The following is a 54,871-nucleotide window of genomic DNA, read 5'->3' as shown; positions in this document are numbered from 1 at the left end:
GGCGCCAACAAGATCGGCACCGTCGGCAAGCCGATCCCCGGCGCGGGGGTCCTCATCGCCGACGACGGCGAGATCCTCACCAAGGGCCGCCACGTCTTCGACGGCTACTGGAACAACGACCAGGCCACGGCCGCCGCGATCGACGCCGACGGCTGGTACCACACCGGCGACGTCGGCGAGCTCGACTCCGACGGCTACCTGCGCATCACCGGGCGCAAGAAGGAGATCCTGGTGACGGCGGCGGGCAAGAACATCGCCCCCGCTCCCATGGAGGACGCGATCCGCGCCCATCCGCTGATCTCCCAGGCCATGATCGTCGGCGACGGCCGGCCCTTCGCCGCGGTGCTGATCACCCTCGACCCCGAGGCCCTCGCCCAGCGCGGCCTGTCGCCGAAGGAGGCCAGGGCCGACGCCGGCGTGCTGGCCGAGGTCCAGTCGGCTGTCGACACGGCCAACACCACCGTGTCGAAGGCCGAGCAGATCAAGAAGTTCGTGATCCTGGAAGAGGACCTCACCGAGGAGAGCGGCCACCTGACGCCGACGCTGAAGGTCAAGCGCAACCTGGTGATGCGCGACTTCGCCGCCGACATCGACGCCCTCTACGAGAGGTGAAGGCAGGGGTGGGGCCCTGCCTCACCCCACGACGGCGTTCCAGTCGACGTGATGGCGCTGCTCGAGGCCGAGCGTCCGCTCGGGCTTGAGGAAGGTCCGCACCGCCAGCGGCATCATCAGCCGCATCATCGAGATGGCCGCAGGCCCCAGGGTCTTGGTGTTGTTGGTCTTCGCGGCGCGCGCCGCCACCTTCTCCACGCGGGTACGGCGCAGCCGCACGTAGGCCTCGAAGGCGCGGGTGACGTCGGGCAGGTCGCGCAGGCAGCGGGCGAGCTCGACCGCGCTCTCGGCCGCGAGCGAGGCGCCCTGGCCCGAGCTGGGTGAGGGCGCGTGGGCCGAGTCGCCGACCAGCACCATCCTGCCCCGGTGCCAGTGCGGCACGCTCGGCATGATCTCCACCGAGCCCAGCACGACCAGTTCCTCGGGGTCGGTGTGCCGCAGCAGGTCGGGGCCCGGCCTGTCGCCGCCGTACATCTCTCGCAGCAGGCGCAGCCATTCGCTCCTGGGCCTCCTGCGCGCCTGCGCCGCCGACATCGGCTCCTTGTGGGGCAGGTTGGCGAACCAGGCGGTGCGGCCGTCGGGCTGCACCCAGTAGCCGAGGAACCCCCTGGAGCCGAAGACGAAGTAGGTGGTGTCGGTCCTGGCGCCGGGGACCGTGTAGTCGGCGGGCCCGCCGAAGTTCAGCAGCGGCACGTGGACAGGCCCCGGAGCGCCGGGGTCGATCAGGCCGCGGACCGTCGAGCGGATGCCGTCCGCGCCGACGAGCAGGTCCGCGCTCGCGCCGCCGCCGTCGGCGAACCGCGCGGTGACGCCGGACCCTGTCTCCTCGACGCCGACCAGGCGCCTGCCGTGCTCCACCCGCACCCCCTGGGCCACGGCCTGCTCGTGCACGGCGGCGTAGAGGTCGGCGCGCCACATGGCCTGGCTGGGCGGCAGGTCGCGCAGGCTGTCCAGCTCGCCGATCCGCCTGCCCCTTCCGTCGCTGACCACCGTGCGCGTCACCGGCTGGCCGACGGCCCTGACGGCCGCCTCCGCGCCCACGGCCCGCAGCGCGTCGAGCCCGTTGGGCGCGATGGTGAGCGTTCCCCCGATGCCCTCGGCGCTGCTCGCGTAGGCCTCGAAGACCGTCGCCTCGATGCCCGCGCGGCGCAGCGCCATCGCGGTGACCGGTCCTGCGATGCCGCCGCCGACCACCAATGCCGTTCTAACCGCCGTCATTGCGACTCCCGAAGATCGTGTGCCATGTCTCGATGTAGTCCGACCGGCCGAGCGAGTCGACGAGCGTGGCGACGAAGCGCAGCTCGGCCTCGAGCAGCGCGAGCCTGTACTCGTCGTCGACGAGGAAGACCCACCCGACGCCGCCTTCGGCCGCCTCGCGCACGGCCTCGCGGATCTGCGCGGCCTCCTCGGCCAGCGTCGCCGACCGCCGTCCGAGCAGCTCGACGGCCTCGGCGGGGTCGAGGACGCTCAGCAGCGACAGCGCGGCCCCGAAGTGCGGATACTCCGCCTTCGGCGTGGCGACCAGCTCGCGCAGCCAGTCGTAGAGCTCGGCGCGGCCCTCGTCGGTGAGCGCGTAGAGCGTGCGCTCGGGCCGCTCGGTGTCGCGCACGCTGCCCCGCTCGACGATGAAGCCGGCCTTGGCCAGCTGCCTGACGACCATGTAGAGCGAGCCCCTGTTGTACCTGAAGCTGCGGTCCTTCTCGGTCTCCTGCAGCCGCCGCCCCAGCTCGTACGGATGCATCGGCTCCATCAGCAGGAACGCGAGCACCGCCAACGCCAGCGGGTTGGACACCTTGCGCACGAACACTCCTTTAGTTGATGTCAACTAGTTGATACCAACTATAGGCGAGGCGCAACTGTTAGAAAAGGTTCGTTGACATTCGAGCTGTTTATGGGGAAACGTGCGTGATATCGGGGGAATCTGAGGGTCGGTCTAGGAGGAACCCACCATGACCCAACGTCTGCCGATCACCCGCAGGAGCATGCTGCTCGGTGCCGCGGCCTTCGGAGTCCCCGCGATCCTCGCGGGCTGCGGCAACCCCAACACCCAGAACACGCCGGGCACGGGCGGCTCGGCCGCGCGCGGCACGGTGACGATCGGCTCCAACGCCTCCGACGAGATCCCCAAGAAGTCACTGGAGACCGTGGTCAAGGCCTTCACCCAGGCCGACGTCAGGATCAACACCGTCGACCACAACACCTTCCAGGAGAACATCAACCGCTACCTCAAGGGCACGCCCGACGACGTCTTCACCTGGTTCGCCGGCTACCGGATGCAGTTCTTCGCCGAGCAGGGCCTGGCCACCGACATCTCCGACGTGTGGCAGGAGATCGGAGGCGACTACACCCCCGCCTTCAAGGCGGCCTCGACGGGCTCGGACGGCAAGCAGTACTTCGTGCCGTTCACCTACTACCCGTGGGCGGTCTTCTACCGCAAGAGCCTGTGGGAGGAGAAGGGCTACCAGCCGCCCACGACCCTCGACGAGTTCACCGCGCTGGCCAGGAAGATGAAGGCCGACGGGCTGGTCCCCATCGCCTTCGCCGACAAGGACGGCTGGCCCGCGATGGGCACCTTCGACATCCTCAACATGCGGACCAACGGCTACGACTTCCACATCTCGCTCATGGCGGGCAAGGAGTCGTGGACCGACCCGAAGGTCAAGCAGGTCTTCGACACCTGGCGAGGGCTGATGGAGTTCCACCAGCCCGCCGCGCTCGGCCGCACCTGGCAGGAGGCGGGCCAGTCGCTCGCCCAGAAGAAGACCGGCATGTACCTGCTCGGCATGTTCGTCGCCCAGCAGTTCCCCGAGGCCGAGCGCGACGACCTCGACTTCTTCACCTTCCCCGAGATCAATCCGCAGTTCGGCACCGACTCCATCGACGCGCCGATCGACGGCTACATGATCTCGGCCAAGGCCAAGAACGTGGACGGCGCCAAGGCGCTGCTCAAGCACTTGGCGCAGGCCTCTTCGCAGAACGCGGCCACCAAGCTCGACCCGGGCACGCTGGCCTCCAGCTCCAAGGCCGACACCAGCGGCTACAGCGCGCTGCAGAAGCGCGGCGCCGAACTCGTCTCGCAGGCCGCGCACATCGCCCAGTTCCTCGACCGCGACACCAGGCCAGACTTCGCCTCGACCGTGATGATCCCCGCGCTGCAGCGCTTCGTCGGCAAACCCGACGACATCGACCCGCTGCTCAAGGACATCGAGGCACAGAAGGCCAACATCTTCCGTTGATCACTCGACGCTACTCCCGCAGGGACCTCGCCGTCCTGGGCCTCGGCCTCGGGGCGGCCGTCCTGGTCAACGTGGCCCTCATCTGGGGCCCCACGCTGGCCTCCGTCGCGCTGTCGGGCACCGACTGGAACGGCATCTCCGAGCTGCGCTGGATCGGCACGCGCAACTACGGCGACCTGGCGGAGGAGTACCCGCCGTTCTGGTCGGCTGTCCGCAACAACGTGCTGTGGCTGGCCTTCCTCGGCCTGGTCGCGACGCCGTTCGGCCTGTTCTGCGCGGTGCTGCTGGACCGGCGGCTCGGGCTGTCGCGGGTCTACCAGAGCGCGCTCTACATGCCGGTGGTGCTGTCGCTCGCCGTGGTGGGCTTCATCGCCCAGCTCGTCTACTCCTCCGACTACGGCGTGCTCAATGCCGTGACCGGGCTGACCACCGACTGGCTCGGCGACAGCTCCATCAACATCTGGGTCGTCATGGTCGCGGCGGCCTGGCGGCACGTCGGCTACGTCATGATCATCTACCTGGCCGGGCTGAAGGCGGTCGACCCCGCGCTCAAGGAGGCCGCGGCGATCGACGGGGCCGGCGAGGCGCAGACCTTCTTCCGCGTCGTCTTCCCCACGCTGCGGCCCATCAACGTCATCGTCCTGGTGATCACGGTGATCGAGGCGCTCAGGGCCTTCGACATCGTCTACGCCATCAACAAGGGCAGGAACGGCCTGGAGCTGCTGTCGGTGCTGGTCACGGAGAACATCGTGGGCGAGGCCAGCAGGATCGGCTTCGGCTCGGCGATCGCGGTGATCCTGCTGGTGATCTCGATGGCGTTCATCGTCACCTACCTCTCGCAGCTGTTCAAGGAGGATCGCCGGTGACGCTGACCGCCTCGCGCCCCACCGCGGTGGAGCCAGGAAGGCCGCAGGCCAAGCGGCCCTTCCGGCCGTTAAGGCTGGTGCTGCACCTCTTCCTCGGACTGGTCGCCCTCGGATGGCTGCTGCCGCTGCTGCTGGCCGTCTACGCCTCGCTCAGGCCGTACGAGGAGACGGCCAGGTTCGGCTACTTCTCGCTGCCCCGCTCGCTCACGCTCGACTACTACGGCCAGGCCTGGAGCCAGGCCGACCTGCCGAAGTACTACCTCAACACACTGATCATCGTGGTGCCCGGCGTGATCCTCACGCTGCTGATGGCCTCCTTCACCGCCTTCGCCATCGCCAGGCTGCGCATTCCAGGGCGCAAGGTGCTGCTGGTGGTCTTCACCGCGGGCAACCTGCTCCCGCCCCAGGTGCTGATCACACCGCTCTACACCCTGTACACGCTGATCCCGCTGCCGTGGTGGCTGTCGGACTCGCTGTCGCTGTACGACTCCTATCTCGGGCTGATCCTCATCCACGTCGCCTTCCAGTTCGGCTTCTGCGTGTTCGTGCTGGCCAACTTCATGCGGACGATCCCCGAGGAGATCTCGGAGGCGGCGATGGTCGACGGGGCCGGCGTGTGGCGGCGCTACTGGCAGCTCACGCTGCCGCTGTGCCGTCCCGCGCTGGCGGCGTTGTCGACGCTGCAGTTCACCTGGATGTACAACGACTTCCTCTGGGCGCTGGTGCTGATGTCCTCGGGCGACAAGCTGCCCGTCACCTCGGCGCTGAACAACCTGCGCGGGCAGTTCTTCACCGACTACAACCTGCTTGCCGCGGGGTCGCTGCTGGTGGCGCTGCCGACGCTGATCGTCTTCCAGCTCCTGCACAAGCAGTTCGTCTCGGGCCTCACGCTCGGCTCCACCAAGGGCTGACCCCCTCGGCTCTCCCGGCGGGGCCGTACGAAACCGCGTCGCGGTCACGCGGGCGCACGGCAAGGCCGGGAGCACCACGGTGCGGGGCACGCAGGACGCGGGCCCGAGGACCGACGTCGCCTTGACGCCGGTGGCGTCAGCTTGCCGCTTGCAGTGACATCAGATTGATGTCATGATGACGTCATGGATCTGACGTCGTACATCGAGAACCTGCGCAGGGAGTTCGGCGACGCCGCCGACGCAGCGGGGCCAGAGGCCCGCGCCACCGCCGAGCGCCTCACCGCGATGCTCGACTCGGCGGTCAGGCTGACGCTCATCGAGGTGCTCTCCGAGGCCGCCGACGAGCTGACCAGGCAGCTCGATCCCGGGGTCGTCGATGTGCGCATGCGCGGCAGAGAGCCCCAGTTCGTGCTCACCGTGCCCGATCACTGGCACGGCGGCCCTGCGGCCGACCGCGGGCAGCCGCCGTTCCCGCCGCCGCCTCCGGAGCCTCCCTCCCCTCCCGCGCCTCCGGGCGAGAGCGACCAGGGCACGGCCAGGATGACACTGCGGCTGCCCGAGTCGCTGAAGAGCCGCATCGAGCAGGCCGCCGCCTCCTCGGGCGCCTCGGTCAACGCCTGGCTGGTCAGGGCGCTGACCGCGGCGCTGTCCGACCCCCAGCAGCGTCCCTCTCCTCCCGGCGCCGGACGCCGCATCAGCGGCTGGGTCCGCTGACCTCTCCCTTCATCCCCACACACAGAGACGGAGCTCCACCATGCCCGTTTTCTCCACCCCCACGCCCCCCGCCGTCCACGTCGACCTCCCCGCAGGCGACCTGCGCGTCTGCGCCACCGAGCGTAAGGACACCGTCGTCGAGGTGCGCCCCGCCGAGCCTGCGAACTCCGACGACCACGCGTACGCCCGGTCGATCCTGGTCGAGCACGCCGACGGTGTGATCACCGTCAAGGCCCCCGACGGGCAGCGGAGCAGGCGCGCCGTCCACGTCGACATCGCCCTGCCCGAGGGGTCGAGCCTGCTCGCCCACACCGCCTCGACCGATGTCACCACCACGGGCCGGCTGGGCGAGGTCGCCATCACGTGCGCCTCGGGCGACGTCATGGTGGAGCACGCCGTCGCGCTGCGCATCACCACGGCGTCAGGTGACGTCAGGTGTGACGTCATCGAGGGCGACGCGGTCATCGACGCCACCTCGGGCAAGGTCGGCGTCGGCTCCGTCGGCGGCCACGTCGACGTCACCACCGCCTCGGGCTCGGCCGCGATCGGCCGCGCCCACGGCGATGTCACCAGCCGCACGGCCTCGGGCGACATCGTCGTCCACGCCGTCACCAGAGGCCAGGTCAACGCCAGGAGCGCCTCCGGCAACGTCACGCTCGCGGTCACGGAGGGCAGCGCCGCCTGGCTCGAGATCTCCTCGCTGTCGGGGCGCGTCAGCTCCGAGCTCGAGCAGTCGGGCGAGCCGGGCGACGCCGCCGAGACCCTCGAGGTGCACGCCCGCACGCTGAGCGGCGACATCGCCATCCTGCGGGCGAGCACCCGGTGAACCACCCGCCCGCCCACCCCCGCACCTGCCACCAGAGAACGGACCTGTCATGAACGACCAGCTGACTCTCATGCACGTCCAGGCCCTCCACCGCGAGCGGATCGCCGAGGCCGAGCGCCTGCCCGCGCTCGCACCAAGGCGGGCGCCCTTCCGCCACACGCTGGCCCTGCGCCTGCACCGCCTGGCCGACTCCATCGACACCGTCCAGCGCCCCCGCGTGCGCCCCTCCCACTAGCCGCGCGAGCTCAGAGGAGCGCGTGGAAGCGGGCCGCGACGCGCGACCAGTCCCACTCGCCCGCCACCCACTCCCTTCCCCTCTCCCCCATCTTGCGCGCCCTGTCCCTGTCGACGAGGAGCTCGACCAACGCTCCCGCCACCTCCTGCACCGACCTGCCGTCCACCACGAGACCCGTCTCCCCGTGCCGGACCGCGTCGGGTGCTCCTCCCGAGGCCCCCGCCACCACCGGCAGCCCCGTCGCCGACGCCTCGAGGAAGACGATCCCCAGCCCCTCGACGTCCATCCCGCCCATCCGCGTACGGCAGGGCATGGCGAAGACGTCGCCCGCCGCGTAGTACGAGGGCAGCTCCGAAGCGGGCACCACCCCGGTGAAGCGCACCGCGTCGCCCAGCCGCGCGGCCATCGCGGCCAGCCGCCGCCGGTAGGGCCCTCCGCCCACGACGAGCAGCACCGCAGAGGGCACCGACCTCAGCACCAGCGGCCACGCGCGGATCAGCTGGTCCTGGCCCTTGCGCGGCACGAGCCTGGAGACGCACACCACGACGGGCCTGTCCTCGAGGCCGAGCGCGTTCCTGAGGCGCGCGGGCTCCGCGGGGGGTCTGAAGACGTCGGCGTCGACCCCCGGCGCCAGCCGTACGAGCTTGCCCTGAGGGATCAGGGAGGAGAGCCTGGCGTGCGTGTAGGAGCCGAGGTAGGTGACCACGTCGGCATAGGAGCCGATCCGCCGCATCAGGGGGCGGAACAGCGGCGACGACTCGTGCCCATGGGTGAGCATGACGATCCTGCGCGCTCCTGCCGCGCGCAGACGGGGGGCCAGCAGGCCGAGAGGCGCCGCAGCGCCGAAGACGACGGTGTCGGCCCCGTGCGCGGCCACCAGCCGCGCCGCCCTGCGCGCCACGCCCGGCGTGGGCAGCATGAGCGAGGTGGGGTGTCTGACGACGGGGTAGGGCTGCTGGGCGTCGAACTCCTCGCAGCCCCGCCAGCGCGGGGCGTAGACCAGCACGGACGGCGTGCGGAACGCGAGCCCGTGCACGAACGACTGGATGCCGCCCGGCCTGGGCGGAAAGTCGTTCGTGACGATGAGGACCCTGCTCACGGGGCCTTCATGAGCTCCCACGAGCGGGCCATGGCGATGCGCTGGGGAGCGGTCGGGTGCGAGGCATAGAGCACATATTCCACGACATCCGGCGACAAGTCGGAAATGTTGGTTATTGCCAGGCGTTTTTGCATCGCGACGAACGTCCGCGGGTCCCGGGTGAGGTCGAGCGCGTGCAGGTCGGCCCTGGCCTCGATGTGGCGGCTGACGAGGTTCTGCCCTGGGCCCGACAGCACGGTCGCCAGCGAGAGGAAGCCCATGATCGCCGCCACCGCCACGGGCTCGGACAGCGGCCGCTTCCACAGCGGGGCCACGCAGAACAGCAGCACCGCGCCGAAGCCCGCGCCGAGCGCGCCGAGGAGCGTGCCGTGCAGGACGTCGTTGTACTTGGCGTGCCCGAGCTCGTGGGCGATGATCAGCTCCACCTCCTTCTCCGGCGCGGCCAGCAGCGTGTCGTAGACGACGATCCGCCGGGTGGCCCCGAAGCCCGAGACGTAGGCGTTCAGCGCGGTGGTCCTGCGGGAGGCGTCGGCCACCAGCACGTCCTCGACGGGCACGTCGGCGCGCTCGGCCAGCTCCAGCAGGTCGGTGCGCAACTGTCCCGCCGGCATCGACCTGAAGTCGTTGAAGAGCGGCTCGAAGACGACCGGATAGACGAAGGAGGCGCCCACGGTGAGCATGAAGGCGCCGGCCGCGGCGGGAATCCACCAGCGCGCGAACCTGCGGGCAAGGGCGACGACGGCCAGCACCATGATCGCTGTGATCGCGGTCCGCACCCCGATGGACTTCAGTCTGTCGCCCGTCCAGCTCGCCCAGTTCTGCGTGGACAGGCCGAAGTCGCGCAGCTCGCCCTCGAACCAGACACCGAGCGGCCAGCGCAGCAGCTCGACCACCGCCGTGAGCACGACGACGCCGAGCAGCACGCGCAGCCACCACGGCCCCTTCAGCCTGGCCAGCAGGCGGGCGCCCCATGGCGTGGCCACCAGCACGCCCGCGAAGAGCACGGTCAGGCCGAGCGACAGGTAGGACGGCACGCTGGTGGCCGCGTCGAAGGCGCGCGAACGGGCGATCTCGGCGGCGGTGAAGTCGAGTGAGGGGTCGGGCGGCACGGCGGGCGCGCCCCGCATCGTCCCCCACGGGGTGGTGAACGCGACCACCGCGACGATCGCCGCGCCCAGCAGCGCCAGCGCGATGCCCGCCCGACGGTCCAGCCAGCTCATCCGTGTCCCCCCGCAGTCAGCTCGTCCCGGACATACTCGCGCCACAGGCCGGTCAGCGTGGGGACCGACAGGCCGAGAGGGCGCAGCGCCTCGGCGAGATCGCGCCCCGCAGCCCGATCGTAGAGGTCGACCAGCGCCCGCTCGCCGTAGCGGCCCGCGATCAGGCGGCAGGCCAGCCACGACTCCTGGTAGACCTGCGCGAGCCTGGGCGCGCCCGGCGTGAAGTCGCCGTCGGCCGGCAGCCGGGCGCTCGTCCGTCCCGAGCCGACCTCCTCGGCCAGCTCCGCGGCCGCGACACCGACCTCCAGACCCGAGCCGAGGTAGCCGACGTAGTCGGCGAAGCCCTCCCGCAGCCACACAGGACGGCCGTGCGTGCCCGCTGCCACGTGGGTGAGCTCGTGGGCGAGAACCACGTCGCGTCCCACGGGGGTCAGCCGCGCGAAGGCGCCGGGGACGACGATCACCCTTCCGCGCGACGCCAGCGCGGCCAGCCCCTCGAGCGAGCCCGTGCCGGCCAGCGCCGCCGCCTCCCCGGTGCTCGCCGGCACGACGACCACCGGCCGTACGGGGCGCCGCAGCACCGCCGAGACCGTGCGGCCGGCGGCGTCGGCCCGCGCCGCGAGGTCTCGAAGCAGCGTGGCGGGGGCGTGGTGGCCGACGGCGAGCGAGCGCGCGCCGTACGCGAAGGTGACGCCCGACTCCCACAGGCCACGGGCCTCGGACGGCAGGCGAGGGCCTGCCGACCCCGGCACCGTCCACGCCAGCGCGGCCGTCAGCACAGCTCTTCGGGTCACCACGGCAGCGATGCTAGCCCGGACGGCGGAGAGCCCCGTCCCAGAGGAATGGACGGGGCTCTCTGCGTGCGCCTACGCGCCGGGACGGACCGCGCCGGCGAAGGAGGCCTTGCGCCAGCCGCTGATCTTCTCGATCCGCACCGTCTTGCCCGAGCTGGGTGAGTGGATCATCCGGCCCTTGCCGACGTACATGCCGACATGGCCCTTGCCGCGGAAGAACATCAGGTCACCGGGCTTGAGGCTGCGCCAGGAGACCTTCTTCTTGATGCGTGCGTACTGGCTGTGCGTCACGCGCGGGATCCTGATCCCCGCCTTGGACCATGCGTACTGCACCAGACCCGAGCAGTCGAAGGAGCCTGGACCCGTCCCGCCGTAGCGGTAGGGGTCGCCGAGCTGCTTCTTCGCCACTCCGACGGCCTTGGTAGCCCTCAACTTCTGCCGAGCCGCCTTCGCCTGCGACTTCGACACGACGCGCGCCTTGCCGGCGCTCGCCTTCGCCGCGCTCGTCCGCGCGACGTCGATCTTCACTGCGGCCGTCTTCACCGCGCTCGCCTCGATGGGGGTCGCGTGAGCGGCTGGTGCGTGGAGGACGACTCCTCCCATCGCGGCCATGACGCCACTCAGGGCAAGGCAGGACAGACGGGTCTTGTAAACAGGGGTGGACAGAACGTCTCCTTGACTCTTCCACGAATGCCTACCGGGTTAGCTGACGGGTTCGGGCGTGGAAGTCGCCCTACCGGCCCGTAGGCCGGACTCACCCCAGGTGCTCGGGTCCCCGGCTCCGTGCTCCATGCCGCACGGATTCGGCGGGTCGACCGCGCACGCTCATCTGGGGGTTCGGCGCGGCGACCAGCGGATCGTTATGCGTACACACCGGCCGCTGACAGGGCCGGTGGACGTGGCGGGCGCCATGGCTTGGTCGCCGCGAAGCGAGAAGGTACCCCGCCCGCCAAGAGCGGGCAAAGTCGAAGTAAAGGAGTCAAGATCGTCCACGGGTGGTTGTCAAGAGACAATTCACTGCTCCATGGACCGTTGCAAGCGACAATTGTGACCCTCCTCACAGTTGCTGTCACCGAGCGCAGTCAGGTCCCATTTGTCACGTCAGTCACACCAGTAACATCAGCCGAATGAGGGGTCTGGCTGCTCTGCCATAAGCTCCTCGCATGCTTGATCTGTGGTCCCTGCGCGTCCTGCTCGAAGTCGGACGGCACGGCTCCTTCTCCGCCGCCGCCGAGGCCCTGTCGATGACGCAGCCGGCGGTCTCCCGTCAGATCGCCACCCTGGAGCGCCGCACGGGCGTCCGGCTCTTCCACCGCCGCCCGAGAGGCGTGCAGCCGACGGAGGCGGGTCTGGCCGCCATGGAGCAGGCCGCCGCCGTGGTCGACGGGATGAGCCTGTTCGAGACCAGGCTGCGGGCCTTCGCCGCCGCCGAGAGCGGCAGGGTGCGCGTGGCGGCCTTCCCCAGCGCGGCCACCAGGTTCGTCCCCGAGAGCTTCCGCCGCTTCACCGCCACCCACCCCGACGTCGAGCTCTCACTCACCGTGGGAGAGCGCGGCGACGCGAGACTGCTCGAAGGCGCGATCGACGTCGCGCTGGTCACCTCGTGGGACGCCGACCCCGATCCCGGGCTCGAGACGCTCTTCCTGTTCGACGACGAGCCGATGGTGGCCCTGCCCGCCGACCATCCCCTCGCGTCACAGGAGCAGGTACGGCTGGCCGACCTGGCCGCCGAGCACTGGATCGACGGCACCCACCCCGACTGCCTCGGCCCGTCGGCCGAACTGTCGGCCGCGATGGGAGGGCCGCCGAGGATCACTCACCTGTGCGACGACTGGAACGGCCGCCAGGGCCTGGTGGCCGCGGGCGTGGGCGTGATGCTCTATCCGTCGATCGCCGGCAGGTCGGTGCGCTCGGACATCAGGCTGGCCCATCCATCGCCCGCGCTGCCCGCCAGAAGGATCAGCGCCGCCGTCCTGCCCGCCGACGGGCGCCCGCCCGCCGTGAGCGCCTATCTGGACGTTCTGCGCGCGATGAGCGCGGCCTACGGGCGGACCGCGCCGACCAGGCGCCTGCCGTAGGCCGACAGCGGGACGACCTTGACCACGTCACCGGTCTGCGGCGCGTGGACGATCTTGCCGCCGCCCGCGTAGATGCTCACGTGCCCGAGGCCCTCGCTGAAGATGAGGTCGCCGGGCTGCAGGTTGTCGAGGGAGACCCTGCGCTTGGCGCCCCAGGCCCACTGCTCCCACGTCGTGCGGGGCAGCGAGACGCCGGCCGCGCGCCAGGATGCCTGCGTGAGGCCTGAGCAGTCCCAGCCGCCCGGGCCCGTGCCACCGTACTGGTAGGGCTTGCCGACCTGCGCGTAGGCGAAGCTGAGCACCGAGGCGGCGTTGCCCGAGGCCGAGCCCGTGTACTTGATGCCGGTGCTGTTGGGGTTGCCCACCCGGTAGGCGCCGAGTCTGCGCAGCAGCTTCTCCTGCTGCTCGACCAGCTCGAGCACCTTGTCCTTCTCCGACTTGACCTCGTCGCGCAGCTTGTCGGCCTCGGTGAGGGCGCCCTGCGCCTGCTCCCTGTCGGACTTGAGCTGGCGGTTCTCCTCGTCGAAGGCGGCCAGGACCTGGGCCCGCTCGGCCGTCAGCTGGTCCATGAGCGCCATGCCGCCGAGCGTGGCCGAGGGGTCGCTGTCGCCCAGAAGCGTCGACCACGAGGTGATGTCGCCCGCCTGGTAGGTGTCGATGGCCATGCCGACGACCTCGGCGCGCAGACCAGCCACCCTGGCCATCTTGCTCTTGTACCTGGAGTTCAGCCCCTCGTAGGCCTTCTTGGCCTTCTTGTACTTCTCGGTGGCCGTGTTGTACCTGTCGACGACCTTGTCGGCCTTGTCGTTGAGCTTCTCCAGCTTCGCCTTGGCCTGCGCGATCGTCGGTTTGGGATCGGCGAAAGCACCGCTCAACGGCAGGAGAAGAGTCGCGATCGCGAGACCCGCAGCCAGCGGTACCCGGCCAAACCCCACAGCGACACGCCCTCCCAGTGATCACGCCTGGGGCGAAATAGTACAGAAGGTGCGCCTAGCGTCCGGCCATGTCACCCAAAATGTGACCTATGCCCGCCCGAGCCTGCGCAGCAGCAGCGCGGACGAGACGGGCCTGGCGCCCATCCTGCGCACGGACTCGGCCACCTCGCGGTCGGAGGAGACCACCGCGATCGCCCTGCCCTGCGGCTCGGCGCGCACGAGCTGACGGATCAGGTCGTCGGCGATCTCGCCCGGCGCGCTGAACATCACCCGCACCCCGCGCGGCGCGACCACCTGGACGGGGGCGTTGAGCTCCGCGCCGTCGAAGACGACGGTCACCTCGACCCTGGTCTGCGCGGCCAGGCCGCCCAGCCCGGTCATCAGCCTGTTGCGCTGGTCGGCGAGGGTGAGCGTGCCGTACCCGGTCTTGGTCACGTTGTAGCCGTCGATGATCAGGTGCACCTGTGGCAGCGCCAGCAGCTGGTCGAGCAGCTGCGGGTCGTCGTCGGCCAGCGCTCTGGCAGGCACCCCCCGCACGTTGGGCGCGCCAGGCGTGACGGCGGCGACGGAGTCGGCTGGCCTGCTGATCGTGGTCGGCAGCGCCAGCTCCCTTCGCAGCCCGGCCGAGGCGTCCTGGAGCGCGTCGAGCAGCACTCTGATCCTGGCGTCCTCGATGCTGCGGCCCTCGCGGGCCGCTCTGCGCGAGGCCTCGAGGTGCCTTTCGGCGTCGGCCAGCCGCTCCTTGAGCCGCCTCAGCTCCGACTCGCCCGCGCTGCCGGCCACCGAGGCCGCCATCCTGGCCTCGTCGGCGGCCTGCGCCATCTCGGCGGCCCGCTGGTCGGCGGCCTTGAGCCGCTCGCGGGCGTCATGAAGCTTGCGGCGCAGGTCGGAGTTCTCCGCTCTGGCGACCCTCAGCTGCTCACGCAGCCTCTCGGCCTCGTCCTTCGCGGCGCTCTTCTGCGCGGCCAGCTGCTCGCGCAGCCTGGCGACCGTCTGCTCCTGGGCCGAGCCCTCGGCGGCCACCGCCGACTGCTCGAGGTCGGCCCTGGCGGTTTCCACCATCTCCGCCCACCCGGGCGGCCTGGTCAGATAGGCTGCCGCCGCGACCAGCACGGGGTCGGCTGCCGGCGGCACGTTGCCCTCGGCCAGCGAGGCGGCGAGCTCGGGCCAGCCTTTCGCCACCGACTCGGCGACGGCCTCGCGAAACTCCTTGTCGTTCTCCAGCTGGGCGGCGATCGGGGCGCCGCCGAGTTTGGCGCGTTTGCGAGGGTCGAACTTGGCGATGCCACGCAGCGGGGCGGGCACGGCGACGGCGGGCATGCTGCCGAGCACCTGCGCCGCCAGGTCGACGACGTTGAGCCGCACCTGCTCGGGAAGCGGACGAGACAGGCCTTCGCCGGCTGAGCTCATCCCACTGCCTCTCAACTGACCCTTCGCGATTGTCCTACTCACCAAGGGTACGGCTGTCGCGCACATGACCGTGTCGTGACGTGCTTATGGACAAGCGCTTGGTTGGAGATGTACGACAGTGGCGTAACCGAGCCTATGCGCACCTCCACCAGGGACCTCGACGACCTGCGCGAGAGGCTGAGCGCGTGGCTCGGCCGCCAGGTCTCGCGGGTCACCCGCCCCTCGGCCAACGGGATGTCCAGCGAGACGCTCTTCTTCACCGTGGACGGCACGAGGTGCGTGGCGCGCCTGGCGCCCACCGAGGAGGCCGTGCCGATCTTCCCCAGCTACGACCTGGGCGTCCAGTTCGAGGTGATGCGACTGGCCAGGGAGCGCGCGGGGGTGCTCGCGCCCAAGGCGCTGTGGTTCGAGCCCTCGCCCGAGCCGCTGGGCTCGCCGTTCTTCGTCATGGAGCGGGAGGAGGGCCGGGTCCCTTCCGATGTCCCGCCGTACACCTTCGAGGGCTGGCTGCTGGAGGCCGCGCCCGCGGACAGGCGCCTGCTGCAGGACAGGACGGTCGCGATCGCCGCCGGCCTGCACGGCGCCCCCTACACCGCCGCAGAGCTGGACGGCCTCGGCGCCGCGGGCCTGCGCGCGCACGTGGACGGCCAGCGCGCCTACTACGAGTGGATGCGCGGCGACGTGCGCATCCCGCTGCTGGAGCGAGCCTTCGACTGGCTGGAGGCGCACTGGCCTGACGACCCCGGCCCAAATGTTCTGACCTGGGGCGATGCCAGGATCGGCAACGTGATGTACCGCGACTTCACCCCTGTCGCCGTGCTCGACTGGGAGATGGCCGCGGTGGGGCCCCGCGAGCTTGACCTGGCCTGGATGATCTTCCTGCACCGGTTCTTCCAGGACCTCGCCGAGGTCTTCGAGCTGCCGGGCCTGCCCGGCTTCATGCGCCGCGACGACGTCTGCGCGACCTACCGCGAGCTGTCCGGCCACACACCGCGAGACATGGACTTCCACGAGACGTATGCCGCGCTCAGGCACGGCATCGTCATGGCCAGGGTGTGGCAGCGCCGCATCCACTTCGGCGAGCAGCCGATGCCCGACGACCCCGACGACCTGGTGCTGCACAGGGCGCTGCTGGAGCGGATGCTGTCATGACTCCGAGTCGTGCACCGTCAGCGCGATCTGGACCCTGTTGTTGAGGCCCAGCTTGGTGAGGATGCGCGAGACGTGCGCCTTGACCGTGGCCACGCTCATGTAGAGCTCCGCGCCGATCTCGGCGTTCGACCTGCCCCTGCCGACCGCGACGGCCACCTCCCTCTCGCGCTCGCTCAGCCTGGTCAGCAGGGAGCGGGCGCGCTCCCTGCGGCCGCCCGCGGCGCCGTCCGAGACGTGGGAGATGAGCTGCCTGGTGACGGCGGGCGACAGGATCGGCTCGCCCGCGGCCACCTTCCTGATGGCGGCGACCAGTTCGGCGGGAGGGATGTCCTTCAGCAGGAAGCCCGCCGCGCCCGAGCGCAACGCCCGCAGGACCTGCGCGTCGGCGTGGAAGGTGGTCAGCACCACGACCTCGGGCGGGTTGGCGGTGGAGCGCAGCGCCTCGGTGGCGGCCAGGCCGTCGACCCTCGGCATGCGGATGTCCATGAGCACCACGTCGGGGCGGTGCTCGGCGACCATCTTCGGCACCTGGTCGCCGTCGGCCGCCTCACCCGCCACCTCGATGTCGCCCACACCCCCCAGGATCATCGACAGCCCCGCTCTGACCAGCGCGTCGTCGTCGACGATCAGCACCCGTATCTTCATGTCGGCCACGGCAACCATGCTTTCAGAACGAAGTCCCCCTCGGGGGTGCGCCGGTGCTCGAGCCGTCCCCCTGCCAGCTCCGCCCGCTCGGTCAGCCCGATCAGCCCGCTGCCCGCGCCCGGGATGCTGGACGGCCAGCCGATCTTGTTGCGCGCCTCGATGGTGAGCCCCGCCCCCTGCCCGCCCGTCACGCTCAGCCGCACAGGCGCGCCGGGGGCGTGCTTGCGGGCGTTGGTGAGCGCCTCCTGGACGATCCTGTAGGCGTTGCGGCCGAGGCTCGCGGAGGCCGCCTGCCCCGTCTCCACCGTGAGCGTCACGTCCATGCCCGCCCTGCGCGACTCCTCGGCCAGCTCGTCGAGGTCGGCCAGCGTGGGCTGCGGTCGCTCCGGCACGATCTCGTCCGGGTCGTCGCCCGGCTGGCGCAGCACGCCGATGACCTCACGAAGGTCCTGCAGCGCCTGGTGGGCGCTGTCCCTGATCGCCCCCGCCGCCCGCGCGACCTGCTCGGGCGGCGCGTCGGGCCTGAACTCCAGCGCCCCCGCGTGCAGGCTGAGGATGGAGATGCGGTGGGCCAGCACGTCGTGCATCTCGCGGGCGATGCGCTCGCGCTCCAGCCGCCTGGCCTCCTGCCCGGCCACCTGCGCCTGGGCCCTGAGCGTGTGGACCAGCTGGCGCCTGGACCTGACCACGATGCCCCAGCCGAAGACAGCCAGCGCGAGGACCGTGCCGAACACGGCCATCCACAGGGGGCCGAGCACCTTGTCGGGGCGCCACAGCGCGAGCGGGGCGAGCGTGACCAGATTGGCCGCGAGCACCAGCCCGGAGATCTTGAAGGGGCGGTGCACCGCGACGGTGAACAGCGCCACCACCGCCACGCCGCCCACCATGACGAAGTAGGACGAGAACACCGTCGAGACCAGCGAGAGCGTGACGGGCCAGCGGCGGCGCAGCCACACCGCGGCGCACGACAGCCCGCCGAGCACCTGCTCGGTCACGCGCAGCGCACGCCCCTCGCCCTCCAGGTCAGGCAGGGTCAGCCACACCAGCCCGCAGGTGAGCAGGAAGATCAGAATGTCGACGACCCAGTCGCGGGTCGAGCGGCGCGCGGGCCGCCCCTCGTCAGGGTCGCCGAGCAGGACCGAGGGCAGCAGCCACCGGTACTCCACGTTCATGGTCCCCCACGTTAGGTCCTGCGCCCCTTCCGCCGACACCGACCAAAGTCGATGCCGCTCTCAACCTCTGGCCGACGCCCATGGCAGGCCCGGAACAGCAGCCTGGGACGTATGAAGGGTTTTCTCGACATCGCCGGCACCATCCTGCTCATCCAGGGCGTCGGAGGACTGATCAACACCGTCCTAGGGTGGTGGGGATGGGCGCACGGGCTCCTGCTCGTCAACCGCCTGCCGTTCCTCGAAGGCTACGAGGTCTTCGCCTGCATCGCCCTCGGCGTCCTCGGCTTCGCGTTGCTGGCCGCCGGCGACTCGATGAAGAAGAAGGAGGCGAGCTGAGCCGTGGCCGAACTGACTCTGCGCCCGCCCCGCAACCTGGCCGACCCGCGCGCGATCGCCTGGTGGACCGTCCAGTCCTTCCTCCTGGCGGTGCCTCTGGCGGCGGCCGCAGTGGCGGGCTACTGGTTCTTCGCCCCGCACTCGCCGGCGCTGGGCTTCGCGGTGGCCGCGCTCGCCGCGGCCTGCCTGCTGCTGGCCGCTCTCGCGCCGCGCGCCTACTACAGGGTGCAGCGCTGGGAGATCACCGACGAGGCGGTCTACGTCCGCTCCGGCTGGCTCACCCACACCTGGCGGGTCGCGCCGATGTCACGCATCCAGACCGTCGACACCGCGCGCGGACCCGTGCAGCGCCTGTTCGGCCTGGCCGACGTGACCGTCACCACCGCCTCGTCGGCGGGCGCCATCAAGATCGAGGCGCTCGACCACGAGCTCGCCGCCGAGCTGGCCGCCAGGCTCACCGCCGTCACCCAGGCCACGCCGGGAGACGCCACGTGAGCACACGTCAGGAAGCCGCCGTCGAGGTGGCGTGGAGCGCGCTCCACCGCAGGGTCCCTCTCGCCACGGCCGTGCTGTCGCTGGCCGTCGCCGCGCCCGCGGGGATCGGCGCCACCAGGATCCTGCTCGGCATGGACCTGCCGTACGCGCTGGTGGCCGCCGGAGCGGCGGGCGCGGTGCTCCTCGTGCTGGTGGCCGCCTACGTCCACGGCGTGGCGCGCCTGCGCACCACCCGCTTCAGGCTCACGGCCGAGCGGCTCGAACTGCGCGTCGGGATCCTGACGCGCCAGCGCCGCGCGATCCCCCGTGACCGCGTGCGCAGCGTCGACGTCAAGGCCGACGTCGTACGGCGGGCGTTCGGCCTGGCCGTCGTCAAGGTCGGCACGGGCGAGCACACCTCGGGCGAGAGCGCCGAGCTCACGCTCAACGGGCTGGCCGCCGCCGAGGCCGAGTCGCTGCGCCGTACCCTCCTGTCGGGGGTGGCGGCGAGGGAGAGCGCGCAGGAGGACGGCGGCCAGGTCCTCGCCGGGCTGCGGTGGCAGTGGGTCCGCTACGCCCCGCTGTCGATCTGGGTCTTCGTCGGAGGCGCGGTGGCGATCGGCGCGCTCAAGAAGGTGCTGGACATCTTCGGTCTCGACGTGTTCAGCACCTCGATGGCCAAGGCCGCGTGGGAGTGGCTGATCGCCAACCCGTGGATCTCCGTGCCCGTGGTGGTGGCGGGCAGCCTGCTGGTCGGCCTGGTCGGCGCGGTGGGCCTGTTCGCCGAGACGTGGGGCGGCTACCGCCTGGAGCGGGAGGCGGGCACGCTGCGCGTGCGCAGGGGGATGCTCACCAGGCGCTCGCTCACGCTGGAGACGGGCAGGCTGCGCGGGGGTCGTGGTGGCCGAGCCGCTGCTGCTCAGGCTGGGCGGCGGCGCCAAGGTCAGGGCGGTGGCCGTCGGCCTGCGCAAGGCTGAGGGCGACGAGAGCGAGGAGGTGTCGGCGCTGACCCCGCCGATGCCCCGCGCCGAGGCGGTCCGCGTCGCCTCCAGGGTTCTGCACGCCTCTCCCTCGCCTGTCGCCATGGCCGGCGGCCTCGACGACCTGCGGCCGCACCCGAAGGCCGCCAGGAGCAGGCGGATAAGGCCGGCGCTGGCCACGGTCGGCGCGCTCGCCGCCGCCATGGCCGTCGCCGACCTGCTGACCGGCTGGATCCCCGCCGCCGCGTGGGCGCTGCCGCTGATCGCGCTGCCTGTCGCGCCGGCCCTGGCGTTCGACGCCTACCGGGGGCTCGGACACCGCCTGACCGGCAGCCACCTGCTCACGAGGGCGGGCTCGGCGCTGCGCACGACGGTCGCGCTCGACAGGGGCGGCATCGTGGGCTGGCGCATCAGGCAGTCGTTCTTCCAGCGCCGCCTCGGCCTCATCACGGTCGCCGCGACCACCGCGGCGGGCGACGGCCACTACGACGTGCTCGACGTCGACGCGGGCGAGGGACTCGACCTGGCCGCCCAGGCGGTGCCAGGGCTGCTGGAGCCGTTCCTGCTGCGGAGGGAGAGCTGACGCGCGTGGGCCGTCAGCTCTCCCCTTCTCACTCGTCCTTCTTCAGCCCCGACTGGCCGAGGGAGTCGACGACGGCCCTGGCCACGGTCAGCGCCCCCTCACGGGCCTCCTTCTCCCCCAGCACCTTGACCTTGGGCGAGTTGGTCGCCTCGTCGACCCCGAGCTCGGCCCCGGCGAAGGAGGCGCGGACGAGCGCGGGACCCACGCGCACCAGGACGTCGCCGCTGCCGTTGAAGACGGTGTTCTTCTTGTCCACCCAGTACTGGACGTAGGCCTCGTCGCCGAGGTCGCCCAGTTTCTCGATCTTGCCGAACCGGATGCCGCCCAGGGCGCTGCTCTCCGTGCTCTGTGCGTTGCCGAGCTGGGTCGCGTACTGGCCTTTCGCCGCGCCGGGGTCGGCGGCCCCCGCGCGGTTGGCGAAGAGCTGAATCGTGACCATGGCGCTGAGGATCTTGCGCCGGCCCTCGCCCGCGGGGATTTTCAGGTTGAGCCAGCGGCACTCGGTCTCCTGCGCCCCGCCCGAGGTGCCCGCCTTGGCCCGCTCCGTGGCTCCCGGCACGAGCTTCATCATGGCCGGCGACATCCGCCTGCACGTCACGGGCAGCTGCGCGACGATCGTCGGCGACGCGCTGGGCGAGGGGGTGGGCGTCGGGGTCAGCGAGGGGCTGGGCTCGACCTTGGCCAGCTCGCCGGGGTGCGCGGCCTTCCACGCGGCCGCCCCCTTGGCCAGGTGGGTCAGCAGCACGCCCACCTCGCGCAGCGCGTTCTCCTCGCTGACCGACTGGGTGGTCTTCGACGACAGGAAGTCGGCGTCCTTGCGCTGCTGGCTCGCTTGGTACCTGACCTCGATGATCATGTCGCCCACGCGGGCCCTGCCCTCGCCGAAGGAGTACCACAGCGACTTGTCGCGACTCCAGGTGTACTGGCCGAAGGCGCCGTCGCCCACCCCTGGATAGTGCTTGACAGCGGAGTTGTAGTTCTTCTCCCCCGGGTCCTTCTTCTCGTCGGTCGGCTCGTTCTTGGCCTTGTAGGTGAAGAAACCGAGCTCGGAATCGTACAGGGCCTGCGCCTGCGCCCTGCCGGTCTTCGGCCCCTCGCCCCTGTGCTGGGCGATGCTGGCCTTGATCTCGCGGCTGCGCCAGAACTCACCGTGGGAGATGCGCCGGTTGCTCAGGTCGCAGTAGGAGTAGACGGCGAAGCCCGCCTCGCGCGAGCGCTTGGCGACGGCCGCCTGCGGCACCAGCCTGTCGACCTCGGCCACGGGCAGCATGGCGCAGACGTCGAGGACCGCCGCGGCCGCCGGCTGCGTGGCGGCGGGCCGCGTGGGAGCCTCGGTCCCCGCCGTGGGCTTGGCGGGCGCGTCGGAGGAGGTCGGCCTGCCGTACAGCAGGTAGGCGCCCGCGGCGCCGCCGACCAGGACCACCGCGACACCCGCCGCCACCGTGGGCAGCACCCAGGCGCGCCGCCTGGGCGGCGGCGAGGGCGGCTGCACCGGCACGGTCGGGACCTGCTGGAACTGCCAGTCCGGCGCGCGGTAGGGGTTGGTCGGGGGCTCGTCCTGATTCCAAGACATGGGCATGGATGCTAGTGGTCCTGGTTGCAAAAGGCTTGCACCGGATTATCCGTTCAGCGAGGCCGCGACCTGTTCGGCCGCGGTGACGGCCGTCCGCTGGGCGTCCGTGTCGGCCTTCTTGACCTCCACGACGTGGTAGACGATCTCGCCGGTGAGGTTGCTGCCGCGCAGCGCCACCCTGCACCACGCCCTGCCCGTGCCGTCGTCGGACGTGGCGTAGGTCTCGAAGGTGTCCTGGGCGTAGGCAGCCTCGCCCACGCCGGGAACGTCCCTGACGGTGGAGACGGTCTTCCTGAACGACGTGCCGTTCGCGGCGGAGGCGGCCGCCCTGTCGTTGTCGAACAGCAGCTTGGCGACCTCGGGCCCACCGTGCCTGCCCTGCGGCGCGTGCGTGGCGACCCGCACGGTGATCGAGCGCCCTGGCCTCGAGCCCTTCCACACCTTCCACACGCACTCGCCCTGCCTCGGCGTCTCGCGCCGGGCGTCGCCGCCGAGCATGGCTCTGACCTGGGCCTCGGGCAGCAGCGCGCACGCGTCGGGCGCGGCGGCGAAGCGCCCCTGCTCCACGTGGGGGACGGCGAAGGCGTACACCAGCGCTCCCCCTCCCGCCAGCGCGACGGCCGCCAGGGCGGCGGGCAGCTTCCACTTGCGGCGCGGCCTGTAGGCGGTCGGCGCGGTGTTCTGGGAGCCGCTCAGCCGCTGGCGCACCTCGTGCGGCAGCGGCCGCCTGTTCGGGTCCTTGGCGAGCAGGTCGAGGATCAGCCTGCCCAGCTCGCGCCCCGCCCTGAGCGGCGGCGGCGGGTCGTGCAGCAGGACGGCGGCGGCCACCGCGGCCTGCATCTCGCGGTGGAAGGGCGCCCTGCCCTCGACCGCGGTGTAGAGGCTGGCGCCCAGCGCGAACAGGTCGGAAGCGGGGCCCGCGGGCAGCCCGTTGAGCCGCTCGGGCGGCATGTAGCCGGGCGAGCCGCCGCCGCCCACGCCGCCCATGGGGGCGGCCACGCCGAAGTCGGTGAGCATGGCGGTGCCGTCGGCGTCGAGCAGGATGTTGGCGGGCTTGACGTCCTGGTGCAGGATGCCGTGCGCGTGGGCCACCTCCAGCGCCGACAGCACCTGCAGGCCGATACGGGCCACGATGTGCGGAGGCAGCGGGCCGCTCTCCTTGACGATCTTGTCGAGCGACCGGCCGTTGGCCAGGTCCATGATGATCCAGGGGTGGCCCTGCTCCAGCACCACGTCGTGGACCAGCACGATGGCGGGGTCGCGCAGCCGTCCTGCCGATCTGGCCTCGTGGATGGCCTGGTCGACGAAGGCCTGCCGGCCCGCCGCGTCGAGCTCCTGCGGGATGCGCAGCTGCTTGACCGCCACGTCGCGCCCGAGCCTGTCGTCCCTGGCGCGCCAGACGGTGCCCGCGCCGCCCTCGCCGAGCCGTTCCGCGAGCCGGTAGCGGCCTGCCAGCACGTACTCCATGCCCGTCAGCCCTGACTCCGCAGCGCCTGCTCGGTCTGCCTCGCGGCGGTGAGCGCGGTCTGCCTGACCTGGTCGTCGGTCGGCCTGCTCGCCAGCGTGGTGAACTCCACCTGGATGACGAGGTTGGCCAGGCGGTAGTAGACCACGGCGGTGTGGACCCTGCCCTGGGCGCTCAGCTCGTAGGTGTAGCCCTCCTCGCCCACGCCCTGCAGCGGCTTGGGCTTGCCGATCTGCGCGGTGAACGGCCCCTTGGCGCCGATCTCCTTCCACGACCACTGCAGCTCGGGGAACCTGCCGATGTAGGCGCGCTGGTTCTCGAGCAGCCGGTGCGCGGACTCGGGGGTCATGGACCAGGGGTGAGGTGTGTCGGAGTCGCGCTGGGCGACCACTCCCACGCCCCTGCCCTGGACGGTCCAGTTGCAGGCCACGCCGATCCTGTCGGCGCCCTCCACGGCGCTCTGCACGCCCTTGGGCGGTTGGCCGCTGTCGAGCACCTCGCCGACCTGGGCGGGCGTCAGCAGCCCGCACACGTCCACGGGGAGGGTGAACGCGGTGGGAGGCCCAGGGGACCTCCAGAAGATCACGGCGGCGGCCACCGCCGCCGCCACCGCGACGGCCGTCGCGGGGATCGCCCACACCAGCCAGCCGCGCCTCTTGCCGACCCTGCCGGGCACCGTCAGGTCCTGACCTGCCAGCGCGGGGGCCTCCTGGCCCGCGGCGACCTGGCGAAGGGCGTGGACGGTGCTCCACGGGTCGGGCCTGGCGGCAGGGTGGCGGGCCATCATCGCGGTCAGCACGGGAGCCAGCGGCCCCGACCGGTGCGGAGGCCGAGGCGGCAGGGTCAGCGTCGCCTGGATGCGCTCCATCGCCGAGCCCTCGTAGACCGAGACGCCCTCGGCGGCGGCGTACAGCGTCGCGCCCAGTGACCACAGGTCGCTGGGCGGCCCGCCGGACTCGCCCTCCAGCCGCTCGGGCGCGATGAAGCCCGGCGAGCCGATCATCAGGCCCGCCTGCGTGAGCGTGGCCTGACCCTCCTGCCTGGCGATGCCGAAGTCGGTCAGCACCACGCGCCCGCTGTCGGTGAGGAAGACGTTGCCCGGCTTCACGTCGCGGTGCTGCAGGCCGCGTGAGTGGGCGGCGGTGAGCGCCTCCAGCACGTCGGCGCCGATCCTGGCGACGGTGGAGGGAGGCAGCGGGCCGTCCTGAGCGATGGCCTCGCCCAGGGTGCGGCCGCGCAGGAGCTCCATGATCAGCCAGGGCCTGCCGTACTCGACCAGCACGTCGTGCAGGGCGACCACGCCGGGGTGGCGAAGCTGGGCCGTGGCCTGCGCCTCGCGGGCCGCTCTGGCCACGGCCTCGGCCCTGCCCTGTTCGTCGAGCCCTTCGGGCAGGGTGAGCTCCTTGACCGCGACCTCGCGGTCAAGCATCTCGTCTCTTGCCAGCCAGACCTTCCCCATACCGCCGCTGCCCAGCGGCCTGATCAGGGTGTAGCGGCCGGCGAGTCGTCCCCCGGACATACAGGGGAGAGTAACGAATAATCGACCCCCATGAGGTCACGGCCTGGACCCGTCCTTACCGTCACGGCGGTGGCGGCGGGGCGGGGCGCCGTCCGGAGCCGGCCTGTTCGACGCCGGCCTGGTCATCCCGCTGATCGCCATGCCGTCCCGATAACTGTCGGTCGACCTCTCTATGGTCTTTGAACGTGGACGCGGTTCAAGGCACTCTCGACGAGCTCGGCACTCCGCTGAGCGAGGTCACCTTCGTCGTTTTCGACCTGGAGACCACCGGCGGCTCGGCGCACGAGCACGCGATCACCGAGATCGGCGCGGTGAAGGTGCGCGGCGGCGAGGTGATCGGCGAACTCGCGACCCTGGTCGATCCAGGCGGCCCGATCCCGCCGTTCATCTCGGTGCTGACCGGCATCACCGACGCGATGGTGATGGCCGCGCCGCGCATCGAGTCGGTGCTGCCCAGCTTCCTCGAGTTCATCGCGGGCGCCACGCTGGTGGCCCACAACGCCGCCTTCGACACCGGCTTCATCAAGGCCGCCTGCGCCGCCCAGGGCTACCCGCCGCCCGCCAATCCCGTCGTCGACACCGTCGACCTGGCGCGCAGAGTGCTGACCCGCGACGAGATCCCCAACGCCAAGCTGGGCACGCTGGCCAGGTTCTTCCGCAGCCCCACCGAGCCGTGCCACCGCGCCCTGCAGGACGCCAGGGCCACCGTCGACGTGCTCCACGGCCTCATCGCCAGGGCGGGCTCCTTCCAGGTGCACACCCTCGAGGAGCTCAAGTCCTTCGTCCGCGCCCCCACCCCCGAGCAGCAGCGCAAGCGCCACCTCGCCGAGAGCGTGCCGCACGCCCCCGGCGTCTACCTCTTCGAAGACTCGCGCGGCGAGGTCCTCTACATCGGCAAGTCCACCAACCTGCGCAACCGCGTCCGCTCCTACTTCACCGCCAGCGAGACCAGGCCCCGCATCCGCGAGATGATCGGCATCGCCGAGCAGGTCCGCCACATCGTGTGCGCCACCCCCCTGGAGGCCGAGGTCAGGGAGCTGCGCATGATCGGCGGCACCAAGCCGCGCTACAACCGCAAGTCGCGCTTCCCCGAGAAGGTCGTCTGGCTGAAGCTGACCGACGAGGCCTTCCCCCGGCTGTCCATCGTCCGCGAGCTCAAGGACGACGGCGCCGCCTACCTCGGCCCCTTCACCAGCGCCAAGGCCGCCGACGACGCCCGCACGGCCCTGCACGAGGCCGTCCCCCTGCGCCAGTGCACCGAGCGGCTCACGCTCAAGGCCTCCCGCCCCGCCTGCGTCCTGCACGAGATGGGCCGCTGCGGCGCCCCGTGCGAGGGGCGGGAGAGCCCCGCCGACTACGCCCTCCACGTCGAGAGCGCCCGCCGCGCGATGGCCAGCGACGTCTCCATGGTCTACACCGCCCTCGAGGCCCGCATGGAGCGCCTGTCGGTCGAGCAGCGCTACGAGGAGGCCTCCGTCGACCGCGACAGGCTCGCCTCCTACGTCCGCGCCGCCGCCCGCATGCAGCGCCTCACCGCCCTCACCCGCATCCCGCAGATGGTCGCCGCCAGCCCCGCCTTCGACGGCGGCTGGGAGATCCACGTCATCCGCTACGGCAGGCTCACCGCGGCAGGCCACATGCCGCGGGGCGCGCACCCCACCCCCTTCGTCGAGGCCCTCGTCGCCACCGCCGAGACCGTCATCCCCGGCCCCGGGCCCATCCACGCCGCCAGCGCCGAGGAGACCGAGTGCATCCTGCGCTGGCTCGAGTCGCCCGGGGTGCGGCTGGTCGAGGTCGAGGGCGACTGGGCGCTGCCCGCCCACGGAGCCGCCCGCCACAAGGCCCGCATCGACCTGGCCTACCAGCGCCTCGACCACCGCACCAGGCGCGAGGGACGGCCGCTGCGGTGACCCGATACAGTTGGGGCATGGTCACGGCTATCGTTCACATCAACGCCGAGGTGGACCGGATTCCGGAGATCGCGCAGACGATCGCCGAGATCGACGGGGTCAGCGAGGTCTACTCGATCACCGGCGAATACGACCTGATGGCCATGGTGCGGGTGCCCGCCTACGAGCAGATCGCCGAGGTCATCCCCGGGCGGCTCAACAAGGTGCCGGGCGTGCTGGCCACCTCCACCCACATCGCCTTCCGCACCTACTCCAAGCACGACCTCGACGCCGCCTTCTCCCTCGGCCTCACCGAATCCGACTGACCGCCGGTCCGAGCGTCGGGGTGACCGCCTGAGCGGGGAACGAACGCCCTTCCCCCGCTCCACCGGAGACCGAGTAATTCGATGGCTCTGCCGGGGTGTGTCTCGTTAGCGTGGCGCCGGTGATTTACGAGCACCCGCTGGCGTACCTGCTCGGCATCGAAGGCATCGCGCTGTTGCGCTCCTTCACGGGGGAGGGCGAGTCCGACCACGCGTTCGTCGAGGCGCGCATCGCCGAGATCCGAAGGTTGCTGGACGACGAGTCGCTGGCGAGCGCCGCAGTCGAGGTCGTCCGCGTGGAGACGGTCGAGGGTTATCGGATCTGGTCGGACACCTATGACGCCCCCAACTCGGCGTTCGACTTCGACGAGCCCCTGGTGAAGGCGATCGTCGACACGCTGCCGGTGGGCGTGGCCCTGGACGCCGCGTGCGGCACCGGCCGGGTCGCCGCCTCTCTCGCCGCGCGCGGCCACCACGTCCTCGGCGTGGACAGCTCGCCCGATATGCTCGCGCGGGCGCGCGAGCGGGTGCCGAAGGGCGAGTTCCGCCTCGGCGAGCTGGCCGGCCTGCCGGTCGCCGACGACGCCGTGGACCTGATCGTGTGCTCCCTGGCGCTGACGCATGTCCCCTCGCTCGGGCCGGTGATGTCCGAGTTCTCCAGGGTGCTGCGTCCGGGCGGGCACCTGGTGATCTCGGACATCCACGCCGAAGGGGTGGGGCGGGGCGTGATCCCGCCCGTGCGCCGGCCTGACGGCGCACGGGCACGGGTGGCCAGCTATCGCCACCTGACCGGGGACTACCTGCGCGCCGCGCTGCCGGTGGGCCTGCAGGTACGGCGGTGCGAGGAGCCGCGGATGTCGATGGCGGACCGGCCAGGGGACACCGCGGGCGAGCCCGCGACGCTGGGACCGTGGGACCTGTGGCCGTGGTGCCTGAGTGCTCTGGCGCCCGAGGCGGCGAAGGCAGCCGTGGCCGGCGTGCCCGCGATGGTCATCTGGCACTTCCAGCTAGGTCATCCCCAGTAGGGTCGCACCGAGCGCGGTCGTCATGTACAGCACGTGGCGCCCGGACCGCTCCCTGGCCACGAGCCCGCTCTCCCGCAACACGCCCAGGTGCTGTGACACCGCGCTGGGCGTGACGCCGAGGGCTCGAGCCAGCTCCGTCGTCGTCGTGGGAGAGCGCAGCGCCTCGAGCAGGTCGGCCCGCGCCCGGCCCAGCAGCCGGACCGCGCTCCCCGCGGGCGCCCGCGTCCCCGCCGTCCACAGCGCCCCGACGCCTCGCGCCGGATATCGCACCGTGGTCTGCGTGGACGTGCTCTTCTTGATCAGCACGTACGGCGAGCCGAGTACGACCGGCATGAGGACCAGCCCGCCCGGCCCCCGGTTCACGGCCCGCTCGGCCCGCCAGCGCGCTCCCCCCAGCATCAGCCGGCCGTCGCGCCATCGCAGGTCCGGATGCAGATCGGTGAACAGCCTCTCCACGCCGCCGGCGGCCAGCTGCCTGGCGCGATGGACGACATCCGCATCGAGTACCGCGCGGATCCTGGGCCAGTGCGGCGCGATGAGCCTGTCGTGCGCCGTGCGCAGCTCCGCGGCGATCGCGCGCAGGCCCGCCACCGGTCGCGCGGCGAGCTCCGCGACGGCGGCGGGCGGGTCGTCGCCGAACACCCGCAGGAGGCTGGCCCGCACCTGGGGAGCGGTCGTCCTTCGCAGCGCCGCCAGGTCGTCCTCGATGGACGTCCCCGCGCCGCGCGGGGCAGGGACAAGGAACTCCGGCCAGCCCAGCCGGTCGCTCACGATCAGCGGCCAGGTGCGCGAGAGGTCGAGTGGATGCCTGGCCAGCTCGTCCGCCGCCCATCGCAGCCACGGCAGGTGGATCGCCTGCCGATCGCGATCGCCGAGCTGCTGCAGTGCGGAGACCGTCTCGGACAGCGGCGAGATCGCGAATCGGGTCGCCGCCAGCTCGGCCACACCGAGATCGATCGTCAGGGCCACGGCCTCGAGTATGTAGCACCGGCCTACATGCTGTCGTGATCGCGCCCTGCGCCGCGACGATCCCGGCATGGACCAGGACACGAATCCACGCCTGCCCGCGGCCTACTGGCGGTTGTGGTGGGCGGCGGGGATCAACAACGTCGGCAACGGGGCGTTCGCCGCGGCGGTTCCGCTGCTGGCCGTCACGCTCACGCGCGATCCCAGGCTCGTGTCGGTCGTGTCCGCGGCGACGTATCTCCCCTGGCTGCTGCTCTCCCTGCCCGCCGGCGCGCTCGTCGACCGCTACGACCGCGTCGCCCTCATGTGGCGCGCGCAGGCCGTCCAGGCGGCGATCGCCGGAGCCGTCGCGGTCCTCGCCGCGTCCGGGCACATCGGCATCCCGGTGCTGGCCGTCACCGCCTTCGCCCTGGGGACGTGCGAGATCGTCTTCGCCAACGCGGCCCAGGCGATCTTGCCCGACTTCGTCCCCAGACCCCTGCTGCACCAGGCGAACGGCTACCAGCAGACGATCACGCTGATCGGCCAGCAGTTCGCGGGAGCGCCGATCGGCGGCCTGCTGTTCGCGGTCGCGGTGGCGCTGCCGTTCGGGATGGACGCCGCCACCTTCGCCCTGTCCGCCGTCCTGCTGGCGACCCTGCCCAGGCGCACGCGCAGGCGGATCGAGCACCCGCCGCTGCGCGCGGCGATCGCGGACGGCCTGCGCTGGCTTGCCCGTCACCGGCTGCTGCGCACCCTCGCGCTGCTGCTGGGCGTCAACACCTTCTGCGGCCAGCTCGGCAACGCGACACTCGTCCTGCTGGCGACCCAGACGCTCCGCCTCGACGTGCCCGGATACGGCCTGCTGCTCGCAGCGGCCGCGGTCGGCGGCCTGCTCGGTGGCCTGGTCGGCGCGCGTGCCGTGCAGAGAGTCGGCGCGCTTCCCGCGCTGCTCACGGCGCTGGTCACGAACGTCGTCGTCTTCGTCGGGATCGGGCTGAGTCCGAACGCCGTCGTGCTCGGCGGCCTGCTGGCGGTCAACGGCTTCGTCACCACGCTCTGGAACGTCGTGACCGTCGGCCTCAGGCAGCAGATCGTCCCGTCCGACCTGCTCGGCCGGGTGAACAGCGTCTACAGGATGCTCGGATGGGGGCTCATCCCGCTCGGGGCGCTGGCCGGTGGGCTGGTGGCGTACACGTTCGGGTTGCGCGCGCCTTACCCCGTCGCGGGCGTGTTGCGAGGGGTCGCCCTGGTGGTCGCGATGCCCGTACTGATCGGGGCCATGCGGAAGCACCCATGGCGGTGACGCGCGTTCTCCTGGCCGCTCAGCGACGTCGATCAGATCCAGAGGACGGCGGGCGGCGGTGTCACCCGAAAGATGTAGCGTGATCTCCTCAGCGCGCAGGAAGCCTCCGGACCTTGCCCTTCACTACCGTTACGCGAGCAAGGGACCTCTGTGTCCGCCCGTGATCGAAAGAGGTCTCCATGGCCCCCGCCCACAAGACGCTCCTGACCGGTCTGGCCACCTTCGTCGGCGGAGTGTTGCTGTGGCAGTTCGGACTCGACGTCGAGATCGTCGTGTTCACACCGTCGAAGATCGGCGTGGTCTTGATGATCGTCGGCGGGCTGGAGACCTTGTACGGCGTCTACAAGCTCATGCGCAGCGACAGCGCCGAGCAGCGCTAGACGCCGCGTCCTCCCGGGTCTCGGCTCGCCTCGGGCCCAGGGAACGCCTACCGCGACCGGCCCGGAGGTCGTCGGACCATCGCCTGCGGCGTGGCCGACCTCCCAGGCGCGTCCCACGACCTGCCCCTCCCGCGGCCGCGATGCGACGGCCGGAATCGGGCCGGAAAAACAGCGCCGCCCCGGACCGCGAGATGCGGTCCGGGGCGGCGCTTTCGTGCGTCAGTGCGTCAGGCTGCGGTCGTCGCCGCCCGGCCCGATCTCGGCGTGTTCCTCGCCGTGCTCGTGCCCGTGGCCGTCGTCCAGCGGGATCTTCTCCCCGCCGTACGCCTTCGACATCCGCCCGCGCAGCTTGCCCAGCGGGCCGCGCATGCCCCTCGGCGGGATGCCCTCGGTGTCGGCGTCCACCTCGACCTGCGGGATCGCCTCCTTGCCACGCAGGTGCGCCTCGATGTCCTCCGCCGCAGGCGTGTGGACCTCGATGAACTCACCGTGCGGCAGCCGCTTGATCACGCCCGACTCCACACCGTGCCCGATGACCGCCGCGTCGGAGCGCTGCAGACCCAGACAGATCCGGTAGGTGACGATGTAGGCGATCACCGGACCCACCAGCACCAGCACCCGGCCGATGTAGGTCGTCCAGTTCAGGCTGATCTGGAAGAAGGCCGAGATCTCGTCGTTGGCGCCCAGCAGCCACAACACGCCGTAGAACGTGATGGCCGCCATGCCGATCGAGGTGCGGTGCGGGTTGTTGCGGGGACGGTCGGCGATGTGGTGCTCGCGGTTGTCGCCGGTCACCCACCGCTCCACGAACGGATACAGCGCCAGGCCCGTCATCACGATGCCCATCGGCACCAGAGCCGGGATGATGACGCTCAGCGGCAGCGTGCCGAACTCGCTGGTGCCGAACAGGTTGATCTCCCACGGCGGCATCAGCCGCAGCGAGCCCTCCAGGAAGCCCATGTAGAAGTCGGGCTGCGAACCCGCCGAGATGTCGGCCGGCGTGTAGGGGCCGAACGCCCAGATCGGGTTGATCTGCGCGAAGGTCGCCAGGCCCGCCACCACCGCGAAGGTGAACATGAAGTAGGCGCCGGCCTTCAGCATGAACGCCGGATAGAACGGCGCGCCGACCACGTTGTGGTTGTTGCGCCCCTTGCCCGGCATCTGCGTGTGCTTCTGCACCCACATCAGCACCATGTGCGCCGAGATCAACGCCAGCAGGATGCCAGGGATCAGCAGGATGTGCAGCGAGTAGAACCTCGCGATCACATCCTCACCCGGATACTCCCCGCCGAACAGGAAGAAGGTGATGTACGTGCCCACCAGCGGCAGCGAGATCGCCACGCCCTCGGTGATCCGCAGACCCGCGCCCGACAGCAGGTCGTCAGGCAGCGAGTAGCCGGTCAGGCCCTCGGCCAGCGCAAGCGTCAGCAGCAGCACGCCGATCAGCCAGTTCAGCTCGCGCGGCTTGCGGTATGCACCCGTGAAGAACACGCGGAGCATGTGCACCATCATGCCGGCCACGAACAGCAGCGCCGCCCAGTGGTGGATCTGCCGCATCAGCAGACCACCGCGCACCTCGAAGCTGATCTCCAGAGCCGAGGCGTAGGCCTCGGACATCACGACGCCCTTGAGCGGGTCGTAAGGACCGTCGTAGATCACGTGCATCATGCTGGGCTTGAAGAAGAACGTCAGGAACGTCCCGCTCAGCAGCAGGATGATGAAGGAGTAGAGCGCGATCTCACCCAGCAGGAACGACCAGTGGTCGGGAAAGATCTTGCGCATGTTGCGCTTGAGGAAGGTCCCCGCGCCGATGCGGTCGTCGAGGTAGCTCGAAGGACCCGCGATGGCCTTGGGAACAGCCGTCATGTCGCTCATGCCTGGCCCCCTTCCCTTGCCTTGGCCTCGGCGTCGCCGCGCTCCCAGAAGCTGGGGCCGACCGGCACGGCGAAGTCACCCTTCGCGATCAGGAAACCCTGCTCGTCGACGCCGATGGGCAGCTGCGGCAGCGGCCTGGCGGCCGGGCCGAAGATGACCTTGGCGCCGTCTGCCGCGTCGAAGGTCGACTGGTGGCAGGGGCACAGGATGTGGTGCGTGGTCTGCTCGTACAGGGCCGCGGGGCAGCCGACGTGCGTGCAGATCTTGGAGTAGGCCACGATGCCGTCGTGGGTCCAGTTCTTGTTCACGCCCGACTTGATCTCTTCGGGCCTGAACTTGATCAGGATCAGCGTGGCCTTGGCCAGGGCGTTCATGTCGTGCTCGTAGCCCTCGGGCACCACGGACAGGATGCCGCCGGGCGAGTTGAAGTCGGCGGCCCTGATCGGCTGACCGGTGCCCTCGACGACCAGCTTGAGCGGCTTGCCCTCCTTGGTCTTGCCACCCCACACCGTGTGCCGTAGCTCCTTGTGGAAGGCCGAGGCGGGCATCTTGGAGTTGTCGAGGTCACGCAGCAGGACCAGCGGGATCAGCCCCAGCGGGGCCGAGGCCAGCAGCAGCGTACGGCGCAGCAGCGGCCGCTTGACGAAGCCGCTCTCCTTGGCGCCCTGGACGAACGTCTCCGAGACGTAGGACCTGGTCGCCGAGTCGGTCGCCATCTCGTGGCGCTCCTGGATCAGCGTGTACTTCGGCATGACCTGGCGGACCCAGACGACGATGCCGGCCGCGAGACCGAGCAGCGCCAGCGTCAGCGGCGCGCCCAGCGCGAGGTTGGAGACCGCCGTGCTGTCGACGTCGCCCACCTGGAAGACCACGTAGTTGACGATGAACACGATGCCCGCGAGGGCGGTGATCGTGAAGCAGAGCGCCACGATCCTCTCGCCCTTGCGAGCCTTGGCCTCGTCGGGGTAGTAGACGCCGGGAACCTCGTCGTCGACCTTCTTCTCCTCGGCGGGGATCATCGTGCTTCCCGGCGGAGGGGTGCCGATCACGCGCTTGGGGACGCGCTCGTCCGGCTGCTCGATCTCATGTTCGTTGTCTGTCATGACGCCTGTCGCTTCTTAGCGGTGATCCAGATGGCGGCCAGTACGAGGGCGCTGATACCCACGAGCCATGCGACGAGGCCCTCGGTGACCGGGCCGATGCGGCCCAGGCCGAAGCCGCCGGGGTCGGTCTGCTCCCGCACGTCCGTGATGTAAGCGATCATGTCCCGCTTCTCTTCGGGCGTGATCGTGGAGTCGTTGAAGACCGGCATCGCCTGCGGTCCCGTGGCCATCGCCTCGTAGATCTGGGTGGGCGTCGCCTCGTTCAGGTTGGGCGCGTACTTGCCCAGTGTGAGCGCGCCGCCCGCGCCGGTCCAGTTGTGACACTGGATGCAGTTGGCCCTGAAGAGCTCGCCGCCCCTGGCGACGTTGCCCTGCGCGGGGTCGACCGCGTTCTTGTCGGGGACGACGGGCCCGCCGCCGAGCGACTGCACGTAGGCGGCCAGCTGGCGGGTGGTGTCCTCGTTGACCCACGGCGCGACGGGCTTGCGCGGCGCCTGGGCGCCAGGGTTGGCAGCCGGCATGCGGCCGCTGCTCACCTGGAAGTCGACCGCCGCCGCGCCCACGCCGACGAGCGTGGGACCGGTGGACGTGCCCTCAGCATTGAGGCCGTGGCAGCTCGAGCAGTGCGCCTGGAAGAGGCTCTTGCCTTCTGCGACGTCGTCGGCCTTGCCGGACGCCAGAGCGGCGTCTGCCGGCCTGCTGGCCGGCGAGAGGAGGGTGTACACCCCCCCGACCAGCGCCAACGCGAAAAGCAGGACGGCGTATCTCGCGAGCGGATGCCGCCGCCGAGCGGTGATCCTAGTCACAGAGATCCCCGTTTCCTTACTGGATGATGTAGATGGTCGCGAAAAGGCCGATCCAGACGACGTCAACGAAGTGCCAGTAGTACGACACGACGATCGCGCTGGTCGCCTGCTCATGCGTGAAGCGCTTCGCGGCGTACGTGCGTCCCAGCATGAACAGGAACGCGATCAGACCACCGGTCACGTGAAGCCCGTGGAAGCCCGTGGTCAGGTAGAACACCGAGGTGTACGGGTTCGCGGAGAGCGTCGCGCCCTCGTGGGCGAGCTGCATGTACTCGTAGATCTGGCCGCCGACGAAGACGGCGCCCATGAGGAAGCTGACGAAGTACCAGAAGCGGAGCTTGCCGACCTGACCCTTTTCCGCGGCCCACACGCCAAGCTGACACGTCACACTCGACAGGACCAGGATGATCGTGTTGACCGTAGAGAACGGAACGTTGAGATGCGCCTCGGGCCAGGGCTTGCCCTCGCCGAGACTCACTGACCGGATGGTGAAGTACATCGCGAACAGCGCCGCGAAGAACATGAGCTCAGAGGACAGCCACACGATCGTCCCGACGCTGACCAGATTGGGCCTGCGGGACGAATGAGCTGTCGTCGTCGTTGTAATTGCGGATGCTGTCGCCACGGGCAGCATTATTGCGGCTCCAGTGGTCGGGTCGCCGCACGACCCCCCGTTAGTGGGTCCGAAGCTGCCCTCAACCTGGAACAATTAGGGCAAAACGCCCGCCGAGCCCGGCGGCCTGGGTATCTGTGCAGGGGCACCGGTACGATCCCAGGTGACCATACCGCTACCACCGATAGTGAGCTGCGACCGTGAGCACCGACGACACGATGAGGGTCCTCGTCTACAGCGACGACGCGGGAACCCGCGAGCAGGTACGGCAGGCCATCGGGCGCCGTCCCGCAGCCGACGTCCCGCTGGTGGAGATCGTGGAGTGCGCCACCCAGCCCAAGGTCCTGCAGTTGCTCGACTCCGGCACCGTCGACGTGGCCGTGCTCGACGGCGAGACCCAGCCCGCCGGCGGCATGGGCGTCAGCAAGCAGGCCAAGGACGAGGTCTACGACTGCCCGCCGATCCTGCTGCTCGTGGCGCGCAAGGACGACCGCTGGCTGGCCAACTGGTCGCGCGCCGACGCCGTCGTCTCACAGCCGCTGGAGCCGATCGCCCTGGCCGACGCCGTCGCCGGGCTCATGAGGCAGCGCTCCGCCACCCGACTCAACGCGAAGTAGGTTCTCCATGGACGCTCGCACCACCTGGCCCGCGCTGCTGTCGGCCCTCCTCTCGGGGGAACACCTGACCGCCGACGAGACGGCGTGGGCGATGCGGGAGATCATGTCCGGGTCGGCCACGCCCGCCCAGATCGCCGGGTTCGCGATCGCGCTGCGCGCCAAGGGCGAGACCGTCGCCGAGGTGACCGGCCTGGCGCGGACGATGCTGGAGCTGGCGACCCCGCTGAAGGTGGAAGGGCCCGTCGTCGACATCGTCGGCACGGGCGGCGACCGCGCCCATACCGTGAACGTCTCCACGATGGCCGCGATCGTGGCCGCCGCCGCGGGCGTGCGGGTGGTCAAGCACGGCAACCGCGCGGCCTCCTCCTCGTGCGGTGCCGCCGACGTCCTCGAGTACCTCGGCATCAGGCTCGACCTGCCGCCCGAGTCCACCGCCAGGGTGGCGGTCGAGGCGGGCATCGCGTTCTGCTTCGCGCCCGTCTACCACCCCGCGCTGCGCTTCGCGGGCCCGCCGCGCAAGGAGCTCGGCGTGCCGACGGTCTTCAACTTCCTCGGCCCTCTGACCAACCCCGCCCGTCCCTCCGCGCAGGCCATCGGCGTCTACGACGCGCGCATGCTGCCCGTCCTGGCCGGCGTCTTCGCCGAGCGCGGCGTCTCGGCCCTGGTCTTCCGCGGCGACGACGGGCTCGACGAGCTCACCATCGCCACCACCTCCACGGTGTGGGTGGTGCGCGACGGCGCCGCGACGCAGACGGTCTTCGACCCCGCGGTGCTCGGCATCGCGCGAGCCGAGGTCGGCGCGCTGCGCGGCGGCGACGTCGCCTTCAACGCCCAGGCCGTGCACGACCTGGTGCGCGGCGAGACGGGGCCGATCCGCGACGCCGTCCTGCTGAACGCCGCCGCCGCCCTGGTGGCCGCCGACGGCCCTGGCGACGACCTCGACTCGGCGATGATCGACGGCTACGCCCGCGCGGTCCAGGCCGTCGACTCCGGCCGCGCCGCCGCAACCCTCGACCGCTGGATCGAGGTCAGCCGCACGCTGACGCCCGCGTAGGCCGCCCGGCCTGCACGGTCCGCACGGCGGTGGAGCGAAGATCCGCCGCCAAGCGGATGTCAACCTCCTGACCGGGGCCTACGCTCCCGGCCATGCCGCCTCTTCTGACCTGGCTGGCCACCGCCGCCACGGTCGTCCTGTGTCCCGTCGCGCTCCTGCTGCTGCGCTCCCGCCTCCGCCTGGCGGCCACGCTCTCCTCCGAGCGCCTGGCCGCCCGCGAGACCGTCGAGCGGGCCAGGATCATCCAGGAGCTGCACGAGGTGGTGGCCCACCACGTCAGCGTCATGACCCTGGGGGTCGGCGCCGGCCGCATGACCATGGAGAAGAACGCCCTGAGGGCCAGGGACACGCTGAAGGAGGCCGAGGAGTCGGGCCGCCAGGCCCTGGGCGAGCTGCAGCGCATGCTGGGCGTGCTGAGCGCCTTCACCGGGGTCCCGCCCTCCAGGACGCCGCAGCCGCGCCTGACCGACCTGCCCGACCTGCTCGACGACGCGCGCCGTACCGGCCTGCTCGTGGAGTTCGTCCAGGACGGTCGCCCCGCCCCCGTCGCCCCCGGCGTGGAGCTGTCGGCCTACCGGATCGTCCAGGAGGCCCTCAGCGGCGCCGCGTCGGCCACCCGTGCCAGAGTGACCCTCCGATGGCGTCCGGGCGTCCTGGAGGTCCTGGTGGCCGACGACGGCCTCTCCAGGGCGCCGGGCCTCAGCATGCGCGAACGCGCCGCTCTGCTCGGCGGCACCCTCACGACCGCGGACGGCCGCTCCGTGCACGCCAGCCTGCCGCTCGGCTGATCGGCGCCCACGACACCCGCCGCCCGGCCGGGCGGGCGGCGCGCCGCGGGGCCGCGGCCTAGAGCGACTCGGTGAGCCCCGACTTCACCGAGCTCCACTGCAGCCACTGCTCCCAGTCCTCCTGCCAGTGGCCCCAGCCGTTGGTCGGCTCCAGCTTGCGCGGCGAGCCGGTGATGATGATCGGATCTCCGATCAGCGTGTTCTTGATGAACCACGCCGCGTTGGAGGGGCTGACGTTCACGCAGCCGTGGCTCACGTTGGCGTGGCCCTGCGAGCCCACCGACCACGGCGCGCTGTGGACGTACTCGCCGGAGTTCGAGATGCGGACGGTGTTGTAGACGGTCAGGCGGTAGTAGCCCGACTGGCCGGGACCGATGCCAGGAGAGGTCATGATGGTGACCGGCTCCCTGGACATCGCCAGGTGGACGCCGGACGTCGTGTAGTACTTCCACACCCCGCCCTGGCCCGCGCTCATCGGCATCTCCCTGACGAGCCTGCCGTCGCGCTTCACCTTCAGCACGTGGTTCTGCGTGCTCCCGCTGGTGATCTGCTCTCGGCCGATCTTGAAGTCGAGGACGTGGTCGCGCTTGCCGTACATGCCCTCGCCGCCGCGCACGCCGGCCAGGCGCGCCTCGAGGCGGACCCTGGTGTGCGCGGGCCAGTACTTCTTCGGCCTGAAGTCGACGTGCCTGTCGTCGAACCAGTGCCAGGCGCCCTCGACCGGCTTGGAGGTCTTCACGACGAGGTTGCGCTCGACCGAGACGCGGTCGGTGATGTCCTTGTCGAAGGTGATCATGATCGGCATGCCGACGCCGACGGTCAGTCCCGTGTCGTCCCTGTGCGGCGCGATGTACTCGATGCCGAAGGTGCTGTCGGCCTTGACCGTGGAGAACGTGGTCGTGGTCCGCGTCGTCTGGCCCACGGGGTTGGCCACGAGCGCGGTGACGGTGTACGAGGCGCCGGGGGTGGCGTAGCGCTCGCTGCGCCACTGCGTGCCGTCCGCGCTGAGCTCGCCCGTCAGGGTGCCCGCCTTGCCGGTGACGGTGACGCTCCGCAGCGTGCCGCCCCTGGCCGCCACGAGCACGGTCTGGTCGGTCGGCACGTTGCCCGCCTTGTCGGCGGGCAGCACCTGGACGCTCGCCGCCGGTGGCGCAGCGCTCGGCGTGGCCTGCCCCTCGGTCTTGTCGCTGCCCGCACAAGCGGTCAGTACGGCGAGGGCCAGAACACCAGCCGATCCCTGAGTCAACCGCCCCACGAGAACTCCCCTCTCCGCAATCCCCTCACGCCCCATTACTACCCTGCGTAACCGTTTTGCCATATCCGGTGCGCGGTAAAAAACGCCAAAAGCGGGCGCCCTTGGACAAGGGCACCCGCTTCAGCGTGGATGGGTCAGTGAGAGAAGTGACCCCGGTAGTACTGGAAGACGAACCCGACCATCGCCATGATCACCATGAAGACGCCGATCAGGAACATCCACATGCCGATCACGAAGCCGACGAACGCGAACGCCGCCGCGAGGCAGACGAACAGCGGCCACCAGCTGCTCGGGCTGAAGAAGCCGATCTCACCGGCCCCGTCGCTGATCTCGGCCTGCTTGTTGTCCTCCGGCTGGGCGCCGATGCGCCGGGCCGTGAACATCAGGTAGTAGCCGATCATGAACGCGAAGCCGACGGAGATGGCCATGGCCGTGGTGCCGACGGGCTCCCTGGACCAGAACCAGTAGACGACGTCGACGCCGGCGAAGAACAGTCCGCAGAGCAGGAACAGCCAACCCTGGACCTTCATCGGGCTTCACCCTCCAGAGGCTTGGCCGACACGTGCGGGTAGTGGAGGTCGAACGCGGGGCGCTCGGACCTGATGCGGGGCAGCGAGGTGAAGTTGTGCCGCGGCGGCGGGCAGGAGGTGGCCCACTCCAGCGAGCCGCCGTAGCCCCACGGGTCGTCCACGGTGACCTTCGGCGCGCTGCGCCAGGTCTTCCAGACGTTGTAGAAGAACGGCAGCGTCGAGGCGCCGAGCACGAAGGCGCCCACCGACGAGATGAGGTTCAGGTCGGTGAAGCCGTCGGTCGGCGCGTAGTCGGCGTAGCGGCGGGGGAAGCCCACGACGCCCAGCCAGTGCTGCACCAGGAAGGTGGTGTGGAAGCCGACGAACAGCAGCCAGAAGTGGACCTTGCCCATCCTGTCGTTGAGCATCTTGCCGGTGAACTTCGGCCACCAGAAGTAGAAGCCCGCGAACATCGCGAACACGACGGTGCCGAAGACCACGTAGTGGAAGTGGGCCACGACGAAGTAGCTGTCGCTGATCTGGAAGTCGAGCGGCGGCGAGGCCAGGATGACGCCGGTCAGGCCACCGAGCAGGAAGGTGATCAGGAAGCCGATCGAGAACAGCATCGGCGACTCGAAGCTCAGATGGCCTCGCCACATCGTGCCGATCCAGTTGAAGAACTTCACGCCCGTCGGCACCGCGATGAGGAACGTCATGAACGAGAAGAACGGCAGCAGGACCTGGCCTGTGGCGAACATGTGGTGGGCCCACACGGTGATCGACAGACCGGCGATCGCGATGGTGGCGCCGACCAGGCCGATGTAGCCGAACAGCGGCTTGCGGCTGAAGACGGGGAGGATCTCCGTCACGATGCCGAAGAACGGCAGCGCGATGATGTAGACCTCGGGGTGTCCGAAGAACCAGAACAGGTGCTGCCACAGCATCGCGCCACCGGTCTCGGGGGCGAAGATGTGGGTGCCGAGCTTGCGGTCGGCCTCCAGCGCGAGCAGCGCGGCGGCCAGCACGGGGAAGGCCATCAGCACGAGCATGCTGGTCAGCAGGATGTTCCAGGTGAACATCGGCATACGGAACATCGTCATGCCGGGCGCGCGCATGCAGATGATCGTGGTGATGAAGTTCACCGAGCCGAGGATGGTGCCGAGACCGGACAGGGCCAGGCCCATGATCCACAGGTCGCCGCCGATGCCGGGCGAGCTGATGGCGTTCGACAGCGGGGTGTAGGCGAACCAGCCGAAGCTGGCCGCGCCGTTCGGGGTCAGGAAGCCGCTGACCGCGATGATGCTGCCGAACAGGTAGAGCCAGTAGCTGACCATGTTCAGGCGGGGGAAGGCCACGTCGGGCGCGCCGATCTGCAGCGGCATCAGCTCGTTGGCGAAGCCGGCGAACAGCGGCGTCGCGAACATCAGCAGCATGATCGTGCCGTGCATGGTGAACAGCTGGTTGAACTGCTCGTTGGTGGTGAGCTGCAGCCCAGGCTGCGCCAGCTCGGCCCGCATGATCAGCGCCATCACGCCGCCGATCAGGAAGAAGATGAACGACGTGATCAGATAGAGATGCCCGATGATCTTGTGATCGGTGGAGGACATCCACTTGGCGATCACCAGGCCCTTGCGGGTCGGCGGCGCCGTGACGGGTGGTGCTTGAATGGCGGTCACTGGGGGCTCCCAGCCTGGGTCGTCATGTACTGGTCGAACTCAGCCTGCGAGACGAGCTTCACCCTGAAGAGCATGCGGCTGTGGTCGACGCCGCACAGCTCGGCGCAGCGGCCCGCGTAGGTGCCGGGCTTGTTCAGCGTGGTGATCTCGAACTTGTTCTTCTCGCCGGAGATGCCGGGGATCACGTCACGCTTGAACATGAACGCGGGGACCCAGAACGAGTGGATCACGTCGTCGGCGTCGAGCTTGAACTGGACCTGGGTGTTCACCGGGAGCACCAGCTCCGGCGCCTGGGCCGCCTGGTAGTCGCTCACCGGCATGCCGACGACCTTGGCGGTCTTGCCGCCGGCGTCGGTGGTGAAGCGCCAGCTCCACTGGAAACCTTCCACGTGGACTGTCACGGCGGGCGCGGCCGAGGTCTTGAGGATCTCGGTCTCGTCGCGGGCGGTGAAGAAGAAGAACACCGACACCATGACGAGCGGCACGAGCGTGTAGAGGATCTCGATCGGCAGGTTGTAGCGGACCTGCGGAGGGAGCTCGGCCGAGTTCTTGCGCCTGCGGTGGAAGACACACGCCCAGATGATCAGGACGATGACGACGAGTCCCGTGGCCAGAGCCGCGATCCACGCCCCGTTCCACAGGTTCGTGACGGTCTCGCCCTGCTTGGTGACGCTCTCCGGCAGGAGGCCGCGCGACCAGTTGGCCTCGGGCACGTCATTTGCACAAGCCGTCGCGGAGGCCAGCAGCAACGCCAAACCGGCGGCGCTGGACACTCTGCGCCGGCCCAACGGACGCCGCTCAGTACGGCGGGTCGGACTCACGGATCGCCTACCCCACAGATGAAGCCCAGGAGTCTCTCCTGGGCGCTCGTATTTCCATATGCACAGCTGATTGCAGACACATTAGCGTGGGGGGTGGTCGGCTCCCCGCTCGCCCCCGTTAATGTCTCGATGTGGCGTACTTCGACGCGGCATCGACCGAGCCGCTGCACCCCCGAGCGCGTGAAGCGCTGATAACTGCCATGGATGCGGGCTGGGCCGACCCGGCGCGACTGTACGGCCAGGCCCGCCGTGCTCACCTGCTTCTGGAGCAGGCCCGCACGGAGGTGGCCGAGGCGCTGGGCGCGAGGCCCGACGAGGTCTCCTTCACCTCCTCGGGCACGCAGGCCGTGCATCTCGGCGTGCTCGGCACCCTACACGGCAGGCGCAGGGCCGGACGTCACCTCGTGACCAGCGCGGTGGAACACTCCAGCGTCCTGCACGCCGCCGCCGTCCACGAGGGCGAGGGCGGCACGGTGAGCACCGTGGGCGTCGACCTGGCAGGTCGCGTGGATCTGGCGGCCTTCGGCGCGGCCGTCGCGGTGGAGGGCACCGCCCTGGCCTGCCTGCAAACGGCCAACCATGAGGTCGGCACGCTGCAGCCGGTGGAGCGGGCGGCCGCGATCTGCAGGGAGCACGGCGTGCCGCTGCTGGTCGACGCCGCCCAGAGCGCGGGCCGCCTGCCGATCCCGCAGGGCTGGTCGGTGCTGACGGCCAGCGCGCACAAGTGGGGAGGGCCCGCGGGGGTGGGGGTGCTGGCCGTGCGGAAGGGAACCAGGTTCCGCTCCTTCCTGCCCGAGGACGAGCGCGAGCGCCGAAGGGTGCCGGGCTTCGAGAACGTCCCCGCGGTCGTGGCGGCCGCCGCCGCGCTGGTGGCGGTCAAGGAGGAGGCCGAGAGGGACAACGCCCGCCTGTCCGCCCTCGTCGACGTCATCAGGGAGCGGGTGCCGCAGGTGGTGCCCGACGTGGAGGTCATCGGCGACCCCGTCGACAGGGCGCCGCACATCGTGACCTTCTCCTGCCTCTACGTCGACGGCGAGGCGCTGCTGACCGAGCTCGACAAGGCAGGCTTCGCCGTATCGTCCGGCAGCTCGTGCACGGCTAGTACGCTTCGTCCATCGCATGTTTTGGAGGCGATGGGCGTGCTTACGCATGGAAACGTCCGGGTATCGCTGCCCAGGGGCGCTTCCGCGGCCGAGGTCGACAGGTTCCTGACCGTCCTTCCCGACGTGGTGCGCCGGATCCGTCAAGACGCAGGAGTCGCATGACAGTCGCAGCTCAGCCGGCCCTGACCATCGACGCGCTCGGCAAGAAGTGCCCGATCCCGATCATCATGCTCGCCGAGCAGATCAACTTCGTGCCGCTGAACGCCGTCGTCGCCGTCCTGGCCGACGATCCTGCCGCCTTCACCGACGTGCCCGCCTGGTGCAGGCTCAAGTCGCATCCGCACGTGGGCACCTACGAGCTGCCCGGCGGCGGCTGGGCGATCCACGTGCGCCGCAACTATTGACCGGACGGCCACGCGGCCAGGGGTCGTGAGCGGCGCGTAGATGGGTACATCCCCGACGGAAAGTCATCGACTTCGGGGGGATTCAGATGACCAGCGGACATCCGCACGAGACCGCGCGCGACCTCATGAACCCGGGCGTGGAGTGCATCGCCGCCCACGAGACCCTGGACAGGGCCGCGCAGATGATGCGCGACATGAAGGTCGGCGCGCTGCCCATCTGCGGCGACGACGACAGGCTGAAGGGCATCATCACCGACCGCGACATCGTCGTGAAGTGCGTCGCCGAGGGGCACGACCCCTCCAAGGTGACGGCCGCGCAGATGGCCACAGGGCTGGTCTGGGTGGCGGCGGACGCCACGGTGGAGGAGGCCCTGACGCGCATGGAGGAGAACCAGATCAGGCGTCTGCCCGTGATCGACAACCACCGGATCATCGGCATGATCAGCGAGGCCGACCTGGCCAAGCACCTGCCTGACGACCAGCTCGCCGAGTTCATGCACCGGATCTACGCGCCCTGATCGCCTCTGCATGCCCGGCGTGACGGCGGGCAGCGCAGTCCCGCTGGAGCACGCGTGACGGACGGACGGCCACCGGTGACCCCGGTGGCCGTCATTTCGCGTGCCGTGAGAAAAGAGAAAGATCAGGCGTGGTGGCAGCGGATGTGCGCGGCCACCTCGTCGGCGGCCTCCTGCCCGTAGGCGGCGGCGAAGCGGTCGAGGAAGACCTGCTGGCCCAGCTCGTACTCCTGGCAGCCCACGCGCTCCAGCACGTGCGTGGCGGTGAGGTTGCCGACCTGCCCCGCCCGCTCCAGCGTCAGGCCCCAGGCCACGCCGGCCAGGAACCCGGCCCTGAACGCGTCGCCCACGCCCGTGGGGTCGGCCTTGCCCAGCTCAGGCGCGGGGGTCACGTGAACGGACGGCTCGCCCTTGCGGTCGATGACCGCGCCCTTGGGCCCGAGGGTGGTGACGCGCACGCCGACCCTGTCGAGGACCTCGGCGTCGGACCAGCCGGTCTTCTGCTCGATGAGGCCCTTCTCGTAGTCGTTGGAGAACAGGTAGGCGGCGCCGTCGACCAGCTGGCGGATCTGCTCGCCCGACATGCGGGCCAGCTGCTGGGAGGGGTCCGCGGCGAACGGGATGCCGCGCTGGCGGCACTCGTCGGTGTGGCGCAGCATCGCGTCGGGGTCGTTGGGGCTGATCAGCACCAGGTCGATCCCGCCGACGCGGTCGGCGATGGGCTTCAGCTCGATCAGCCGCGCCTCTGCCATCGCGCCGGTGTAGAAGGAGGCGATCTGGTTGTGGTGCTCGTCGGTCGTGCACAGGAAGCGCGCGGTGTGGTGGGTCTCGGAGACGTGCACCGAGTCGCAGTCGACCCCGTGCCGCTCGAGCCACGAGCGGTAGTCGGCGAAGTCGGCGCCGACCGCGCCCACGAGGATCGGGCCGAGGCCGAGACAGCCCATTCCGAAGGTGATGTTGGCCGCGCAACCACCACGCCTGACCTGCAGGTCGTCGACGAGGAACGACAGGGATACCCGGTCGAGCTGATCGGCGATGAGCTGGTCCCCGAAGCTGCCGGGGAAGGTCATCAGATGGTCTGTCGCGATGGAGCCGGTGACGGCGATGCGCACGGGATTCTTCTTCCTCGTTGTCAGCAAGCCAATGAGCCCCAAGAGAATACGCGAAGGTCCCGCCCGCACAAAGACGGACGGGACCCTACGGCGCCCGGCTAGTTGAACGAGTCGCCGCAGGCGCAGGAGCCCGTGGCGTTGGGGTTGTCGATGGTGAAGCCCTGCTTCTCGATCGTGTCGACGAAGTCGATGGTGGCGCCGATCAGGTAGGGCGCGCTCATCCTGTCGGTCACGACACCCACCCCGTCGAAGTCCGAGACGATGTCGCCGTCCATCGAACGGTCGTCGAAGAAGAGCTGGTAGCGCAGGCCGGAACAGCCACCCGGCTGCACGGCAACGCGCAGCTGCAGGCCCTCTTCACCCTGCTGCTCCAGCAGGCTCTTGACCTTGGCCGCGGCCGCGTCGGTCAGGACCAGGCCCTGCGTCGTGGTCTCGCTGCTCTCAACCGTCATGTGCTGACTCCCGCGTCTGGATCAGCCGCAGTGTCACGGCTGTCTGTTTCTGACGTCCTACTTAGACGCTACCAACACCCGGCGACCGCTATGCATTCCGCTGACGTGAGGTTGTGGCCAAGGACCCGGAATAAATCCCCCCAAGGCGTGTGTCATCATTAGTCGTCACTTCGACGATAAGGGGGTACGGCCATGGCCACCCAGACTGGGCTGCCGCTCTTCGTCCTCGGGCAGGACACCGATCCGCACAGCGAGAAGGGGGTCGACTGTCCTGGCGAGCTTCCCGCCGCCTCCGACCCCGGACTGGTGGAGCGTGCGCGCAAGGCCAAGGAGGCGCTGGGCGACAGGCTGTTCGTCCTCGGTCACCACTACCAGCGTGACGAGGTCATCCAGTTCGCCGACGTGACCGGCGACTCCTTCAAGCTGGCGCAGCAGGCCGCCGCCCGTCCCGGGGCGGAGTACATCGTCTTCTGCGGCGTGCACTTCATGGCCGAGTCGGCCGACATCCTCACCGGCGACGCGCAGAAGGTGATCCTTCCCGACCTGGCCGCGGGGTGCTCGATGGCCGACATGGCCACCTTCGACCAGGTCGAGGAGGCGTGGGAGATCCTCGAGGACGCCGGCATCGCCGACAGCGTGGTGCCTGTCACGTACATGAACTCCAGCGCCGACATCAAGGCCTTCTGCGGCAGGCACGGCGGCACGGTGTGCACCTCCTCCAACGCCAAGCGGGCGCTGGAGTGGGCCTTCGAGCAGGGCGAGAAGGTGCTCTTCCTGCCCGACCAGCACCTGGGCCGCAACACCGCCGTGCTGGAGATGGGCCTGTCGCTCGAGGACTGCCTGGTCTACAACCCGCACAGGCCGCCGTCCGCCGAGGAGCTGCGCAGGGCGAAGATCATCCTGTGGAAGGGCCACTGCTCGGTGCACGGCCGCTTCACCGCCGACTCGGTCGACGACGTCCGGCGCCGTATCCCCGGCGTCAACGTCCTGGTCCACCCCGAGTGCAAGCACGAGGTGGTGCTCAAGGCCGATCACGTCGGCTCGACGGAGTACATCATCAAGAAGCTCGCCGAGGCCCCCGCGGGCTCGAAGTGGGCGGTCGGCACCGAGCTGAACCTGGTCAAGCGCCTCGGGCAGATGTTCCCCGACAAGAGCGTCTCGTTCCTCGACAAGACGGTCTGCTACTGCTCGACCATGAACCGCATCGACCTGCCGCACCTGGTGTGGGCGCTGGAGTCGCTGGTGCTCGGCGAGGTCGTCAACCAGATCACGGTCGACGCCGACACCACCCACTGGGCCAAGGTCGCCCTGGACCGCATGCTGGCCCTGCCGTAGCCCCGTCGCGGCCCGGCCCCTGACGAGCGAGGGCCGGGCTCCTGACGCCCTAGACGAGTGAGTAGACGACCCGGACGTGGACCGAGAGGTTCTGCCGTCCGGGGCTCACCGAGGACTTGTCCTCGGCGACCGCTCCCGCGAAGGCCATGGGGTGCGACCCTCCCACGACCTCGTCGCTGATGAGCACGACCTCGCCGAGCCTTCGCCCCGCCAGCTCGGCGAACTGCATCGCCTTGGTCTGGGCGTCCTTGAAGGCGGCGGCTCGGGCCTTCTTGAGCAGCGCGCCGGGATCGGACACCTCGAAGGAGACCCCGTTGAGCCTGACCTCCTCACCGACCGCGACGGCGGCGTCGATGATCCGGTCGGCCTTGTTCAGGTCGCGCACGACCGCCTCGACCCCCTGGGAGGCCCGGTAGCCCGACACCTTCGGGTAGGCCTCGTACTCGGGGCCGAGGGAGAGCTCGCTCGTCCGCAGGTCCTTGGCGGCCACCCCAGCCTCTAGCAGGGCCTTCGTGAGCTTGGCCGCGGCCGCCCTGACGGCCTTGAACGCCTCGCCCGCGGTGGCCGCGCGCACCTCGACGCCCGCCGAGAGTCGCATGACGTCGGGAGTGGCGGAGACCACGCCCTCTCCGACCACCGAGATCCGTTTACTCGTCTCGTCCACAACCACCCTCGCAGGTTCCGCGGTCGCCGCCCTGGCGAGCCCGCCGAGCATGCCCATTCCCGCGAACACGACGGCCGAGGCCGCGAGCGCGTGAGTCAGTCTGATCATGTGGGACATGTCACCAGCACGCCGCCGCGTGCTGATGGATCGACCCGGCCGCTTGACTAGATCATGGAATGGTCTGCCCACCATCGCAACAGCTTGGTCTCGCCGTCCATGCGCTGCCGCTCGAGCTCGCCTCTGCGCCAGATCAGCAGCAGCAGCTCGGCGGCGGTGTCGGCGTGCAGCGTGGCGCTCGCCCGCGCCGCCGAGCGCTCGTAGGCGAACCCCTCGGGCCCGAGCGTGATCAGCCACGCCGCGCCCGAGCCCGTCCTCCACGAGATCGTCTCTCCGTCGCCTGTCAGCTCGCGCACCTCAGGGCGCCACCTGCCCGCGTACGGCAGGACGTCGAGGAACTCCTCCACCCCGTCGACCGCCACGTCCTCGGGGATGTCGGGTGTCACGCCCAGGGCCAGCGCGGCGTCCGCGTGGTGCACCACGGTCTCGTGGAGCTGCCTGCGCGACCAGAACCGCACGTGCCTGTCGCCGCCCCACGCCCACATCGGCGCGTCGCCGGGGTGCGCGGTCAGCGCCTCGTCAAGCAGCCCCGCTCCCTCGCGGAGCCATCCGGCGAACTCCTCGTCCGCCAGCCCGGCGAAGCCGGCCTCGAGCGCCGCCCTGTCGAACCGTTCGGCCGCCAGCCGGCCCACCATGAGCGCGGCCCACCGGTGGACCCCGCCGGTGTGCGTCACCAGCTGCCGCAGGTCCCATCCTGGGCAGGTCGGCACCTGCGTCGTGAAGTCGGCGCCCTCGACGGTCCCCGCCATCCGCTCGATCTGCGTGACCGCAGCCGCCGCGTACCGCTCGTGGGTCCAGTCCACCATTCCCGCCTCCCAGCGCCGCCGGCTTCACGCCGATCGTGCCATCCCTGGACAGGCGCGGCTAGCCCGGCACGCGCGGCTCCTGGCAGGCCTCCACCACCGCGGCGCGCCGCTCCGCCTCGCCCGCCACCACGACCAGGCGCGCTCCCAGGTACTCCGCCAGCCGCGCCGCGCACTCGCCTCCCGTGCTGATCACCGTGACAGGAACGGAGGGGAACGGATGCTCCCGCCTGATCTCCTCCAGGTCCGCCGCCATCTCGCCCTTCGCCAGCCACTCCCCCGCCGCGGCGGCGGCCACCCTGCCCGTGCGGTAGACGCCGTACGGATCGGCGAGTCCGGTGCGGAGGATGTGCGCGAGCGAGCCCATCGTCCTGGCCAGGGCGGTCGCCCCCCATGTGGCGCCGAGGGCGGGCGTCCACGCGCGCAGCCCGCCCGCCCACGCGATGTTCGGACCCCGCCCGCATGTGGGGTCGACGAGGACGAGACGGGCCACGCGCAGCGGATGCAGCCTGGCGAAGGCCTCGGCGTGCCAGGCGGCGACCGAGCGCGCCACGACGGTCGCCCGCTCGGAGCCGGGCACGAGCGCGGCCAGGCGGGCGGCTTCGCCGTACAGGGTGGGCGGGACGGGCACGGCCGGGCTGAGCCCGAGGCCGGGCCGGTCGAAGCGGAGGACGCGGTGACCCTCCCGAAGTCCCTCGGCGACGGCCTCCCAGTGGAACCACGCGCCCGCCGGCCCCGGGCTGAGCAGCACCAGATGGCCAGACCCCTCGTCGACGACATGGACGGGGCCGCTGACCAGGGAGGGCGTGGCCTCGACCAGCAGTCTCGTGGCCAGGTAGAGCAGCCAGACGGCGACGAGGGTGACCTGCAGGCGCTGGGCGAGGCCCGCGTACCTGCCTACGGCGTCGGCGACGAACGTGGCCATGGTGGCCGTGAACATGGCCGCGGTGAGCAGCCACGTGAACGGGCTGCGCCATCGCGCGCTCAGCACCACCATGGCCACCAGCACGGCGGCGGTGGCGGCCACGCCCGCCGCCACGTGCGCCCGATGGGCGAAGGAGAGCGGCCCCCCGCACCCGGCGCAGTCGAGCGGGAACAGCCCTCCGACGGCGGTGCAGAGCCCGAACACCGCCATCGCCAGCCAGCCCTGCCACTCCTCGCGCACCCTGATGACGAGGGCGACCCCCGCCAGGCAGGCCAGGCCCGCGACCGTGTCGCACGCCCTGAACAGGGCCGACCACTCTTGGTCAGCGACTGTCAGCTGACCGACCAGGCGGTGCAGATCGAGGGCCTGGCTGGTGAACTGGCCCGGCATCCACGCGCTGACGAAGACGGCCACGACGGCGAACGCGCAGGCGGCCGCCAGGCTGAGTCGTCGCTCCATGTGATCATTACATCACTAAGCGCACAAACGCCACATCCCGGGGTCCTGGTTACAGACCGGGCGCGCCCCAGACGGGGAACCAGCGCGACAGATCCTCCTCGATCTTCAGCTCGCCGGCGAGCGCGCTGCGGGCCTGCAGTTCCAGCGCGTTGTCCCTGAGCTGCCCCGCCAGGGGCGCGAAGGGGTAGAACGTGCCGCGCTTGTAGAGGTAGACGATGCCCAGCCTGCGGCCCTGCGCGTCGGCGAAGGACACCAGCGAGCACAGCAGCGAAGGGCCGAAGCCCGCGTCCTCGAGCGAGGAGTTGACCGCGTGCAACTCGGTGACCAGGTCGGAGAGCGCGTCGGGCGCGCGCCTGACCACCAGCCACGAGTAGCCGTAGACGTCCTCCGACTCCTCCACCCGCTCGCCGAGCAGCGCCTTGACGTCGCCATGAAGCGTGGCGAACGCCCCTCCCTCGGCCGCCCTGTAGCTGACCGAGCCCACCCCCGTCGGCGCCAGCCCGGTGGCGGCCTGCAGGGTGACGGCCGCGGACGGCAGCGCGAACAGCGCGTCGAGGTCAGGCTGGACCGGCTTGGTCCTGCCGAGGATCACATCGAGCCAGCTCATGGTCAGCCCCTCCCGAGTTGCGCGGAGATCTTCGCCAGGTTCTCCAGCCTGCGCTGGAGCGGCGGGTGCGTGGAGAACAGACCTGCCGTCGTCTGCCCCTGCTTGAGCGCGGGGGCGAAGTAGAAGGCGTTGAACGGCTCCGCCTCGCGCAGGTCGCGCGTCGGGATCCGCGCCATCTCGCCGCTCACCTTGGTCAGCGCGCTGGCCAGCGCGGACGGCTGCTGCGTCAGCAGCGCCCCCGCCCTGTCGGCGGCCAGCTCCCTGTAGCGCGACAGAGCGCGCGTCAGCAGGAAGCTGACGGCGTAGACCAGGATCGAGGCCAGCATGACGATCAGGCCGATGGGCAGCCCGCCCTGGTTTCCTTCGCGGCGGCTGCCGAGCCCCGAGTAGAGGGCGAACCTCGTCATGAGCCCGGCCACGATGCCGAGGAAGGAGGCGATCGTCATGACCGCGACGTCGCGGTGCGCCACATGCGACAGCTCGTGGGCCAGGACGCCTTCGAGCTCCTCCGGCTCCAGCCGTCGCAGGATGCCTGTCGTCACGCAGACGACGGCCTTCTTCTGGTTGCGTCCCGTGGCGAAGGCGTTGGGCACGTCCGAGTCGGCGACGGCCACTCTCGGCTTGGGCATGTCCGCCATCGCGCAGAGCCTGTCGATCAAACCGTGCAGTTCGGGAGCCTCCTGGGGCGAGACCTCCCGCCCGCCCATCGCGAACAGGGCGATGCGGTCGGACAGGAAGTACTGCGCCAGAAGCATGACACCGGCGATCAGCAGCACGCTCAGCGCCCGCACGCCCAGGGCGATGAGGGCGCCGACGAAGGCGACGTAGAGCAGCCCGAGCAGGAACATCGTCACGACCATGCGGCTGGTGAGGCCGCGGTCCGACGCGAACCGGGTGCTCACGGGCTAACCCGGGATGAGCCCCGAGTCGCCCAGCATCTCCCGGACTTCCTCGATCGAGGCGTCCGCGGGGGGAAGGATCAGCTCGGACGGCTCCAGGCTGTCGTCGGGCAGCGCCTTGCCCACGTGGCGCACCTTGTCGAGCAGAGCGTGAAGCTTGTCACGGAACTCGGGTTCGTTGTCGGCCTCGATGGCCGCCTCGAGCTCGCTGTCGAGCTCGTTGAGCACGCCGAGATCGCCGTCGGCGATCTGGACCTGCCCCTCACCCATGATTCTGACGATCATGCGGGCTCCCCTGGCTGGCGCAGCTGCTGGGTCTGCGACTGCGGCTGGGGCTGGGCCTGCGGCTGCCCCTGCTCGATGGAGGGCTGGGGAGCGGGGCCCTGACCGAGCTCGGCCTTCATCCTGGCGAGCTCGAGCTCGACGTCCCTGCCGCCGCCCATGCGGTCGAGCTCGGCCTGGATGTCGTCGTTGCGGCTGCCGCTGAAGTCGTCGAGCGCGCCGCTGGCCAGCAGCTCGTCGATGGCTCCCGCGCGGGCCTGCATCTGCGCGGTCTTGTCCTCGGCCCGCTGGATGGCCAGACCGACGTCGCCCATCTCCTCGGAGATGCCGGAGAAGGCCTCGTTGATGCGGGTCTGCGCCTCGGCGGCGGTGTAGGTGGCCTTGATGGTCTCCTTCTTGTGGCGGAAGGAGTCGACCTTGGCCTGGAGCCGCTGGGAGGCCGTGGTGAGCTTCTCCTCCTCGGCCTGCAGGTTGTCGTGCTGGACGCGCAGGTCGGCGATCTGGGTCTGCAGGCTGGAACGACGGCTCAACGCCTCACGCGCCAGGTCCTCACGACCGACAGACAGCGCCTTGCGGCCCTGGTCCTCAAGGCGGGTGGCCTGCTGCTCGATATGGTTGATCTGCAGCTCCACCCGCTTGCGCGACGTGGCGACGTCCGCCACTCCCCTGCGCACCTTCTGCAGCAGCTCGAGTTGCCGCTGGTATGAGTAGTCAAGGGTCTCGCGCGGATCCTCCATTTTGTCCAGGGCCTTGTTGGCCTTGGACTTGAAGATCATCGAAAGTCTCTTCATCACGCTCATGCGCGTCGGCCGTCCCCTTCTTAGGTCGTGCTGTGGTCACCCAGTGCAGCGCAGCCGCCTTGGGATTACCCTACGCATAACGCACGGGGGCGTCACTAAGTTGCACGCCAGGTAGGGTTGACGCTGTGTTGCGTCGCCGTTCCCAGACCTCAGTGGACGAGTCCCCCGTCCCCACTGACGATCCTAAGCCCCAGGGCAAAGGACGTCCCACCCCGAAGCGCCGGGACGCCGAGGGGCGTCGGCGCCAGCCTGTGACCGCTCCAGCCAACCGCAAAGACGCCTACAAGCAGATGCGGGCCAGGCAGGCGGCCGACAGGGACAAAGCCCGTCAGGGCATGATGCGCGGCGAGGAGCGGTACCTCCCCGCCCGCGACAAGGGCCCCGTGCGCAAGTTCGCCCGTGACTGGGTCGACTCGCGCCGCGTGATCAGCCAGTACTTCCTGCCCTTCTCCCTGGTGATCCTGCTGCTGACGTGGATCCCCTTCCCTCCCGAGATCCGCAACTGGGTCTACTTCGGAGTCATCACGATCGGCTGGCCGATCATGATGGTCGGCGTGCTCGCCACCTCCGTGTGGGTGTCGTGGAAGGTGAAGAAGCTCGCCGCGGAGAAGTTCCCCGGCGAGAACCTCAAGGGCATCGGCTTCTACGCCTCCATGCGCGCGCTGCAGATCCGCAGGCTCCGCTTCCCTCCGCCTCAGTTCCTCCCCGGCGGCAAGCCCGCGCCGCCGAAGGCCTGAGGCCTCTTCTCGGGTACGGCCCGCGTCCTGTCGTGGACGCGGGCCGTACGCGTGTCAGCGCATCAGCCGTCGGCGCGCTCCCAGCGGAGAGTTCCGCGCACCACCCGGGGCCGCCAGCCGTCGACCTCTCCTCCGTCGCGCAGCGCGTCGGCGTTGGCACGCAGCAGGGCGAGATAGGACGGCGCGCGGCCGAAGCCGATCCCTCCGATCGTGTCGTCCCAGCCGACGTCGCCCTCCTGGGAGTCGATCAGGGCGTACTCCTGATGCTCGCTGTTCCTGTCGGGGAAGTGCAGGAAGGGGATCATGCGGCCGTTCCAGTACTCCAGGCGCGGTTCGGGGTCCTCCACGGTGGGGAAGTGGTGACACAGGAATCGCCACGTATCGCGAATCCCCCTGACACCGAGGCCCGAGGCGTTCCCCGGTCCGAAGGTCATCGAGCCGTCGTGGCGCAGCAGTGAGGCGCGCAGGTCGTCGGGGAAGCGCAGGCCCGTCTGCGCTTCGGCCACCGCGATGGTCCGCGCTCTCGCGGGGCCGCGCAGCGCGGCGTGGGTGACGGGCGCGTGCTTCTTGAGCCATCGCTCGACGCGCAGCCACTCCGCGTCCACCTCGCGCTTCACCGCGGGGTCGAGGGCACGGATCACCGCCCGGCGCTTCTGCGGGGAGCAGGCGGGGTCACGCGTCGGCGCCGGGGTGGGCGTCGGCTCGGGCCCGAGCGCGACGGTCGCCTCCGACTGTGGGACGGGCAGGTGGTGCTCGGCCGCGGCGCTTTGCTCGCCGGTGAGGTTCGTGGCCACGACCAGGCCCAGGGCGCCGAGGAGCACGCCCGCGACCACTCCGGCCAGTAGCCCCCTGAAGAACCTGTTCTCCTCGCGGGGACGGTAGCGTTCGAGGTCGTCGAGGGTGGGGCGGCCTAGCACCGGCTCCTCATGCCCGTCCTCGTCATGGCCGGACCTACTGTCGATCCTGATCGCGATCGCGGCGAGGACGGCGGCGGTCAACGCCATTCGCAGGAGCTTGAGCACCCGCGGCACCCTACCCGACGTACTCCCAGACCAGCTCACCGGAGATCACCCGCGGCCGGTGGCCGTCCACGGGCTCTCCCGACTCCAGCGCGTCGGCGGTCGCCTTGAGCAGGGCGTGGAAGGAACGCGCCCACGGCTCACCGGTGAAGTACATCGAGTCGGCCTCCAGCGTCTCGCCCAAGTCGCCTCGTTCGGAGTCCATCACCAGGTAGCCGCCCGAGCCGTCGGGGCCGACGGGGATCATCTGGCCGTCCCACAACTCCTCTCGCGGGTCGCCGCCGTTGTCGTGGTCGTCCCGGCACAGGTAGCGCCAGGTGTCCCTGATCGATCGGACTCCGGAGGTGTCATGGCCCGGCAGGGAGAAGCCGCCGTTGTGGCGCAGGAGGGAGGCGCGCAGGTCGTCGGGGAAGCGCAGGCCCATCTGGGCCTCTGCCACCGCGATCGTGCCCGCTCGGGCGGGACGGCCGAGTCTGCTGCGGGACTTCGGCGCGTTCGCGGCCAGCCAGCCCTCGATACGCCGCCACTGCCGGTTCACCGCCCGCCGCACGCCCGGGTCGCCGGGCCATACGGCCGGCGCGCGCCGCCCGGCGTGGCACGAGGCGTCGGGTGGGGTGTCCGCGGGCCGCTCGCCCATGGCTTCGAACAGATCCTCGGCACGGGAGGGCGGCGGGGACGTCTCGACCTCCACGCGCGTTCCGGGGTACGGCTCCGTCTTCGTCACGGAGGACATGAAGCACTCGGCATCCCCGTTCGGGCAGGGAGGGAGCGGCTCCCTCGCGATCGCCACCAACTCCTTGCAGGTGCCGTCCAGATCC

59 protein-coding genes and 1 riboswitch (1 of these 60 cut by a window edge) are annotated in these 54,871 nt (G+C 70.5%); of the genes, 26 read left to right on the top strand and 33 right to left on the bottom strand.

What is annotated here, in order from left to right:
* Positions 1-612, top strand: the final stretch of a protein-coding gene (locus ABFX55_RS12330; protein WP_346120547.1) for an AMP-dependent synthetase/ligase. 1,143 nt of this gene lie to the left of the window's left edge; the window shows 612 of its 1,755 coding nt (coding positions 1,144-1,755); its start codon lies beyond the left edge, outside the window; the stop codon is at positions 610-612.
* A gap of 21 nt (positions 613-633) precedes the next feature.
* Here ABFX55_RS12330 and ABFX55_RS12325 read toward each other — a convergent pair whose 3' ends face one another.
* Together ABFX55_RS12325 and ABFX55_RS12320 are read right to left on the bottom strand one after the other, a co-directional pair.
* On the bottom strand, positions 634-1,830 hold the full coding sequence (locus ABFX55_RS12325) for an FAD-dependent oxidoreductase (protein WP_346120545.1): 1,197 nt from the start codon (positions 1,828-1,830) through the stop codon (positions 634-636).
* A complete protein-coding gene (locus ABFX55_RS12320; protein WP_346120543.1) occupies positions 1,817-2,413 on the bottom strand; it encodes a PadR family transcriptional regulator in 597 nt (198 codons plus the stop codon). Before ABFX55_RS12320 ends, ABFX55_RS12325 begins: the two co-directional genes overlap by 14 nt.
* 148 nt (positions 2,414-2,561) lie before the next feature.
* Here ABFX55_RS12320 and ABFX55_RS12315 point away from each other — a divergent pair, with 148 nt between their 5' ends.
* The 6 genes from ABFX55_RS12315 (at position 2,562) to ABFX55_RS12290 (ending at position 7,400) form a co-directional block, all read left to right on the top strand.
* Positions 2,562-3,848 (top strand): ABC transporter substrate-binding protein, encoded by a 1,287-nt coding sequence (locus tag ABFX55_RS12315; RefSeq protein WP_346120541.1) that lies wholly within the window; start codon positions 2,562-2,564, stop codon positions 3,846-3,848.
* Positions 3,845-4,714, top strand: coding sequence for a carbohydrate ABC transporter permease (locus ABFX55_RS12310; RefSeq protein WP_346120539.1), 870 nt, complete (start codon positions 3,845-3,847; stop codon positions 4,712-4,714). The genes ABFX55_RS12315 and ABFX55_RS12310 overlap by 4 nt, the downstream gene beginning before the upstream one ends.
* A complete protein-coding gene (locus ABFX55_RS12305; protein WP_346120537.1) occupies positions 4,711-5,625 on the top strand; it encodes a carbohydrate ABC transporter permease in 915 nt (304 codons plus the stop codon). The genes ABFX55_RS12310 and ABFX55_RS12305 overlap by 4 nt, the downstream gene beginning before the upstream one ends.
* Positions 5,626-5,808: 183 nt before the next feature.
* Positions 5,809-6,339: a toxin-antitoxin system HicB family antitoxin gene (locus ABFX55_RS12300; protein ID WP_346120535.1), complete on the top strand. Its 531-nt coding sequence runs from the start codon at positions 5,809-5,811 to the stop codon at positions 6,337-6,339.
* Positions 6,340-6,379: 40 nt separating this feature from the next.
* Positions 6,380-7,165, top strand: coding sequence for a DUF4097 family beta strand repeat-containing protein (locus ABFX55_RS12295; protein WP_346120533.1), 786 nt, complete (start codon positions 6,380-6,382; stop codon positions 7,163-7,165).
* A 49-nt stretch (positions 7,166-7,214) separates the two neighbouring features.
* The gene (locus tag ABFX55_RS12290) at positions 7,215-7,400 is read left to right on the top strand and encodes a hypothetical protein (RefSeq protein ID WP_346120532.1); all 186 of its coding nucleotides are present in this window, start codon (positions 7,215-7,217) and stop codon (positions 7,398-7,400) included.
* A gap of 10 nt (positions 7,401-7,410) precedes the next feature.
* Here the strand turns inward: ABFX55_RS12290 and ABFX55_RS12285 are convergent, their stop codons facing one another.
* The 4 genes from ABFX55_RS12285 to ABFX55_RS12270 all read right to left on the bottom strand — a co-directional run bounded on the left by ABFX55_RS12285 (position 7,411) and on the right by ABFX55_RS12270 (position 11,056).
* On the bottom strand, positions 7,411-8,499 hold the full coding sequence (locus tag ABFX55_RS12285; RefSeq protein WP_346120530.1) for a glycosyltransferase family 4 protein: 1,089 nt from the start codon (positions 8,497-8,499) through the stop codon (positions 7,411-7,413).
* Positions 8,496-9,719: a M48 family metallopeptidase gene (locus ABFX55_RS12280; protein WP_346120528.1), complete on the bottom strand. Its 1,224-nt coding sequence runs from the start codon at positions 9,717-9,719 to the stop codon at positions 8,496-8,498. The genes ABFX55_RS12285 and ABFX55_RS12280 overlap by 4 nt, the downstream gene beginning before the upstream one ends.
* Positions 9,716-10,516 (bottom strand): hypothetical protein, encoded by an 801-nt coding sequence (locus tag ABFX55_RS12275; protein WP_346120527.1) that lies wholly within the window; start codon positions 10,514-10,516, stop codon positions 9,716-9,718. The genes ABFX55_RS12280 and ABFX55_RS12275 overlap by 4 nt, the downstream gene beginning before the upstream one ends.
* 69 nt (positions 10,517-10,585) lie before the next feature.
* Positions 10,586-11,056 (bottom strand): C40 family peptidase, encoded by a 471-nt coding sequence (locus ABFX55_RS12270; RefSeq protein ID WP_346120525.1) that lies wholly within the window; start codon positions 11,054-11,056, stop codon positions 10,586-10,588.
* A gap of 133 nt (positions 11,057-11,189) precedes the next feature.
* Positions 11,190-11,332, bottom strand: a riboswitch (cyclic di-AMP (ydaO/yuaA leader).
* Positions 11,333-11,676: 344 nt separating this feature from the next.
* Here ABFX55_RS12270 and ABFX55_RS12265 point away from each other — a divergent pair.
* Positions 11,677-12,591: a LysR family transcriptional regulator gene (locus ABFX55_RS12265; protein ID WP_346120523.1), complete on the top strand. Its 915-nt coding sequence runs from the start codon at positions 11,677-11,679 to the stop codon at positions 12,589-12,591.
* On the opposite strand, the gene ABFX55_RS12260 is transcribed toward ABFX55_RS12265, so the two are convergent.
* On the bottom strand, positions 12,555-13,466 hold the full coding sequence (locus ABFX55_RS12260) for a C40 family peptidase (protein WP_246452315.1): 912 nt from the start codon (positions 13,464-13,466) through the stop codon (positions 12,555-12,557). The two genes, ABFX55_RS12265 and ABFX55_RS12260, sit on opposite strands and share 37 nt — an antisense overlap.
* Positions 13,467-13,613: 147 nt before the next feature.
* A complete protein-coding gene (locus ABFX55_RS12255) occupies positions 13,614-14,936 on the bottom strand; it encodes an NYN domain-containing protein (RefSeq protein WP_346120521.1) in 1,323 nt (440 codons plus the stop codon).
* 135 nt (positions 14,937-15,071) lie between these two features.
* Here ABFX55_RS12255 and ABFX55_RS12250 point away from each other — a divergent pair, with 135 nt between their 5' ends.
* The gene (locus tag ABFX55_RS12250) at positions 15,072-16,088 is read left to right on the top strand and encodes a phosphotransferase family protein (protein WP_346120519.1); all 1,017 of its coding nucleotides are present in this window, start codon (positions 15,072-15,074) and stop codon (positions 16,086-16,088) included.
* Here the strand turns inward: ABFX55_RS12250 and ABFX55_RS12245 are convergent.
* Entirely contained in the window at positions 16,083-16,751 is a 669-nt protein-coding gene (locus tag ABFX55_RS12245; protein WP_379479128.1) for a response regulator transcription factor, read from the bottom strand. The two genes, ABFX55_RS12250 and ABFX55_RS12245, sit on opposite strands and share 6 nt — an antisense overlap.
* Positions 16,730-17,905 (bottom strand): sensor histidine kinase, encoded by a 1,176-nt coding sequence (locus ABFX55_RS12240; protein ID WP_346120515.1) that lies wholly within the window; start codon positions 17,903-17,905, stop codon positions 16,730-16,732. Before ABFX55_RS12240 ends, ABFX55_RS12245 begins: the two co-directional genes overlap by 22 nt.
* A 111-nt stretch (positions 17,906-18,016) precedes the next feature.
* Here ABFX55_RS12240 and ABFX55_RS12235 point away from each other — a divergent pair, with 111 nt between their 5' ends.
* From ABFX55_RS12235 to ABFX55_RS12220, 4 genes are read left to right on the top strand one after another with little or no spacing between them, the layout of a single operon-like run.
* Positions 18,017-18,241, top strand: coding sequence for a hypothetical protein (locus tag ABFX55_RS12235; RefSeq protein ID WP_183658775.1), 225 nt, complete (start codon positions 18,017-18,019; stop codon positions 18,239-18,241).
* A 3-nt stretch (positions 18,242-18,244) separates the two neighbouring features.
* Positions 18,245-18,736 (top strand): PH domain-containing protein, encoded by a 492-nt coding sequence (locus ABFX55_RS12230; protein WP_346120513.1) that lies wholly within the window; start codon positions 18,245-18,247, stop codon positions 18,734-18,736.
* Positions 18,733-19,692, top strand: coding sequence for a PH domain-containing protein (locus ABFX55_RS12225; RefSeq protein WP_346120511.1), 960 nt, complete (start codon positions 18,733-18,735; stop codon positions 19,690-19,692). The genes ABFX55_RS12230 and ABFX55_RS12225 overlap by 4 nt, the downstream gene beginning before the upstream one ends.
* Complete coding sequence (locus ABFX55_RS12220) at positions 19,616-20,278, top strand: PH domain-containing protein (RefSeq protein WP_346120509.1); 663 nt, start codon at positions 19,616-19,618, stop codon at positions 20,276-20,278. The genes ABFX55_RS12225 and ABFX55_RS12220 overlap by 77 nt, the downstream gene beginning before the upstream one ends.
* A 28-nt stretch (positions 20,279-20,306) precedes the next feature.
* Here ABFX55_RS12220 and ABFX55_RS12215 read toward each other — a convergent pair whose 3' ends face one another.
* Genes ABFX55_RS12215 through ABFX55_RS12205 form a run of 3 tightly spaced genes read right to left on the bottom strand, consistent with a single transcriptional unit; the run spans position 20,307 to position 24,835 of the window.
* Complete coding sequence (locus ABFX55_RS12215; protein WP_346120507.1) at positions 20,307-21,851, bottom strand: hypothetical protein; 1,545 nt, start codon at positions 21,849-21,851, stop codon at positions 20,307-20,309.
* Between the two features lie 45 nt (positions 21,852-21,896).
* Positions 21,897-23,318 (bottom strand): serine/threonine-protein kinase, encoded by a 1,422-nt coding sequence (locus tag ABFX55_RS12210; RefSeq protein ID WP_346120505.1) that lies wholly within the window; start codon positions 23,316-23,318, stop codon positions 21,897-21,899.
* A gap of 5 nt (positions 23,319-23,323) precedes the next feature.
* Entirely contained in the window at positions 23,324-24,835 is a 1,512-nt protein-coding gene (locus ABFX55_RS12205) for a serine/threonine-protein kinase (protein ID WP_346120503.1), read from the bottom strand.
* A 185-nt stretch (positions 24,836-25,020) separates the two neighbouring features.
* Here ABFX55_RS12205 and ABFX55_RS12200 point away from each other — a divergent pair, with 185 nt between their 5' ends.
* The 3 genes from ABFX55_RS12200 (at position 25,021) to ABFX55_RS12190 (ending at position 28,072) form a co-directional block, all read left to right on the top strand.
* Positions 25,021-26,745 carry a DEDD exonuclease domain-containing protein gene (locus tag ABFX55_RS12200; protein WP_346120501.1) on the top strand — a complete coding sequence of 575 codons (1,725 nt, stop codon included), beginning with the start codon at positions 25,021-25,023 and terminating at the stop codon, positions 26,743-26,745.
* Positions 26,746-26,762: 17 nt separating this feature from the next.
* Entirely contained in the window at positions 26,763-27,050 is a 288-nt protein-coding gene (locus ABFX55_RS12195; protein WP_183658760.1) for an Lrp/AsnC family transcriptional regulator, read from the top strand.
* A gap of 119 nt (positions 27,051-27,169) precedes the next feature.
* On the top strand, positions 27,170-28,072 hold the full coding sequence (locus ABFX55_RS12190) for a class I SAM-dependent methyltransferase (protein WP_346120498.1): 903 nt from the start codon (positions 27,170-27,172) through the stop codon (positions 28,070-28,072).
* On the opposite strand, the gene ABFX55_RS12185 is transcribed toward ABFX55_RS12190, so the two are convergent.
* Positions 28,055-29,041: an ArsR/SmtB family transcription factor gene (locus tag ABFX55_RS12185; RefSeq protein ID WP_346120496.1), complete on the bottom strand. Its 987-nt coding sequence runs from the start codon at positions 29,039-29,041 to the stop codon at positions 28,055-28,057. The two genes, ABFX55_RS12190 and ABFX55_RS12185, sit on opposite strands and share 18 nt — an antisense overlap.
* 67 nt (positions 29,042-29,108) lie before the next feature.
* Between ABFX55_RS12185 and ABFX55_RS12180 the strand changes: the two genes are divergently transcribed.
* Positions 29,109-30,323, top strand: coding sequence for an MFS transporter (locus ABFX55_RS12180; protein WP_346120494.1), 1,215 nt, complete (start codon positions 29,109-29,111; stop codon positions 30,321-30,323).
* A 179-nt stretch (positions 30,324-30,502) separates the two neighbouring features.
* Positions 30,503-30,703 (top strand): DUF5708 family protein, encoded by a 201-nt coding sequence (locus ABFX55_RS12175; protein ID WP_346120493.1) that lies wholly within the window; start codon positions 30,503-30,505, stop codon positions 30,701-30,703.
* A gap of 219 nt (positions 30,704-30,922) precedes the next feature.
* On the opposite strand, the gene qcrB is transcribed toward ABFX55_RS12175, so the two are convergent.
* The 4 genes from qcrB to ctaE are packed head-to-tail and all read right to left on the bottom strand — an operon-like array spanning position 30,923 to position 35,121.
* Positions 30,923-32,578: a cytochrome bc1 complex cytochrome b subunit gene (gene qcrB / locus ABFX55_RS12170; RefSeq protein ID WP_346120491.1), complete on the bottom strand. Its 1,656-nt coding sequence runs from the start codon at positions 32,576-32,578 to the stop codon at positions 30,923-30,925.
* Positions 32,575-33,681 carry a cytochrome bc1 complex Rieske iron-sulfur subunit gene (gene qcrA / locus ABFX55_RS12165; protein ID WP_346120489.1) on the bottom strand — a complete coding sequence of 369 codons (1,107 nt, stop codon included), beginning with the start codon at positions 33,679-33,681 and terminating at the stop codon, positions 32,575-32,577. The genes qcrB and qcrA overlap by 4 nt, the downstream gene beginning before the upstream one ends.
* The gene (gene qcrC, locus ABFX55_RS12160; protein WP_183658748.1) at positions 33,678-34,487 is read right to left on the bottom strand and encodes a cytochrome bc1 complex diheme cytochrome c subunit; all 810 of its coding nucleotides are present in this window, start codon (positions 34,485-34,487) and stop codon (positions 33,678-33,680) included. Before qcrC ends, qcrA begins: the two co-directional genes overlap by 4 nt.
* Before the next feature lie 16 nt (positions 34,488-34,503).
* Positions 34,504-35,121, bottom strand: coding sequence for an aa3-type cytochrome oxidase subunit III (gene ctaE / locus ABFX55_RS12155; RefSeq protein ID WP_183658745.1), 618 nt, complete (start codon positions 35,119-35,121; stop codon positions 34,504-34,506).
* A gap of 197 nt (positions 35,122-35,318) precedes the next feature.
* Here ctaE and ABFX55_RS12150 point away from each other — a divergent pair, with 197 nt between their 5' ends.
* The 3 genes from ABFX55_RS12150 to ABFX55_RS12140 all read left to right on the top strand — a co-directional run bounded on the left by ABFX55_RS12150 (position 35,319) and on the right by ABFX55_RS12140 (position 37,559).
* A complete protein-coding gene (locus ABFX55_RS12150) occupies positions 35,319-35,717 on the top strand; it encodes a DNA-binding transcriptional response regulator (RefSeq protein ID WP_346121963.1) in 399 nt (132 codons plus the stop codon).
* Positions 35,718-35,724: 7 nt separating this feature from the next.
* Entirely contained in the window at positions 35,725-36,771 is a 1,047-nt protein-coding gene (gene trpD / locus ABFX55_RS12145; protein WP_346120487.1) for an anthranilate phosphoribosyltransferase, read from the top strand.
* A gap of 92 nt (positions 36,772-36,863) precedes the next feature.
* Positions 36,864-37,559, top strand: coding sequence for a sensor histidine kinase (locus tag ABFX55_RS12140; protein WP_346120485.1), 696 nt, complete (start codon positions 36,864-36,866; stop codon positions 37,557-37,559).
* 58 nt (positions 37,560-37,617) lie between these two features.
* Here ABFX55_RS12140 and ABFX55_RS12135 read toward each other — a convergent pair whose 3' ends face one another.
* The 4 genes from ABFX55_RS12135 to ctaC all read right to left on the bottom strand — a co-directional run bounded on the left by ABFX55_RS12135 (position 37,618) and on the right by ctaC (position 41,754).
* Positions 37,618-38,814 carry a L,D-transpeptidase gene (locus ABFX55_RS12135; protein WP_346120483.1) on the bottom strand — a complete coding sequence of 399 codons (1,197 nt, stop codon included), beginning with the start codon at positions 38,812-38,814 and terminating at the stop codon, positions 37,618-37,620.
* 134 nt (positions 38,815-38,948) lie between these two features.
* Entirely contained in the window at positions 38,949-39,344 is a 396-nt protein-coding gene (locus ABFX55_RS12130) for a cytochrome c oxidase subunit 4 (protein ID WP_183658737.1), read from the bottom strand.
* Entirely contained in the window at positions 39,341-40,999 is a 1,659-nt protein-coding gene (gene ctaD / locus ABFX55_RS12125) for an aa3-type cytochrome oxidase subunit I (protein WP_428834761.1), read from the bottom strand. Before ctaD ends, ABFX55_RS12130 begins: the two co-directional genes overlap by 4 nt.
* Positions 40,996-41,754, bottom strand: a complete 759-nt coding sequence (gene ctaC / locus ABFX55_RS12120) for an aa3-type cytochrome oxidase subunit II (protein ID WP_312895917.1) — start codon at positions 41,752-41,754, stop codon at positions 40,996-40,998. The genes ctaD and ctaC overlap by 4 nt, the downstream gene beginning before the upstream one ends.
* Before the next feature lie 197 nt (positions 41,755-41,951).
* Here ctaC and ABFX55_RS12115 point away from each other — a divergent pair, with 197 nt between their 5' ends.
* From ABFX55_RS12115 to ABFX55_RS12105, 3 genes are all read left to right on the top strand, one after another.
* Positions 41,952-43,085, top strand: coding sequence for a cysteine desulfurase family protein (locus ABFX55_RS12115; protein ID WP_346120481.1), 1,134 nt, complete (start codon positions 41,952-41,954; stop codon positions 43,083-43,085).
* Entirely contained in the window at positions 43,082-43,327 is a 246-nt protein-coding gene (locus ABFX55_RS12110) for a sulfurtransferase TusA family protein (protein ID WP_183658729.1), read from the top strand. The genes ABFX55_RS12115 and ABFX55_RS12110 overlap by 4 nt, the downstream gene beginning before the upstream one ends.
* Positions 43,328-43,413: 86 nt before the next feature.
* Positions 43,414-43,845: a CBS domain-containing protein gene (locus tag ABFX55_RS12105; protein ID WP_346120478.1), complete on the top strand. Its 432-nt coding sequence runs from the start codon at positions 43,414-43,416 to the stop codon at positions 43,843-43,845.
* A 122-nt stretch (positions 43,846-43,967) separates the two neighbouring features.
* Here ABFX55_RS12105 and ABFX55_RS12100 read toward each other — a convergent pair whose 3' ends face one another.
* Both ABFX55_RS12100 and erpA read right to left on the bottom strand, forming a co-directional pair.
* Positions 43,968-44,954, bottom strand: a complete 987-nt coding sequence (locus ABFX55_RS12100; RefSeq protein ID WP_346120476.1) for a carbohydrate kinase family protein — start codon at positions 44,952-44,954, stop codon at positions 43,968-43,970.
* A 98-nt stretch (positions 44,955-45,052) separates the two neighbouring features.
* Positions 45,053-45,406 (bottom strand): iron-sulfur cluster insertion protein ErpA, encoded by a 354-nt coding sequence (gene erpA, locus ABFX55_RS12095; protein WP_183658723.1) that lies wholly within the window; start codon positions 45,404-45,406, stop codon positions 45,053-45,055.
* A gap of 192 nt (positions 45,407-45,598) precedes the next feature.
* Here erpA and nadA point away from each other — a divergent pair, with 192 nt between their 5' ends.
* Positions 45,599-46,741, top strand: a complete 1,143-nt coding sequence (gene nadA / locus ABFX55_RS12090) for a quinolinate synthase NadA (RefSeq protein WP_346120474.1) — start codon at positions 45,599-45,601, stop codon at positions 46,739-46,741.
* A gap of 49 nt (positions 46,742-46,790) precedes the next feature.
* Here the strand turns inward: nadA and ABFX55_RS12085 are convergent, their stop codons facing one another.
* From ABFX55_RS12085 to ABFX55_RS12055, 7 genes are read right to left on the bottom strand one after another with little or no spacing between them, the layout of a single operon-like run.
* Entirely contained in the window at positions 46,791-47,513 is a 723-nt protein-coding gene (locus ABFX55_RS12085; protein WP_346120472.1) for an SIMPL domain-containing protein, read from the bottom strand.
* Positions 47,514-47,569: 56 nt separating this feature from the next.
* Positions 47,570-48,328: a maleylpyruvate isomerase family mycothiol-dependent enzyme gene (locus tag ABFX55_RS12080; RefSeq protein WP_346120470.1), complete on the bottom strand. Its 759-nt coding sequence runs from the start codon at positions 48,326-48,328 to the stop codon at positions 47,570-47,572.
* Between the two features lie 58 nt (positions 48,329-48,386).
* Positions 48,387-49,709 carry a DUF998 domain-containing protein gene (locus ABFX55_RS12075; protein ID WP_346120468.1) on the bottom strand — a complete coding sequence of 441 codons (1,323 nt, stop codon included), beginning with the start codon at positions 49,707-49,709 and terminating at the stop codon, positions 48,387-48,389.
* A 49-nt stretch (positions 49,710-49,758) separates the two neighbouring features.
* Positions 49,759-50,316: a PspA-associated protein PspAB gene (gene pspAB, locus ABFX55_RS12070; RefSeq protein WP_346120466.1), complete on the bottom strand. Its 558-nt coding sequence runs from the start codon at positions 50,314-50,316 to the stop codon at positions 49,759-49,761.
* A 2-nt stretch (positions 50,317-50,318) separates the two neighbouring features.
* On the bottom strand, positions 50,319-51,218 hold the full coding sequence (htpX, locus tag ABFX55_RS12065; RefSeq protein WP_346120464.1) for a zinc metalloprotease HtpX: 900 nt from the start codon (positions 51,216-51,218) through the stop codon (positions 50,319-50,321).
* Between the two features lie 3 nt (positions 51,219-51,221).
* The gene (gene pspAA / locus ABFX55_RS12060; protein ID WP_183658710.1) at positions 51,222-51,500 is read right to left on the bottom strand and encodes a PspA-associated protein PspAA; all 279 of its coding nucleotides are present in this window, start codon (positions 51,498-51,500) and stop codon (positions 51,222-51,224) included.
* Positions 51,497-52,297: a PspA/IM30 family protein gene (locus ABFX55_RS12055; RefSeq protein WP_346120462.1), complete on the bottom strand. Its 801-nt coding sequence runs from the start codon at positions 52,295-52,297 to the stop codon at positions 51,497-51,499. Before ABFX55_RS12055 ends, pspAA begins: the two co-directional genes overlap by 4 nt.
* A 152-nt stretch (positions 52,298-52,449) precedes the next feature.
* Here ABFX55_RS12055 and ABFX55_RS12050 point away from each other — a divergent pair, with 152 nt between their 5' ends.
* Complete coding sequence (locus ABFX55_RS12050) at positions 52,450-53,034, top strand: DUF3043 domain-containing protein (protein WP_350655397.1); 585 nt, start codon at positions 52,450-52,452, stop codon at positions 53,032-53,034.
* A gap of 62 nt (positions 53,035-53,096) precedes the next feature.
* Here the strand turns inward: ABFX55_RS12050 and ABFX55_RS12045 are convergent, their stop codons facing one another.
* A complete protein-coding gene (locus ABFX55_RS12045) occupies positions 53,097-54,056 on the bottom strand; it encodes an SMI1/KNR4 family protein (protein WP_346120460.1) in 960 nt (319 codons plus the stop codon).
* Between the two features lie 10 nt (positions 54,057-54,066).
* Positions 54,067-54,871 (bottom strand): SMI1/KNR4 family protein (locus tag ABFX55_RS12040; protein ID WP_346120458.1); only part of this gene is annotated, 805 nt, incomplete at its 5' end.

The sequence above is a fragment of the Nonomuraea roseola genome, from assembly GCF_039535395.1.
Classification (GTDB): Bacteria; Actinomycetota; Actinomycetes; order Streptosporangiales; family Streptosporangiaceae; genus Nonomuraea; species Nonomuraea roseola.
The sequence above is the reverse complement of the archived record's forward strand: the minus strand, read 5'-3'. Positions and strand labels throughout refer to the sequence as shown.

Excerpts from the sequence above, each read along its gene's own strand:
- ABFX55_RS12325 (WP_346120545.1), bottom strand. The coding sequence starts at position 1,830 with ATGACGGCGGTTAGAACGGCATTGGTGGTCGGCGGCGGCATCGCAGGA.
- ABFX55_RS12315 (WP_346120541.1), top strand. The coding sequence starts at position 2,562 with ATGACCCAACGTCTGCCGATCACCCGCAGGAGCATGCTGCTCGGTGCC.
- ABFX55_RS12300 (WP_346120535.1), top strand. The coding sequence starts at position 5,809 with ATGGATCTGACGTCGTACATCGAGAACCTGCGCAGGGAGTTCGGCGAC.
- ABFX55_RS12295 (WP_346120533.1), top strand. The coding sequence starts at position 6,380 with ATGCCCGTTTTCTCCACCCCCACGCCCCCCGCCGTCCACGTCGACCTC.
- ABFX55_RS12290 (WP_346120532.1), top strand. The coding sequence starts at position 7,215 with ATGAACGACCAGCTGACTCTCATGCACGTCCAGGCCCTCCACCGCGAG.
- ABFX55_RS12280 (WP_346120528.1), bottom strand. The coding sequence starts at position 9,719 with ATGAGCTGGCTGGACCGTCGGGCGGGCATCGCGCTGGCGCTGCTGGGC.
- ABFX55_RS12265 (WP_346120523.1), top strand. The coding sequence starts at position 11,677 with ATGCTTGATCTGTGGTCCCTGCGCGTCCTGCTCGAAGTCGGACGGCAC.
- ABFX55_RS12255 (WP_346120521.1), bottom strand. The coding sequence starts at position 14,936 with ATGAGCTCAGCCGGCGAAGGCCTGTCTCGTCCGCTTCCCGAGCAGGTG.
- ABFX55_RS12250 (WP_346120519.1), top strand. The coding sequence starts at position 15,072 with ATGCGCACCTCCACCAGGGACCTCGACGACCTGCGCGAGAGGCTGAGC.
- ABFX55_RS12245 (WP_379479128.1), bottom strand. The coding sequence starts at position 16,751 with ATGGTTGCCGTGGCCGACATGAAGATACGGGTGCTGATCGTCGACGAC.
- ABFX55_RS12240 (WP_346120515.1), bottom strand. The coding sequence starts at position 17,905 with ATGAACGTGGAGTACCGGTGGCTGCTGCCCTCGGTCCTGCTCGGCGAC.
- ABFX55_RS12235 (WP_183658775.1), top strand. The coding sequence starts at position 18,017 with ATGAAGGGTTTTCTCGACATCGCCGGCACCATCCTGCTCATCCAGGGC.
- ABFX55_RS12215 (WP_346120507.1), bottom strand. The coding sequence starts at position 21,851 with ATGTCTTGGAATCAGGACGAGCCCCCGACCAACCCCTACCGCGCGCCG.
- ABFX55_RS12210 (WP_346120505.1), bottom strand. The coding sequence starts at position 23,318 with ATGGAGTACGTGCTGGCAGGCCGCTACCGGCTCGCGGAACGGCTCGGC.
- ABFX55_RS12205 (WP_346120503.1), bottom strand. The coding sequence starts at position 24,835 with ATGTCCGGGGGACGACTCGCCGGCCGCTACACCCTGATCAGGCCGCTG.
- ABFX55_RS12195 (WP_183658760.1), top strand. The coding sequence starts at position 26,763 with ATGGTCACGGCTATCGTTCACATCAACGCCGAGGTGGACCGGATTCCG.
- ABFX55_RS12180 (WP_346120494.1), top strand. The coding sequence starts at position 29,109 with ATGGACCAGGACACGAATCCACGCCTGCCCGCGGCCTACTGGCGGTTG.
- ABFX55_RS12175 (WP_346120493.1), top strand. The coding sequence starts at position 30,503 with ATGGCCCCCGCCCACAAGACGCTCCTGACCGGTCTGGCCACCTTCGTC.
- qcrB (WP_346120491.1), bottom strand. The coding sequence starts at position 32,578 with ATGAGCGACATGACGGCTGTTCCCAAGGCCATCGCGGGTCCTTCGAGC.
- qcrA (WP_346120489.1), bottom strand. The coding sequence starts at position 33,681 with ATGACAGACAACGAACATGAGATCGAGCAGCCGGACGAGCGCGTCCCC.
- ctaE (WP_183658745.1), bottom strand. The coding sequence starts at position 35,121 with ATGCTGCCCGTGGCGACAGCATCCGCAATTACAACGACGACGACAGCT.
- ABFX55_RS12150 (WP_346121963.1), top strand. The coding sequence starts at position 35,319 with ATGAGGGTCCTCGTCTACAGCGACGACGCGGGAACCCGCGAGCAGGTA.
- trpD (WP_346120487.1), top strand. The coding sequence starts at position 35,725 with ATGGACGCTCGCACCACCTGGCCCGCGCTGCTGTCGGCCCTCCTCTCG.
- ABFX55_RS12140 (WP_346120485.1), top strand. The coding sequence starts at position 36,864 with ATGCCGCCTCTTCTGACCTGGCTGGCCACCGCCGCCACGGTCGTCCTG.
- ABFX55_RS12130 (WP_183658737.1), bottom strand. The coding sequence starts at position 39,344 with ATGAAGGTCCAGGGTTGGCTGTTCCTGCTCTGCGGACTGTTCTTCGCC.
- ABFX55_RS12110 (WP_183658729.1), top strand. The coding sequence starts at position 43,082 with ATGACAGTCGCAGCTCAGCCGGCCCTGACCATCGACGCGCTCGGCAAG.
- ABFX55_RS12105 (WP_346120478.1), top strand. The coding sequence starts at position 43,414 with ATGACCAGCGGACATCCGCACGAGACCGCGCGCGACCTCATGAACCCG.
- erpA (WP_183658723.1), bottom strand. The coding sequence starts at position 45,406 with ATGACGGTTGAGAGCAGCGAGACCACGACGCAGGGCCTGGTCCTGACC.
- nadA (WP_346120474.1), top strand. The coding sequence starts at position 45,599 with ATGGCCACCCAGACTGGGCTGCCGCTCTTCGTCCTCGGGCAGGACACC.
- ABFX55_RS12085 (WP_346120472.1), bottom strand. The coding sequence starts at position 47,513 with ATGATCAGACTGACTCACGCGCTCGCGGCCTCGGCCGTCGTGTTCGCG.
- ABFX55_RS12080 (WP_346120470.1), bottom strand. The coding sequence starts at position 48,328 with ATGGTGGACTGGACCCACGAGCGGTACGCGGCGGCTGCGGTCACGCAG.
- ABFX55_RS12075 (WP_346120468.1), bottom strand. The coding sequence starts at position 49,709 with ATGGAGCGACGACTCAGCCTGGCGGCCGCCTGCGCGTTCGCCGTCGTG.
- pspAB (WP_346120466.1), bottom strand. The coding sequence starts at position 50,316 with ATGAGCTGGCTCGATGTGATCCTCGGCAGGACCAAGCCGGTCCAGCCT.
- pspAA (WP_183658710.1), bottom strand. The coding sequence starts at position 51,500 with ATGATCGTCAGAATCATGGGTGAGGGGCAGGTCCAGATCGCCGACGGC.
- ABFX55_RS12055 (WP_346120462.1), bottom strand. The coding sequence starts at position 52,297 with ATGAGCGTGATGAAGAGACTTTCGATGATCTTCAAGTCCAAGGCCAAC.